The organism is Providencia sp. PROV205 (assembly GCF_028479505.1).
GTDB classification, from domain to species: Bacteria; Pseudomonadota; Gammaproteobacteria; order Enterobacterales; family Enterobacteriaceae; genus Providencia; species Providencia huaxiensis.
Window position 1 is genome coordinate 57,672 of record NZ_JAMPNU010000012.1, and the last position, 57,671, is coordinate 115,342.

51 protein-coding genes (2 of these 51 cut by a window edge) are annotated in these 57,671 nt (G+C 41.7%); 25 read left to right on the forward strand and 26 right to left on the reverse strand.

What is annotated here, in order from left to right:
• The 3 genes from proP to PR800_RS08640 all read left to right on the forward strand — a co-directional run.
• Positions 1–335: the 3' end of a glycine betaine/L-proline transporter ProP gene (proP, locus tag PR800_RS08630; protein ID WP_102138803.1), read on the forward strand. Its footprint begins 1,168 nt before the window's first position; the window shows 335 of its 1,503 coding nt (coding positions 1,169–1,503); its start codon lies beyond the left edge, outside the window; its stop codon occupies positions 333–335.
• Between the two features lie 95 nt (positions 336–430).
• Positions 431–1,846, forward strand: coding sequence for a deoxyribodipyrimidine photo-lyase (phrB, locus tag PR800_RS08635; protein WP_272530605.1), 1,416 nt, complete (start codon positions 431–433; stop codon positions 1,844–1,846).
• 79 nt (positions 1,847–1,925) lie between these two features.
• Entirely contained in the window at positions 1,926–2,237 is a 312-nt protein-coding gene (locus PR800_RS08640) for a monooxygenase (RefSeq protein ID WP_102138801.1), read from the forward strand.
• Between the two features lie 34 nt (positions 2,238–2,271).
• Here the strand turns inward: PR800_RS08640 and PR800_RS08645 are convergent, their stop codons facing one another.
• Positions 2,272–3,069, reverse strand: a complete 798-nt coding sequence (locus tag PR800_RS08645; protein ID WP_102138800.1) for a class I SAM-dependent methyltransferase — start codon at positions 3,067–3,069, stop codon at positions 2,272–2,274.
• A 63-nt stretch (positions 3,070–3,132) separates the two neighbouring features.
• Positions 3,133–5,196 carry a phenylacetic acid degradation bifunctional protein PaaZ gene (gene paaZ, locus PR800_RS08650; protein ID WP_272530569.1) on the reverse strand — a complete coding sequence of 688 codons (2,064 nt, stop codon included), beginning with the start codon at positions 5,194–5,196 and terminating at the stop codon, positions 3,133–3,135.
• A 322-nt stretch (positions 5,197–5,518) separates the two neighbouring features.
• Between paaZ and paaA the strand changes: the two genes are divergently transcribed.
• The 13 genes from paaA (at position 5,519) to paaY (ending at position 17,031) form a co-directional block, all read left to right on the forward strand.
• Entirely contained in the window at positions 5,519–6,457 is a 939-nt protein-coding gene (gene paaA, locus PR800_RS08655; protein ID WP_102138798.1) for a 1,2-phenylacetyl-CoA epoxidase subunit PaaA, read from the forward strand.
• A gap of 31 nt (positions 6,458–6,488) precedes the next feature.
• Positions 6,489–6,776 (forward strand): 1,2-phenylacetyl-CoA epoxidase subunit PaaB, encoded by a 288-nt coding sequence (gene paaB / locus PR800_RS08660; protein ID WP_004262911.1) that lies wholly within the window; start codon positions 6,489–6,491, stop codon positions 6,774–6,776.
• 10 nt (positions 6,777–6,786) lie between these two features.
• Positions 6,787–7,545, forward strand: coding sequence for a 1,2-phenylacetyl-CoA epoxidase subunit PaaC (gene paaC / locus PR800_RS08665; protein WP_166266047.1), 759 nt, complete (start codon positions 6,787–6,789; stop codon positions 7,543–7,545).
• Positions 7,546–7,549: 4 nt separating this feature from the next.
• Entirely contained in the window at positions 7,550–8,059 is a 510-nt protein-coding gene (gene paaD / locus PR800_RS08670; protein ID WP_102138796.1) for a 1,2-phenylacetyl-CoA epoxidase subunit PaaD, read from the forward strand.
• A gap of 10 nt (positions 8,060–8,069) precedes the next feature.
• Positions 8,070–9,128 carry a 1,2-phenylacetyl-CoA epoxidase subunit PaaE gene (gene paaE / locus PR800_RS08675; RefSeq protein WP_102138795.1) on the forward strand — a complete coding sequence of 353 codons (1,059 nt, stop codon included), beginning with the start codon at positions 8,070–8,072 and terminating at the stop codon, positions 9,126–9,128.
• Between the two features lie 8 nt (positions 9,129–9,136).
• The gene (paaF, locus tag PR800_RS08680; RefSeq protein ID WP_272530572.1) at positions 9,137–9,910 is read left to right on the forward strand and encodes a 2,3-dehydroadipyl-CoA hydratase PaaF; all 774 of its coding nucleotides are present in this window, start codon (positions 9,137–9,139) and stop codon (positions 9,908–9,910) included.
• A 2-nt stretch (positions 9,911–9,912) separates the two neighbouring features.
• Entirely contained in the window at positions 9,913–10,707 is a 795-nt protein-coding gene (gene paaG, locus PR800_RS08685) for a 2-(1,2-epoxy-1,2-dihydrophenyl)acetyl-CoA isomerase PaaG (protein ID WP_272530573.1), read from the forward strand.
• 2 nt (positions 10,708–10,709) lie between these two features.
• Positions 10,710–12,260 (forward strand): 3-hydroxyacyl-CoA dehydrogenase, encoded by a 1,551-nt coding sequence (locus tag PR800_RS08690; protein ID WP_102138792.1) that lies wholly within the window; start codon positions 10,710–10,712, stop codon positions 12,258–12,260.
• A complete protein-coding gene (paaI, locus tag PR800_RS08695; RefSeq protein WP_206276022.1) occupies positions 12,257–12,697 on the forward strand; it encodes a hydroxyphenylacetyl-CoA thioesterase PaaI in 441 nt (146 codons plus the stop codon). Before PR800_RS08690 ends, paaI begins: the two co-directional genes overlap by 4 nt.
• On the forward strand, positions 12,694–13,896 hold the full coding sequence (gene pcaF / locus PR800_RS08700; protein ID WP_272530574.1) for a 3-oxoadipyl-CoA thiolase: 1,203 nt from the start codon (positions 12,694–12,696) through the stop codon (positions 13,894–13,896). The genes paaI and pcaF overlap by 4 nt, the downstream gene beginning before the upstream one ends.
• A gap of 118 nt (positions 13,897–14,014) precedes the next feature.
• Positions 14,015–15,325 carry a phenylacetate--CoA ligase PaaK gene (gene paaK / locus PR800_RS08705; protein ID WP_094960845.1) on the forward strand — a complete coding sequence of 437 codons (1,311 nt, stop codon included), beginning with the start codon at positions 14,015–14,017 and terminating at the stop codon, positions 15,323–15,325.
• A 151-nt stretch (positions 15,326–15,476) separates the two neighbouring features.
• Positions 15,477–16,415, forward strand: a complete 939-nt coding sequence (gene paaX / locus PR800_RS08710; protein ID WP_102138783.1) for a phenylacetic acid degradation operon negative regulatory protein PaaX — start codon at positions 15,477–15,479, stop codon at positions 16,413–16,415.
• Positions 16,416–16,437: 22 nt separating this feature from the next.
• A complete protein-coding gene (gene paaY, locus PR800_RS08715) occupies positions 16,438–17,031 on the forward strand; it encodes a phenylacetic acid degradation protein PaaY (protein WP_166266062.1) in 594 nt (197 codons plus the stop codon).
• Positions 17,032–17,068: 37 nt separating this feature from the next.
• Here the strand turns inward: paaY and PR800_RS08720 are convergent, their stop codons facing one another.
• The 4 genes from PR800_RS08720 to PR800_RS08735 form a co-directional block, all read right to left on the reverse strand.
• The gene (locus PR800_RS08720; protein ID WP_102138781.1) at positions 17,069–18,592 is read right to left on the reverse strand and encodes a DHA2 family efflux MFS transporter permease subunit; all 1,524 of its coding nucleotides are present in this window, start codon (positions 18,590–18,592) and stop codon (positions 17,069–17,071) included.
• 16 nt (positions 18,593–18,608) lie between these two features.
• Complete coding sequence (gene emrA, locus PR800_RS08725) at positions 18,609–19,781, reverse strand: multidrug efflux MFS transporter periplasmic adaptor subunit EmrA (RefSeq protein ID WP_181490006.1); 1,173 nt, start codon at positions 19,779–19,781, stop codon at positions 18,609–18,611.
• A 491-nt stretch (positions 19,782–20,272) separates the two neighbouring features.
• Positions 20,273–23,359, reverse strand: a complete 3,087-nt coding sequence (locus PR800_RS08730; protein WP_272530575.1) for an efflux RND transporter permease subunit — start codon at positions 23,357–23,359, stop codon at positions 20,273–20,275.
• A complete protein-coding gene (locus PR800_RS08735) occupies positions 23,356–24,450 on the reverse strand; it encodes an efflux RND transporter periplasmic adaptor subunit (protein WP_272530576.1) in 1,095 nt (364 codons plus the stop codon). The genes PR800_RS08730 and PR800_RS08735 overlap by 4 nt, the downstream gene beginning before the upstream one ends.
• A 263-nt stretch (positions 24,451–24,713) precedes the next feature.
• Between PR800_RS08735 and PR800_RS08740 the strand changes: the two genes are divergently transcribed.
• The gene (locus tag PR800_RS08740; RefSeq protein WP_272530577.1) at positions 24,714–26,762 is read left to right on the forward strand and encodes a TonB-dependent receptor domain-containing protein; all 2,049 of its coding nucleotides are present in this window, start codon (positions 24,714–24,716) and stop codon (positions 26,760–26,762) included.
• A gap of 101 nt (positions 26,763–26,863) precedes the next feature.
• Positions 26,864–27,721: an alpha/beta hydrolase gene (locus tag PR800_RS08745; RefSeq protein ID WP_272530578.1), complete on the forward strand. Its 858-nt coding sequence runs from the start codon at positions 26,864–26,866 to the stop codon at positions 27,719–27,721.
• 2 nt (positions 27,722–27,723) lie between these two features.
• On the opposite strand, the gene PR800_RS08750 is transcribed toward PR800_RS08745, so the two are convergent.
• The gene (locus PR800_RS08750; RefSeq protein ID WP_195698024.1) at positions 27,724–28,656 is read right to left on the reverse strand and encodes a LysR substrate-binding domain-containing protein; all 933 of its coding nucleotides are present in this window, start codon (positions 28,654–28,656) and stop codon (positions 27,724–27,726) included.
• 594 nt (positions 28,657–29,250) lie between these two features.
• On the opposite strand from PR800_RS08750, the gene PR800_RS08755 reads away from it, so the two are divergent.
• The 7 genes from PR800_RS08755 to PR800_RS08785 all read left to right on the forward strand — a co-directional run bounded on the left by PR800_RS08755 (position 29,251) and on the right by PR800_RS08785 (position 38,145).
• Positions 29,251–29,859 (forward strand): ankyrin repeat domain-containing protein, encoded by a 609-nt coding sequence (locus tag PR800_RS08755; RefSeq protein ID WP_272530579.1) that lies wholly within the window; start codon positions 29,251–29,253, stop codon positions 29,857–29,859.
• 13 nt (positions 29,860–29,872) lie between these two features.
• Positions 29,873–30,796 (forward strand): DUF2877 domain-containing protein, encoded by a 924-nt coding sequence (locus tag PR800_RS08760; protein ID WP_272530581.1) that lies wholly within the window; start codon positions 29,873–29,875, stop codon positions 30,794–30,796.
• Positions 30,786–32,336, forward strand: a complete 1,551-nt coding sequence (fdrA, locus tag PR800_RS08765; RefSeq protein WP_166266080.1) for an acyl-CoA synthetase FdrA — start codon at positions 30,786–30,788, stop codon at positions 32,334–32,336. The genes PR800_RS08760 and fdrA overlap by 11 nt, the downstream gene beginning before the upstream one ends.
• Positions 32,336–33,751, forward strand: a complete 1,416-nt coding sequence (locus tag PR800_RS08770; RefSeq protein WP_166266083.1) for a DUF1116 domain-containing protein — start codon at positions 32,336–32,338, stop codon at positions 33,749–33,751. The genes fdrA and PR800_RS08770 overlap by 1 nt, the downstream gene beginning before the upstream one ends.
• A gap of 269 nt (positions 33,752–34,020) precedes the next feature.
• Complete coding sequence (locus PR800_RS08775; RefSeq protein ID WP_102138771.1) at positions 34,021–35,583, forward strand: xanthine permease; 1,563 nt, start codon at positions 34,021–34,023, stop codon at positions 35,581–35,583.
• A gap of 81 nt (positions 35,584–35,664) precedes the next feature.
• Positions 35,665–36,615 (forward strand): carbamate kinase family protein, encoded by a 951-nt coding sequence (locus PR800_RS08780; RefSeq protein WP_102138770.1) that lies wholly within the window; start codon positions 35,665–35,667, stop codon positions 36,613–36,615.
• Positions 36,616–36,756: 141 nt separating this feature from the next.
• Positions 36,757–38,145, forward strand: coding sequence for an amidohydrolase family protein (locus PR800_RS08785; RefSeq protein WP_102138769.1), 1,389 nt, complete (start codon positions 36,757–36,759; stop codon positions 38,143–38,145).
• Positions 38,146–38,213: 68 nt separating this feature from the next.
• Here the strand turns inward: PR800_RS08785 and PR800_RS08790 are convergent, their stop codons facing one another.
• The 19 genes from PR800_RS08790 to PR800_RS08880 form a co-directional block, all read right to left on the reverse strand.
• Complete coding sequence (locus PR800_RS08790) at positions 38,214–38,468, reverse strand: phosphopantetheine-binding protein (RefSeq protein ID WP_166266086.1); 255 nt, start codon at positions 38,466–38,468, stop codon at positions 38,214–38,216.
• 8 nt (positions 38,469–38,476) lie between these two features.
• Complete coding sequence (locus PR800_RS08795) at positions 38,477–40,045, reverse strand: hypothetical protein (protein ID WP_272530584.1); 1,569 nt, start codon at positions 40,043–40,045, stop codon at positions 38,477–38,479.
• Positions 40,046–40,120: 75 nt separating this feature from the next.
• Positions 40,121–41,167, reverse strand: coding sequence for an IpaD/SipD/SspD family type III secretion system needle tip protein (locus PR800_RS08800; protein WP_272530586.1), 1,047 nt, complete (start codon positions 41,165–41,167; stop codon positions 40,121–40,123).
• A gap of 5 nt (positions 41,168–41,172) precedes the next feature.
• Positions 41,173–42,501 (reverse strand): type III secretion target, IpaC/SipC family protein, encoded by a 1,329-nt coding sequence (locus tag PR800_RS08805; protein WP_206276891.1) that lies wholly within the window; start codon positions 42,499–42,501, stop codon positions 41,173–41,175.
• A 20-nt stretch (positions 42,502–42,521) separates the two neighbouring features.
• The gene (gene sctE, locus PR800_RS08810; protein WP_272530587.1) at positions 42,522–44,435 is read right to left on the reverse strand and encodes a type III secretion system translocon subunit SctE; all 1,914 of its coding nucleotides are present in this window, start codon (positions 44,433–44,435) and stop codon (positions 42,522–42,524) included.
• A 35-nt stretch (positions 44,436–44,470) separates the two neighbouring features.
• Positions 44,471–44,965 carry a type III secretion system translocator chaperone SicA gene (gene sicA / locus PR800_RS08815; RefSeq protein WP_102138765.1) on the reverse strand — a complete coding sequence of 165 codons (495 nt, stop codon included), beginning with the start codon at positions 44,963–44,965 and terminating at the stop codon, positions 44,471–44,473.
• A 111-nt stretch (positions 44,966–45,076) separates the two neighbouring features.
• The gene (locus PR800_RS08820) at positions 45,077–46,183 is read right to left on the reverse strand and encodes an EscU/YscU/HrcU family type III secretion system export apparatus switch protein (protein WP_272530588.1); all 1,107 of its coding nucleotides are present in this window, start codon (positions 46,181–46,183) and stop codon (positions 45,077–45,079) included.
• 17 nt (positions 46,184–46,200) lie between these two features.
• Positions 46,201–46,995 (reverse strand): type III secretion system export apparatus subunit SctT, encoded by a 795-nt coding sequence (gene sctT / locus PR800_RS08825; protein WP_102138763.1) that lies wholly within the window; start codon positions 46,993–46,995, stop codon positions 46,201–46,203.
• Positions 46,992–47,264: a type III secretion system export apparatus subunit SctS gene (gene sctS / locus PR800_RS08830; RefSeq protein ID WP_004262998.1), complete on the reverse strand. Its 273-nt coding sequence runs from the start codon at positions 47,262–47,264 to the stop codon at positions 46,992–46,994. The genes sctT and sctS overlap by 4 nt, the downstream gene beginning before the upstream one ends.
• A gap of 13 nt (positions 47,265–47,277) precedes the next feature.
• A complete protein-coding gene (locus tag PR800_RS08835) occupies positions 47,278–47,934 on the reverse strand; it encodes an EscR/YscR/HrcR family type III secretion system export apparatus protein (RefSeq protein ID WP_181490130.1) in 657 nt (218 codons plus the stop codon).
• A gap of 10 nt (positions 47,935–47,944) precedes the next feature.
• Positions 47,945–48,877, reverse strand: a complete 933-nt coding sequence (locus PR800_RS08840; protein WP_102138761.1) for a FliM/FliN family flagellar motor switch protein — start codon at positions 48,875–48,877, stop codon at positions 47,945–47,947.
• 2 nt (positions 48,878–48,879) lie between these two features.
• On the reverse strand, positions 48,880–50,229 hold the full coding sequence (locus tag PR800_RS08845; protein ID WP_272530590.1) for a SpaN/EivJ family type III secretion system needle length determinant: 1,350 nt from the start codon (positions 50,227–50,229) through the stop codon (positions 48,880–48,882).
• Positions 50,201–50,656, reverse strand: a complete 456-nt coding sequence (locus PR800_RS08850) for a hypothetical protein (RefSeq protein WP_102138759.1) — start codon at positions 50,654–50,656, stop codon at positions 50,201–50,203. Before PR800_RS08850 ends, PR800_RS08845 begins: the two co-directional genes overlap by 29 nt.
• Positions 50,656–51,948 carry a type III secretion system ATPase SctN gene (sctN, locus tag PR800_RS08855; protein WP_272530591.1) on the reverse strand — a complete coding sequence of 431 codons (1,293 nt, stop codon included), beginning with the start codon at positions 51,946–51,948 and terminating at the stop codon, positions 50,656–50,658. The genes PR800_RS08850 and sctN overlap by 1 nt, the downstream gene beginning before the upstream one ends.
• 6 nt (positions 51,949–51,954) lie before the next feature.
• On the reverse strand, positions 51,955–52,359 hold the full coding sequence (locus PR800_RS08860; protein WP_102138757.1) for a type III secretion system protein: 405 nt from the start codon (positions 52,357–52,359) through the stop codon (positions 51,955–51,957).
• A 97-nt stretch (positions 52,360–52,456) separates the two neighbouring features.
• Positions 52,457–54,523 carry an EscV/YscV/HrcV family type III secretion system export apparatus protein gene (locus PR800_RS08865; protein WP_166266104.1) on the reverse strand — a complete coding sequence of 689 codons (2,067 nt, stop codon included), beginning with the start codon at positions 54,521–54,523 and terminating at the stop codon, positions 52,457–52,459.
• A 20-nt stretch (positions 54,524–54,543) separates the two neighbouring features.
• Positions 54,544–55,641, reverse strand: a complete 1,098-nt coding sequence (gene sctW / locus PR800_RS08870; protein WP_206276896.1) for a type III secretion system gatekeeper subunit SctW — start codon at positions 55,639–55,641, stop codon at positions 54,544–54,546.
• Positions 55,632–57,335 carry a type III secretion system outer membrane ring subunit SctC gene (sctC, locus tag PR800_RS08875; RefSeq protein ID WP_206276897.1) on the reverse strand — a complete coding sequence of 568 codons (1,704 nt, stop codon included), beginning with the start codon at positions 57,333–57,335 and terminating at the stop codon, positions 55,632–55,634. Before sctC ends, sctW begins: the two co-directional genes overlap by 10 nt.
• Positions 57,325–57,671, reverse strand: partial view of a helix-turn-helix domain-containing protein gene (locus tag PR800_RS08880; RefSeq protein WP_272530593.1) — the 3' portion only. It continues 433 nt past the right edge of the window; only the last 347 of its 780 coding nucleotides appear in the window; the start codon falls outside the window, past its right edge — the gene reads right to left on this strand; its stop codon occupies positions 57,325–57,327. Before PR800_RS08880 ends, sctC begins: the two co-directional genes overlap by 11 nt.

The following is a 57,671-nucleotide window of genomic DNA, read 5'->3' on the forward strand; positions in this document are numbered from 1 at the left end:
TAGCGATTGCCTTTAACATTTCAGTATTAATTGCCGGTGCGACACCGACTGTTGCGGCATGGTTGGTCGAATCAACCACTGACTTATATATGCCAGCTTATTACTTAATCGTGATTGCTTTAATTGGTTTATATACGGGTATTAGAATGCCAGAAACAGCGAATAAACCATTGCGTGGTGCAACACCTGCGGCATCAGATAAAGCCGAGGCAAAAGAAATTCTTAGCGAGCACTTTGACAATATTGAGCAGAAAGTTGAAGATATTGACCAACAAATTGCTGAGCTTGAGAAAAAACGCCAATCCTTAATCAATCAGCATCCTAAATTAGATTAAACATGAAAGGGCCGGTAAACGGCCCTTTGTTTTAATTTCAACAAAAACTTCAACCAAGGAGGGAGGCGGTGGCAGCCAAACAAGTTTGTCATCTTATGTGGTTTCGTAATGATTTACGGGTCACTGATAACAAAGCGCTTTCCTCTGCGTGTGTGGATCCTCAAGCTAAGGTTATTGCTCTCTATACGGCAACACCAGAGCAGTGGCAACAACATGATATGGCTGAACGGCAAATTTCATTCATTCACCAGAATCTTGTTGAACTGCAGAATTCACTTGCTGAGCTTGGTATTCCACTGGTTTGTCAAACTGTGGCTAATTTTGCCGACGCAGCGCAATGGGTACTCGATTACGCAAAGGCGCAACAGGCTGATGCCCTGTTTTTTAATCGACAATATGAATGGAACGAAAAACAACGGGACGAGTGGTTAATCAATCAACCTCATGAGTTGCATATCCATGCTTTCGATGACTATTTATTACTGCCCCCCGGCTCCGTAACTACCCAAAAAGGGGAGATGTATCAAGTCTATACCCCTTTTCGCCGAGCTTTCATCACCCAACTTACCGTGACAGATTGTCGTTCACTGCGCGCCCCAGAAAAACGAGCGGTCGCCATCAACATTGATAAGACTTCACCGTTATTTCCGCATCAGCCCATTGAAGACTCACCACAATTTCCTGCTGGTGAAAAATCTGCTTTAACGCGACTCAGGCAGTTTTGTTCCCAGAAAGTCGTCGGTTATAAAAACAATAGAGATATTCCTTCTATTGATGGTACCAGCCAATTATCACCTTACCTCGCGGTGGGGGTGCTGTCCCCTCGCCAATGCTTCAACCGATTACAAGCAGAAAATCCCCAAGTGTTGGATTACCCAGATAGCGGGGCATTCACTTGGTTAAATGAGTTAATTTGGCGTGAATTTTATTCGCATCTTTTAGTGGCATTCCCACGCCTATGTCGCCATCAGCCATTTATTCAATGGACACAACATATTCACTGGAATGATTCTTCAACCGATTTTGCAGCATGGAAAACGGGACAAACGGGTTACCCAATAGTGGATGCCGCTATGCGCCAACTAAATACAACAGGTTGGATGCATAACCGCCTACGTATGATTGTCGCCAGCTTTTTAGTCAAAGACTTACTGATTGATTGGCGAAAAGGTGAAAAATACTTTATGAGCCAACTGCTTGATGGCAGTTTAGCCGCAAATAACGGTGGGTGGCAGTGGTCTGCCTCGACTGGTGTTGACGCTTCTCCTTGGTTTCGTATCTTTAACCCAACCACTCAAGGGCAAAAGTTTGATGCACAAGGGGCTTTTATTCGCCATTGGTTGCCCGAATTACAGCAAGTTCCCGATAAGTATATTCATACACCCCATGAATGGGCGGTGCTCAACAGTACACCGATTAATTATCCAGAACCGATTGTTGACCATAAACAAGCCCGTCTCGCCACTTTGGCGGCATTCGAAGCAGGTAAGCGTAATAGTTTGAAGCAATAAATCGTTTAAAATACGATAAATAGCAAAGTTATTATTTGCTTTAAGAATTATTATAGCGCTTCAATCATAAGGAGCAGATATGAGCGTTATTTTACAAGTTGATTTCCCGTATCAAGGGCCTTGGGGTGCAGAAATGACCGCGGCAATGGATGAATTAGCCAATTCAATCAACCAAGAACCAGGTTTTGTGTGGAAAATTTGGACAGAAAACCAACAAACTCAAAAAGCCGGGGGCGTTTATCTGTTTACCTCTGAAGCCGATGCCAAAGCATATCTACAAAAACACAGCGCACGCCTGAAATCTTTCGGTGTCCCTGAGGTACGTGGTGAAATTTTTGCAGTCAATAAGGCGCTTAGCCAATTGAACCAAGCGCAGTTTTTAGTGCAATAATTTTTAGTACAATAATTTTCAGTTCAATAAATAGCTATTGGCACTGAAATTCAAACAACATCACATCTGAGGTAAATGAGCCATCTGCTTGTACGGCAAAGTGGCTTTTTACCTCATCACTTAATGTTCCTTGGTAGTGGCGGATAGCTTCAACGAGTGCCTGTGGTGTACGCATCCGTTCGACCCAACTGGTAAATTCCAGCGCTAAACGGAAACTTTGTACCCGCTGAACAAATAACCCTGCATTATTAAACATGCCTGACCATTCCCCAGCGGAATAATCACGAATATGTGAAGTATCCCGAAGCACTTCGACAGTTTGTAAGTAAATATCCAATAATGGATGCCCTGGTGATACCACATCAATAAAGATACCTTTTCCACCCGGTTTGAGCACTCGGCGCACCTCACGCAGTGCTTGTTCCACATCGTGCCAATGGTGTGCAGAGTAGCGGCTAATCACTCGGTCAAAACCATTGTCATCAAACGGTAGAGACTCCGCAGTCCCTTTGCAGGTGGTGATATTATTTAACTTACGTTCTTGTGCATTTTTAGCCACAACATTGAGCATTGAGTCCGACAAATCATAAGCCGTCACTGACTTCACCAACGGCGCTGCATGGAAGCTGGCATGCCCTGCTCCACAGCCAAGGTCTAGCACGTCCTCGTCCTGACAACCTTGTAGCAATTGTTGCAAAACAAGTAAGTCTTCACCTTGTGCATGAACTTGGCTGGTTAAATACGAGTTGGCTTGCTCATCAAATTGTTGATAAACCGCTTGGTGGTGCGTTTTCATCTTTGTTTCCTTACATTCAGTTGGTGATTTCCTCATCACAACAGAAAATGATTGAAAAAGCACCTATTAGCTCGACAATTAATTCATACCGTATAATGACTAGTGAAAATCCCCTACACGACGCTCCACCAGCGTTAAAATACTGTACAACGCCACAACGGTATCGTCCTGATTAAACACTTGCACATCCCATTCAACAACGCCATTAGGTTTGTCTTCAGCAAGTTTCTGCGTTTTCTTGATCTTTTTCTTGCACGTTAGGCGAACTTGTATGGTGTCTCCGATTTTTACAGGTTCAATGAAACGCAAGCTTTCCATGCCATAATTGGCGATCACGGGCCCAACACCAGCATCGACAAATAACCCTGCGGCGGCGGAAACGACAAAATAGCCGTGCGCAATCCGTTCACCAAATAGCGACTGTGCTGCGCCAATTTTATCAACATGAACATAAAAATTATCACCGCTGAGACAGGCAAAATTAGCAATATCGGCCTCTGTAACGGTACGCCTTGCGGTCAGTAACGTGTCGCCAATCACTAAATCTTCAAAATGTTTACGGAATGGATGGACCGCATCAGCGATGGTATCTGCCCCGCGCAGCCATTGCTTGGTAATTGCCGTTAGCATCGAAGGGCTACCTTGGATGGCAGTACGCTGCATATAGTGTTTGACTGCTCGCAAGCCACCTAGCTCTTCACCACCACCCGCACGCCCTGGGCCACCGTGTACCAGTAGCGGAAGCGGTGAACCGTGGCCAGTGGACTCCACGGCTGATGCTTCATTTAAAATTAGCATCCGCCCATGAGCTCGCGCACTCGCACGAATGACCGTTTGCGCGACCTGTGCATCAGCAGTGACTAACGTCCCCGCAAGGCTCCCTCCACCTAAAATCGCCAATTGCACCGCCTGTTCGATATTCTCATAGCTCATTAACGTGGCGACTGGACCAAAAGCCTCGATTTCATGTACTGCTGTAGATTTAAAAGGCTCTGCACAATACAACAACGTTGGTGGATAAAAAGCCCCATGTTGGCTATCTGCACCAATCACATCCAGCTTTTCGAATTGCCCACCACATAAGACATCACAGCCATGATCACGTAAATAATTTACTTTCTCTTGTACGTCTTGGCGCTGTTCTAAGTTAATCAATGCCCCCATTCTGACCCCTTCAACCGCAGGGTCACCCACTGTTGTAGCGGATAAGCGTTTCAATAATGCCTGCTTCACATTTTCGAGCTGATTTTTGGGCACGATAACGCGGCGGATCGCGGTACACTTCTGGCCTGCTTTCGCGGTCATTTCACGAGCGACTTCTTTAATAAATAAAGCAAATTCAGGCTGCTCTGGCTGAACGTCATCGCCTAAAATTGCACAGTTCAGTGAATCCGCCTCCATTGTAAAAGGCACTGATTTGGCAATAATACGTGGATGCGATTTCAGCTTTTGCCCTGTACTAGCGGACCCTGTAAAAGTCACCACATCTTCAAAATCAAGGTGTTCAAACATATCGCCAACACCACCGCAAACCAGTTGAATTGCGCCATCAGGTACCAAGCCGCTATCAACCATTAACTTCACCATCGCCTGTGTTAACTGTGCTGAGGCGGTTGCAGGTTTGATGATGGCTGGCATGCCAGCAAGCCATGTTGGCGCCAGTTTCTCTAACATTCCCCAACAAGGGAAGTTAAATGCATTAATGTGCAGGGCAACGCCACGGCGAGACGTTAAAATATGATGGCCAATAAATTGCCCTTGTTTCGATAACGGGATCATTTCTTCTTCTGGCCAAATCGTGTCATCTGGTAGCTCACGGTTAGCGAGACCCGAATAAGAAAACAGTGTGGCAATTCCCCCTTCGATATCTACCCAGCTATCCGCTTTTGTTGCGCCAGTTTGTGCCGAAATCGCATATAACTGCGCTTTATGTTCCAGTAGATATTTTGCGAGTGCCTTAAGCATCTGCCCGCGTTGCTGGAATGTCATCGCTGACAATATTTCACCTCCCACTTGGCGGCCATACTGTAAGCTTTCTGCTAACGGCAACCCTTCAGTCGTCACCGTATATAAGATTTCATTCGTTAGTGCATGGTGAATTTTTCGCCCTGCGCCCTCACCTTGTACCCATTTACCCATAATGTAACTTGTTAAATGCTGCATATTCCTCTCCAGAAATAAAAACACCAAATCAAATTAGATGACAAATATGTATCATAAAAATAAGCATAGAAGCTAATTTAAATTTAACAAATTAAGAACAATTTTGTCTTAAATGCTTATTTCCATCAAAACCACATAAAAATAAATAATATTAACTGATTGTTTTTGTTTAAATTTAATTTATTGATTGTGAAGCCACTCGCAAAACAGGGTTAATAAACATTGATCTTTTTGTTAACAGTTTCTAGCATTGATGTTAAATATATATGATTCATTATTCATACAAAATAAAACATAACCGAATCACTTAATGGGAAGATCAATGAGCGAGCAAAATCAGGCTAACTTCGAAGCCAAAATCGAAGCCGATATTTCCATCGAGCCCAAGGATTGGATGCCCGATGCGTATCGGCAGAACCTTATCCGCCAAATTGGCCAACATGCCCATTCAGAAGTCGTCGGCATGCTGCCAGAAGCAAATTGGCTGACACGCGCCCCGACACTCCGCCGGAAAGCGATTTTACTGGCCAAAATTCAAGATGAAGCAGGCCACGGTTTATATCTATATAGCGCTGCCGAAACCCTTGGTTGCTCTCGTCAAGATATCTACCAAAAGTTACTTGATGAAAAAATGAAATACTCCTCCATCTTCAATTACCCCACGTTAAGTTGGGCAGATATTGGCGTAATTGGCTGGTTAGTCGATGGTGCGGCAATTGTGAACCAAGTAGCACTGTGCCGTGCCTCTTATGGCCCTTATGCACGAGCGATGGTGAAAATCTGTAAAGAAGAAAGTTTTCACCAACGCCAAGGTTATGAAGCTGTTATGGCACTCGCAGAAGGCACCGATGAACAAAAAGCGATGCTGCAAGATGCGATAAACCGCTTTTGGTGGCCCGTCCTCACGATGTTCGGCCCCAATGATTCTGACTCCCCGCACAGCGCTCAAAGCATGGCTTGGAAAATCAAGCGTTTCAGTAATGATGAGCTACGACAAAAGTTTGTTGATAACACTGTTCCGCAAGTGGAAGCGTTAGGTATGACGATCCCTGACCCGGATCTGGTTTGGGATGAAGAACTTGGTCATTACCGCTTTGGTGAAATCGATTGGGAAGAGTTTTATCAGGTGATTAAAGGCAATGGCATTTGTAATCACGAACGCCTTAGCGCTAAACGCAAAGGATGGGAAGACGGCGCATGGGTACGTGAAGGTGCAATGGCACATAGCCGTAAACAAAAATCCGTTAAAACTGCGGCTTAATCACTGACCATTTTACGAAAAGGAAAACACCATGAGCAATCAAGATTGGCCTTTATATGAAGTTTTTGTCCGTAGTAAGCAAGGGCTTGCGCATCGCCATGTTGGCAGTTTACATGCTGCTGATGACCAAATGGCACTGGAAAATGCACGCGATGCGTATACAAGACGTAGTGAAGGCTGCTCAATTTGGGTGGTGAAGGCCGCACATTTAATTGCCTCACAGCCCGAAGACAAAAGTACGTTCTTCGACCCTGCGGACACCAAGGTCTATCGTCACCCAACTTTCTATACCATCCCTGATGGCATCAAAAATATGTAAGGAGCTTGCCATGAACCAACAAGAACAGCTCCACCATTACACATTACGCCTTGGCGATACCCCCTTAGTTTTAGCGCAGCGCCTGTGCGAGTGGTGCGGCCATGCCCCTGAGCTCGAAATTGACCTAGCGCTATCGAATATCGGCTTAGATTTGCTAGGGCAAGCGCGTAACTTTTTAAGCTATGCCGCGCAATTAAAAGGGGCTGGGTGTGATGAAGACACCCTTGCCTTTTTGCGCGATGAACGAGAGTTCAGCAATTTATTACTGGTTGAGCAACCCAACAATGGCTTTGATGACACTCTAGTGCGCCAATTTTTTATGGATGCTTATCATGTTCCATTATATGAAGCGCTAATTCATAGCCGTGATGAACAACTGTCAGCCATTGCTGAGAAATCCCTCAAAGAAGCCGTTTATCACTTGCGTTTTAGCCGTGGTTGGATGATCCGTTTAGGGGATGGCAGTGAAGAAAGCCATCAACGGATCCAACGTTCAGTCAATGAGCTATGGCGTTTCACTGGCGAACTTTTCCATGCTGATGACGTTGAAATCACACTCAGCGAAGCAGGTATCGCCGTTGACCCGCGCACTTTACAAGCCGCATGGGTTAACACCATTAACGAAACATTCACTGAAGCGACCCTCACTATACCGGAGAAAAACGCGTATCGCTTAGGCGGCAAGCAAGGCAGCCATACAGAACACTTGGGCTTGTTATTAACGCAATTGCAGTTTGTGCAACGCGCTTACCCGAACAGCCAGTGGTGATGTTATGGAACAGAGACTGCAATATCGCGAGCTTCAATCGCCCCAGGTTCACCAGATCTGGCAACAGCTTCACCAAATACCCGATCCTGAGCTACCCGCACTCTCTATTACTGATCTCGGCATGATCCGCAATGTGCTACCTGCGGCTCAGGGCTGGAAAGTTATTTTTACACCTACCTACTCAGGTTGCCCAGCAACTGAATTTTTAATCAATGAAATCAAAACTGTTCTCGGTAATGCCGGTTTTCCAAACATCGACATCGAAATTCTGTTAACCCCAGCTTGGACAACAGATTGGATGAATCAAGATGCGAAAAGGCGCTTGCGTGAATTCGGTATCGCACCACCACAAGGTACGTCTTGCGAGCACCCAGAACACAAAGGCGCGGTTCGTTGCCCACGTTGTGACAGCGAGCAGACCGAAAAAATTAGTGAATTTGGTTCCACTGCATGTAAGGCATTGTATCGATGCACTGAATGCTTAGAACCGTTTGATTACTTTAAATGTATTTAGGGGCACCCATATGACTGTATTTCATCGTTTAAGTATTGCTGCCATTGAGCGTGACACCCCTGAAGCTGTCGCCATTACTTTTAACGTACCAGATGCATTACGAGAGCAATATCATTACCGCCCAGGGCAACATCTCACACTGAAGGCCTCTATTAATGGCGAAAACCTACGTCGCTGTTATTCCATTTGCAGTTCACCGGATGAAAACACACTAAAAATTGGGGTGAAAGCCATTTACGAAGGGCGCTTCTCTAATTTCGTTAACCAAGAGCTACAAGTTGGCGATAGCCTTGATGTCATGGTTCCCCAAGGGCAATTTGGTTACCAGCCAGAGGCAGATACCCACGCACACTACCTTGCCGTTGCTGCAGGCTCTGGGATCACACCATTGCTCTCCATCATTAAAGCCACATTACAAACTGAGCCAAAAAGCAGTTTTGTGTTGATTTATGGTAACCGCAATAGCCGCTCTGTGATGTTTAAAGAAAGCATCGCAGACCTGAAAAACCGTTTTTCTACACGCTTTCAAGTTCTCTATTTATTTAGCCAAGAACAACAGGATAGCGAACTACTCAGTGGCAGAATTAGCCAACAGCAGCTCAGTGCATTAGGTAAAACCTTATTGAATTTTAAACAATTTAACCGAGCGTTCATTTGTGGGCCTGACAGCATGATGGATGAAGTGCATGACACTTTAGTCGGCTATGGCATGCCAAAGGAATATGTTCACACCGAGCGTTTCAACACTTCAGGCACCAAATTCAAACCCGCAACCGCCATGACTAGCGAAACACGCCAAGTCAGTATTCACCTTGATGGCAGAACCATGGACATTGCCATGGATAGCCAAGATGACAGTATTTTGGATGCCGCACTACGCCAAGGCGCGGATTTACCCTACGCCTGTAAAGGGGGCGTTTGCGCAACCTGCAAATGTAAATTGCGCTCTGGTGAAGTGGAAATGGGGGTCAATTACAGCCTTGAGCCTGACCAAATCGCTGCGGGGTACATCCTTAGCTGCCAAGCGTGGCCAAAAGGCGATGGTGTTGTTCTAGACTTTGACGTGTAGGAGCTGTAATGGAAAACCATTGGATTTTATCACAACAACATAACCGAGTTTTGACTCTCACGTTAAACCGTCCAGAAGTGCGTAATGCCCTGAGCACCGCTTGTTTAGAGTTGCTGGTTCAGCAGCTCGAACAAGCACAAATAAATGATGAGATCGGGGCGATCGTGATCACCGGTAATCCGCGTTTTTTCGCGGCCGGTGCCGACCTTAAAGAGCTACAGCAACAAACCGTTGCTAACGCGATCACCGATAAACGTCCCCAAGTTTGGCGCAGGTTATCGATGATATCAAAGCCCATTATTAGTGCTGCGAATGGTTATGCTCTAGGGGCAGGTTTTGAATTATTACTCGCCAGCGACATCATTATTGCCGGTGAATCAGCTCGCTTCGGGTTACCCGAAATTACTCTGGGTTTAATGCCAGGCGCGGGAGGAACACAGCGTTTAATCCGTGCGGTAGGCAAATCCCTCGCCATGCAAATGGTACTAACGGGTGAACCGATCAGTGCAAAACATGCGTTGCAAGCAGGGTTAATCAGCGAAATTTGTGTGGATAAATTAGTGCTAGAACGCGCCCAAAAACTGGCAGAGCGCATCTCGATGCATGCGCCTTTAGCCGTACAAGCCGCAAAAGCCTCACTGGTGCATTCTCAAGAAAACCACCTTACCGAAGGGTTACAACTTGAGCGCCAATACTTTGTGACTTTAGCGGGGACGAACGATCGACGTGAAGGGATCGAGGCATTCTTCGAAAAACGAAAACCTCAATTTACAGGACAATAATCATGACCAATGAAGCAATGATCCTCACTACGTTAGAAAATGGGGTTCTCACCGTCACTCTCAATCGCCCTGATAGATTGAATAGCTTTAATGATGAAATGCATCGCCAGCTCAGTGAAGCGATCAAAATAGCAGAACGCGATGAAACCATACGCTGTTTAGTGATCACTGGCGCAGGCCGTGGATTTTGTGCCGGACAAGATCTGAATGATCGCAATGTAAGCGTGGGAAGTGAAGCGCCCGACCTCGGGTTCTCCGTTGAAACTTACTATAACCCCTTGATCCGTCGCCTAACCGCACTACCGAAACCGATTATTTGCGCGGTCAATGGTGTTGCCGCAGGTGCAGGCGCTGCCATTGCACTCGTGGGCGATATTGTTATCGCAGCAAAAAGTGCCAATTTTATTCAATCTTTTTGCCGCCTTGGCTTGGTTCCTGACTCAGGGGGGAGCTGGTTTTTACCTCAGTTAGCAGGCCATGCACGAGCAATGGGGATGGCGTTATTAGGCGACAAAATAAGTGCAGAACAAGCATTACAGTGGGGAATGATTTGGCAGGTGACTGAAAATGAAGAACTCATTAATACCGCTCAACAGCTTGCACAACACCTTGCAACCCAACCTACTTATGGCTTAGGGCTTATCAAAAAGGCCATTTATGCCGCAGCAACTAATACTCTTGATGAGCAACTCAACCTTGAGCGTGACTTACAGCGCCTTGGCGGGAGAAGTGAAGATTATCGCGAAGGGGTTAATGCTTTTTTAAATAAACGTGAACCACAGTTTAAAGGAAGATAATCATGACCTTACCTTTGAATTTAACCATCAACACCGTCGCGGTAATTGGCGCTGGAACCATGGGGATTGGTATAGCGCAAGTTGCCGCGAGCGCGGGTTTACGTGTCTTGTTGTTTGATGTTAACCAAGATGTCTTAAACCATAGTCTGTCAACGATGACCCTGCGTTTACGCAAACGTGTTGAGCAAGGAAAAGCAAAACCCGAGGTCACTGAGGCGATTATCGCAAAAATTGCAGTGGCAAAAAGCCTCTCGGCACTGTCGGATGCACAATTGGTAATAGAAGCTGTTGCTGAAAAACTTGAAATCAAACAAGCTATTTTCAGTGAACTTGAAGGCATTTGTAACGAAAAAACCATTTTTGCTAGTAATACTTCATCTTTATCAATTACCGCAATCGGTAAACAACTCACACATCCTGAGCGCCTTGCAGGGTTACACTTTTTTAACCCTGCTCCCGTGATGAAATTGGTTGAAGTGATCCGTGGGCTAGAAACATCAGATACAGTGATAAAACAGCTGAAAGAATTGACACTATCATTTGGAAAAGTGCCTGTAGTTTGTCGTTCAACTCCTGGTTTTATTGTTAATCGTGTCGCCAGACCATTCTACGCTGAAACATTACGTGCCCTTGAAGAACAAATTGCGTCTCCTGCCACATTAGACAGCGCAATACGTGACGCAGGGGGTTTCGCTATGGGGCCATTACAACTAACTGATTTGATTGGCCATGATGTGAACTATGCAGTGACTGAGTCGGTATTTCAGGCCTTCGGCTATGACCCACGCTTTCAAACCTCATTAATGCAATTGGAATTAGTCCAAGCTGGTCATTTAGGCCGTAAATCGAAGCAAGGGTTTTATCATTATGATGATAATAAACCTCAACCTTTACCCTCCGTTGCAGAAAAAATCCACCTTGACCAACCTCAAAATATAAAAGCTCGTGGCGATTGGCAGATATTTCCTGAGTTTGCGCAGCTTTTAACTGAAAATGGGATCTCTCTCGAAGGATTAACACAACATTCCGAACAATCCCCGACACTTATTGTTAATGACGTTATTATTATGTTAACGAATGGTGAATTGACATCATCACATGCGCAAACACAAAAACAAGCCGTCGTGCATTTTGACTTATCGGCAAATTACCTTGCCGCAACAACCATCACGTTAAGCTGTGCAGCACAAAATAATGCGCAACAAAACCAGCAAGCTATCGCGTTTTTTCAATCATTAGGGAAACACGTGATTGTATTACCCGACTACCCAGCGCTGTTAACCATGAGAACGGTCGCGATGTTATGCAATGAAGCGTTAGATATCGTCAATAAGGGGATAGCAACTGCTTTAGATACCGATAATGCCATGTGTTTTGGGGTGAATTACCCCAAAGGCCCACTTGCTTGGGGTATGCAACTAGGCTGGCAACGCGTGCTGTCAGTTCTTGAAAATTTGGCTCAGTTTTATGGGGACACCCGTTATCGGCCGAACCCGCTTTTAAGGCAATTAGCAGCGGGTTATCAATCTTTAACTTTCAAGGAGATACCATGATTTCACTGCCAAACGAGACGCTAGCTCAGCAATCAGCTCACATTATGTACCGTGATGATGCATGCGCAAAAGCTATGGGTATGTCCATTGAAAAAGTCGAAGAGGGCTTTGCGCAATTGAAAATGCCTATCACAGCAAAAATGCTTAACGGTCATAAAACCTGCCACGGTGGGCAGCTATTTAGCCTTGCCGACACTGCATTTGCCTACGCCTGTAATAGCCAAGGGCATGCCGCTGTTGCCTCAATGTGTTCCATTGATTTTATTCGTCCCGGTTTTGAAGGTGACTTACTAACCGCCACCGCCACAATGCAACACCAAGGCAAACGCAACGGTTTATATGAAGTCGAGATAACGAACCAAGATGGCAAAACACTCGCGCTATTCCACGGTCGTTCTCATCGGTTAGGCCATCGTTTAACAGGAGAACAATCATGATAGATGCGTTTATTTGTGATGGTGTCCGCACCCCAATTGGCCGCTACGGTGGCGCTTTGTCACCATTACGTCCTGACGACCTTGCCACAGTGCCATTAAAAGCCCTAATGGAGAGGCACCCACAACTTGATTGGTCATTGACTGATGACATTATTTTGGGTTGCGCAAACCAAGCAGGAGAAGACAACCGTAATGTGGCACGTATGGCTGGGCTGTTATCCGGGCTCCCTGTTTCCGTTTCTGGAACCACCATTAACCGCCTATGTGGCTCTGGGCTAGATGCCATTGCATTAGCGGCAAGAAGCATCAAAGCTGGGGAGTCTGGGCTGATGATTGCCGGAGGTGTTGAGTCCATGAGCCGAGCACCGTTTGTCATGGGCAAACAAGAATCTGCATTCTCACGCCAAGCGCAAGTGTTTGATACCACTATTGGTTGGCGGTTTATCAACCCACTAATGGAACAACAGTTTTCCACAGATTCGATGCCAGAAACTGCGGAAAATGTGGCTGAAACCTACAAAATTAGCCGTGAAGACCAAGATGCTTTTGCATTGCGCAGCCAACAACGCACCGAAACTGCAAAAGTTAGCGGCATTTTTGCGCAAGAAATCATCCCTGTTACGGTCAAACAGCGTAAAAGTGAATACGTCGTCAGCGAAGACGAACACCCAAGAGCAGAAACGACTTTTGAACAACTACAAAAACTAAAAACGCCATTCCGCGATAACGGAACGGTAACAGCGGGTAATGCCTCCGGTGTTAATGACGGGGCTGCCGCACTGATTATCGCATCCGACACGATTGCCAAGCAGCAAGGGTTAACACCACGGGCTCGTATCATCGCTACAGCTACTTGTGGAGTCGAGCCAAGGTTGATGGGCATCGGCCCGCTGCCTGCTTCGCAAAAAGTATTAAAAATGGCAGGTCTCACCATCAAACAAATGGATGTTATCGAATTAAACGAAGCCTTTGCCGCACAAGCACTTGCCGTTTTAAGGGGGCTTGGTTTACCTGATGACGCCTCACACGTTAACCCTAACGGAGGGGCAATTTCGCTAGGTCATCCACTTGGAATGAGTGGGGCAAGGCTTGTTATTGCTGCTATCAATGAGCTGCACCGCAAACAAGGTCGTTATGCATTATGCACCATGTGCATCGGCGTTGGCCAAGGGATAGCAATGATTATTGAACGAGTCTGAACAACGTCTTATTACAAATAAAAAACAGCCTGAAACCCTACACCTGCTCAGGCTTATACCAGGAACGTCATTGATTAGCGTGAACTGGTAACCATAATAATTATGAGGACAGGCAATTATGAGCAATATACAAGATAGCATCGACCCAATTGAATTTGCATCGCGGGATGAGATCGAGTCTTTACAGTATTCTCGAATGAAGTGGACACTCACTCACGCCTATGAAAATGTACCCATGTATCGTAAAAAATTCGATGATGCGGGTGTACACCCTGACGATTTCAAACAACTGAGTGATATCGAAAAATTCCCTTACACGACCAAACAGGATTTACGTGAAAACTACCCATTTAGCACCTTTGCCGTGCCAATGGACCAAATCATCCGTATTCACGCCTCTTCGGGAACTACTGGCCGCCCAACGGTGGTGGGTTACACCCAACGAGACATCGATAACTGGGCTGACCTGATCGCACGTAGTTTACGCTCTGCAGGCACTGTCCGAGGCGATAAAGTCCATGTTGCTTACGGCTATGGCTTATTCACCGGAGGGCTAGGTGCCCACTATGGTGCGGAGCGCCTAGGAGCCGCAGTTATTCCTATGTCTGGTGGGCAAACTGAAAAACAAGCGCAACTAATCGCGGATTTCAAACCCGATGTGATCATGGTAACCCCATCGTACTGCTTAAGTATTATTGATGAACTTGAGAAAATCATGGGTGGAGATGCTAGTAAGTGCTCACTTAGATTAGGCGTATTTGGTGCAGAACCTTGGACTGAATCCCTCAGAACTGAAATTGAAACCCGCCTTGGTATCAAAGCATTAGACATTTATGGTTTATCTGAAGTAATGGGGCCCGGTGTTGCTATGGAGTGCGCGGATTCAGGCGAGAGCGGCCCAACGATTTGGGAAGACCATTTTTATCCAGAAATTATTTCCCCCAATACCTTAAAAACATTAGGGGCGGGTGAGCATGGTGAGTTAGTGTTTACTACCCTTACAAAAGAAGCTATGCCTGTTATCCGTTACCGAACTCGCGACCTCACCCACCTCATGCAAGGGGTCAACCGTAATATGCGTCGAATTGGTAAAATCACCGGTCGTTCAGATGACATGATGATTATTCGCGGCGTGAATGTGTTCCCTTCTCAGATTGAAGAACAAATCATGCAATTTAAGGAACTTTCTCCTCATTACCAATTAGAGATTGGTCGCCAAGGCAATATGGACAATTTATCTGTCCGTGTTGAGCTCAAACACCCTGAACAGCTCACTTATGATGAACGCTGTAATATCTGCCACCATTTAAAGCACCGAATCAAATCGATGGTGGGTATTAGCACCCGTATTAGTATTGTAAATTGCGGTGATATCCCCCGTTCTCAAGGCAAAGCAGAACGAGTAATTGATACTAGAATTGCGATTTAATTCAAATTATTAAGGCATATTGGAATGAACTACTCTGATATGCCTTAATCTCTGAGAAAGTGTTTAAAACAGGTAATGGAAGACAACCTTTAAATTTATGTCTACTATTCAGTAAGCCTTCTGATACATAAATTTTATAGATGAAATATAAATGGAAAATAAACTTAACCAATTCATACAACATGCAATAGCAAGCCAACCTATTAGCGGCACCTCTTTAATTAGCTCACTATATGGTGATGCTTTGCACCATCGTGGTGGCGAAGTGTGGTTAGGAAGCTTAACTAAGCTGTTAGAGCCGATGGGTTTTACTGATCGTTTTGTCCGAACGTCTGTTTTCCGCTTACAAAAAGAAGGTTGGCTTGATACAGAAAAAATCGGCCGTCGCAGCTATTACCGTATTTCTGAGCGTGGGCAAAGCCGATTTCGCCGTGCAGAAAATAAAATTTATCTCGCAGAACAACCTGATTGGGATGGAAAGTGGGATTTACTCCTTCTTGAAACCGCTGAAAAAGATGAAAAAATCAGGCTAAAAAAGGAACTTAGTTGGCTCGGTTTCGGGCAATTTAATACCTCACTCATGGCGGCACCAAGCTGTGCACAAAGTGATGTAGCTACGCTACTCAATGAACTCAATGCGACTGAAAATACAATTTATTTTCACGCAGATTACCCCTATAGCCGCTCAGAAAAAAACCTCAAAGAACTGGTTTCCCATGCTTGGTCTTTGCAAGAAATTTCAGAACACTATCACCAGTTTATTTCATTATTTAGGCCACTCGCATTACTGCTTAAAGAAAATATTGATGCGCAAATTTCCCCGGAACACAGCTTTCAATTACGTTTATTGCTGATCCATTTCTATCGTCGTGTCACGTTAAAAGACCCATTATTGCCAGACGAGCTCCTTCCCACACAATGGGAAGGTCATATTGCACGCCACCTTTGCACCAATATTTATCAGCGTATCGACCAAGCCGCGACCCAATACGTTTCTGAACAGTGCGAAAGTACGGTTGGTGAACTTCCTCAACCATCCAGCGCTTACTATCGCCGCTTTGGTGGTGTACTCCGAGAGCTCGCGGCCTAAAACCTCTATTACAGGAGCCCATATGCCTTTTTATCAAATCGATGGCATTACGCCAGTCGTCAGCCCTGAAAGTTTTGTCCACCCTACTGCGGTAGTGATTGGAGATGTTATTATTGGTAAAAATGTCTATATTGGCCCAAATGCCAGTTTACGTGGCGATTTTGGCCGATTGATCATCAAAGATGGCGCAAACGTGCAAGATAATTGTGTCATGCACGGTTTCCCACAGTATGAAACGATCGTCGAGGAAAATGGGCATATTGGCCATGGGGCTATCTTACATGGCTGCCATATCAAGCGTAATGCTTTAGTCGGGATGAACAGTGTGATTATGGATGGAGCAGTAATTGGCGAAAACTCGATTGTCGGTGCTTGCGCCTTTATCAAAGCCGAGGCGATATTTGCTGATAATAGTCTTATCGTTGGTACGCCTGCAAAAGTACTTCGCACATTATCAGAAAAAGAAATTGCATGGAAAACCAGCGGAACTAAAGATTATCAAAACTTAGTCACGCGCTGCTTAAACACGTTTAAAGAAGTCGAGCCGCTCAAAGAAGTCGAAACAAACCGGCCAACCCTAAGTTTTGAGAATATTATTCCTAAATCCCAGCTATAAGCTAGATGGGGCTATAATACTTAGCCCCATCCATTAATTATTTCGCTTTACTGCCAAATGGTGGCTTAGCAAACCAAACGGTAATAATCAGCGCAATAAATACCCAACCGCATAACCAGAAGATCTCATTTGCTGCAATAATTAACCCTTGGCTAGTAATTTGCTGAGCAATAAAACCGGAAGTCTGTTCGGTACTCAGCCCATGAGCGGCCATTTCTTGATACATCCCTAAAGACTCAGGATTGTAATCGGTAATAAATTCCGTTAATTGGCTATGATGTACGGCTTCTCTATCGCTCCACAACGTTGTGGTAATGGAAGTCCCTATTGAACCCGCTAAGGTACGGAAAAAGTTGGCTAAACTCGACGCTGAAGCGAGTTTTTCGGGCGGTAGGCCAGAAAGGGTTAATGTGGTCAGTGGCATAAAGAAGCAAGCCACCGCCATCCCTTGCACCAGTTGCGGCCAAACCACAGCAGAAAAGCCCATATCCGGTTCAAACGTATACGCGCGCCAGAAGAAACAAATTGCATAAAATACAAAGCTAAAGGTCACTATCCAGCGGATATCGAGAAAATCGGATAATTTTGCCACTGGAGCCGAGAACAACACAGGCAATAACCCAATGGGCGCCAATGCTAACCCTGCCCATGTTGCCGTATAGCCATACACTTCCTGTAAGAGCTGTGGCAACAATACAATAGCGCCGAAATAGGCCATATATGCCAAACTGACAGAAATAGTTCCGATGGTAAAATTGCGCGATTTAAATAACGATAATTCGACAATTGGGTTTTTGTCAGTAAGTTCCCAAATTACGAGGAAGACCAATGCAATCGCTGAAACAACGGCTAAGATAACAATTTCATTAGACGCCAACCATCCCAGCTCCTTACCTTTGTCGAGCAGAACTTGTAAGCAACCAACGCCCACCGAAAGTAGCGCCAAACCAATCACATTGAATGGGACTTTCACGATCTTCGACTCCATCCCTTTTAGGATAATAGAGCCAACAATAATGACGAAAATTCCCAAAGGCACATTCATAAAGAATATCCAGCCCCAATGGAAATTATCACTAATATAACCACCGAAAATAGGACCGAACACTGGAGCTAAAATGATGGTCATCGACCAAAATGCTAACGCCATATTTTGCATTTTCGGCGGGTAGCAACGCATAATAAGGCTTTGCGAAAGCGGGATCACCGGCCCTGCAACAGCCCCTTGCAATACGCGGTATAAAATCAGCATACCAAGGCTATCGGAAAACCCACAAAGTAATGAAAATAATGTGAAAAGTGCCGTTGCCCATAAGAAAACACGGATTTCACCAAAACGCTTCGCGAGGTAACCTGAAATCGCAATAGAAATCGCATTCGATACGCCAAACGAGGTAATGACCCATGTTCCTTGTGACATGGAAACCCCGAGATCACCGGCAATCGTCGGGATAGCCACGTTAGCAATCGTGGAATCAAGCACCTGCATGAAAGTTGCAAGGGACAACGCAATCGTTGCCCATACCAGTTTTGCACCCTTAAGTGGTTGAATATCTGCCACAACGGCTCCTTTCAAGCTAGTCTGCGTTATCGCTGATAATGGTGTCGATGATGTGGTCGACATCACTTAAGTTTAAGACCAACACATCACTTTCAAATGCCGGTACTGTACGCTGAACTTCCGCTAAAACAGGGCCATTTTGGTCTTTAATATCTATCGTGACATTCATGGACAACCCAATGCGCAGTGGGTGTTTCGCCACCTGCTCAGGGTCTAATTCAACACGTACAGGCAAACGCTGTACCACCTTAATCCAGTTCCCGGTTGCATTTTGAGCGGGTAATAATGAAAAAGCACTACCGGTTCCCATATCAAGCCCAACAACAGTGCCGTTATAAACGATATCTTCTCCGTAAAAATCACTATTGATAGTCACGGGTTGCCCAATACGGACTTTTTCCAGTTGGGTTTCTTTGAAGTTTGCATCTACCCAAACAGGCTGAACAGGCACAATGGCCATTAAAGAGCTCTGTGGGCTGACTTGAGAACCGACTTGAACATTACGCCGTGAAACATACCCCGTCATCGGGCTTTTAATTTCAGTACGTTGTAAGTTTATCCACGCACTGCGCACGCTATCAGCCGCTTGCTGAATTGCCGGTTGCTTTTTAAGCTCCGTGTTACGCAGCAATGCACGGTTGGCATTATATTGTTGAATAGAAATATCCAGAGCCGCCTGCGCAAGTTGTACGGCTTCTTGCGAATGCTGTAGGTCTTCCTTCGAAATAGTACCGCTACGCCCTAGCGCCACACGACGTTGATAATCTTTTTGCGCTTGCGCAAGTGTCACCCGGTTTTTTTGAATTTGCGCTTGATACTCATCACCATTGATATACAGCTCTTTGGTTTTACGCACAGTTGTTGCTAAATCATGTTTGGCTTGTTCAAATGCCAATCGGGCATTAGTTTTATCCAATACAACCAATACGTCACCCGCTTTTACCAAGTCAGTATTTTCAAAGTTAACTTGAGTCACATTACCCGTTGTTTGCGCAACTATCGGGATCTGCAAACCGGATACATAAGCGTCATCGGTATATTCTTGAAAGCGTAAAACTAAAAACCAATAAACACCATAGGCTACAAATAATAGAACGATAATTATTGTGGCTACCACCATCCATATTGTTCTACGTTTTTCATTCGTCGTTTTTTGATTGTGTATTTCTGAATGGGTATCTTGACTCATAATAACTCTCAAGGTCTGAAATCAATATTAATTCTCCCTCTATATTCACGAAGTATATGTAATAAAGCAATAGCTAATAATTTACAATTAAATCAATTCCAACGAAAAACCATTAATGCATTGATATAAAACAAGTAATTATAAACAAACTGAGTTAGGTGTTAAATTGATTTTTATTATCAATTTAATCAAATCCGTTCCTAATTAGATTAATGATAAGAATTAAAAATAAAAAACATTAAATAACATTTATTTTTGATAGCAATTAGTCATTCAATTATTGATATTCTTTTTTTGATGTAATAACCCTATTTATTAGGCTATATTTATGATTTATTAACTTGAGATTTTAATTTTTGATCACGGGCTGCCGCTTGCTTTTTAATATAATTAATCGTCTCGATTTTCATTTTTGGCCTCATCAATACGATGCTTAACAGAGTAACAAAGTACGTGAGTCATTGCTGGCCTTTCGGCCAGCTTTTATCCCTTTACCAGTGCTTAATATTGCGGTCTTCTTTTGTCACTGAGGTTAATTTGGCGAGCTGAGGTAATAATTTACGTTTTAAATCATCCATCAAGCTATAAATCACAGGGACAAACAACAAGCTAAGGATCGTGGAGCTCAACAAGCCGCCAATCACAGCGATGGCCATAGGGGCTCGAAACCCTGCGTCTGCCCCACTTGTTAGTACTAGGGGGATCATCCCTGCAATCATGGCAAAGGTCGTCATAATAATGGGCCGAATACGCTCTTGTCCTGCCTCAATAATCGCTTTTTCTCGCGCCATACCTGAACGTTGTTTTTCAAGAATGAATTCCACCAGCAAAATCGAGTTTTTCGTCACAATCCCCATCAGCATTAAAATACCAATAATGACAGGTAAATCGATCATCGCACCGTATAACACTAAAGCTATAATTGCCCCGCCAATCGAAAAGGGTAAGGCAACCAGTATGGTAATCGGCTGAATAAAATCTTTAAACAATACGATTAAAATAGCGAAAACCAATAACACACTGAATACCATCGTAGTGCCAAAGCGTTCGAACATATCAATCATATATTCCATATCACCGTATTCCACTTGGGAAATACTGTGTGGCAGTTGTTGATATTCAGGAAGTTGCGCCACAATATCTAACGCTTCCCCTAATGTGAGCCCTTCCAAATTGGCTTCTATCGACATCTGTCTTTGGCGATTAATTCGCTCAATCTGGGAAGGGCCATCACTGGAGTCAATATTAGCAACAGATTTAATCGGGACGTTTTGCCCATTTTGGCTTCTTACATATAAATTATTCAGCACATCAATATTATTTTGCTGGGACTCCGGTAAAATCACCTGTACGGCTAATTGCCTATCTGGCAGATTAAACTTAGCGCTACGTGAATTTGCCTCCCCCATAGTCGCAATGCGTAGTGTGTTTGCAATCTCTTCCACACTGACGCCTGTTCGGGCAACATCTACCACATTAGGTTTAACAATCAATTCCTTACGCAATAACGGTTTCATAACTTGGACATTTTTAAACCCATCAATTTTTGCCATTGCCTCGCGCAATTTTTGCATCGATTTTTCGAGTTGTTCAGGGTCACTCCCTGTAAACATTAACGAAAATTCTTTTCCCCCATTACTGTTGCTGAAAGTGTAACGTGCATCCGTTTTTTGGCTTAACCACTCAGAGATAGCCAGCTCAAATTCTTTTTGTGATAATTCACGCTCACTGGGCTCAGTTAAGGTTAAAATCATTTCGCCTTTGTGCTGAGCAACGCCTTCTGAGTCATCCGCAATTCCGGCAATCGAGTAGGCCGATAAAATTTCCGGCCTATCTTTTAGCTGTTTGGCAATTTCATTAATTTTTTTCTGCGTTTGCTCAACAGGCGTTCCCGGTGGCAGCTCAATATTAATTTGGCTAACACTGATATCACCATCTGGCATGAACCCCACAGGCAAAAAACTGGTTATCGCCACTGAACCAAACAGAAACCCACCAGCTAGCATTGATGCGAACTTACGGTGTTTTAGTGTCATCGATAAAAAACGGGTATAACGCGCTATCCAATTTGCTGTTTTAACGCCTTCATGGGCACCTTTTTGTGGCAATAATACATAGGCTGCCATTAATGGCGTAACTAACCTTGCCACCAACAAGGAAGACAACACAGCGGCAGAAACGGTAATACCGAATGGTACAAAATATTGCCCCACAAAGCCGCCAATAAAACTAACGGGTAAAAATACCGCGACAATCGTTAGCGTAATGGCAACAATCGCAAAACCTATTGCATCAGAGGCTTTCAATGCAGCAAGATACGGCCGCTCACCGCGTTCAATATATTTTTGGATATTTTCAATTTCAACAATCGCATCATCCACTAAGATGCCAATCACTAACGTCAGGGCCAGTAATGTGATGCTATTTAAGCTGTAATCAAATAACATCAAAATAAAAAAGGTCGGTAATATCGATAGAGGCAATGCCACTGCTGCCACCAAAGTGGCTCGCCAGCTTTTCAAAAAGAAAAATACGATAACGATGGTTAAAAAGGCCCCTTCTAATAAGGTTTGAATCGTTAGCGTAAAGCTCGATTCCGTATATTTGACCGTCGATGAAACCAAGCTTATTTCAACATTTGGGTTGGCTTTTTGTAGCTTTTCCAGTGCTTGTGCAACGCCCTGAGCTACCTTGGTATCACTAGAACCTTTTGCACGATATACCGCAAACCCGACAACCTCTTTACCATCAAGTTGCGAAATAGATTTCACATTTTTATGGCCATCATAAATATTAGCGATTTCCCCCAACCTGACAGATTTTTGGTTATCAATGGGTAGCATGATGTTTTTAATATCATCTACTGCCTGTTTTTCCCCTAAAACACGAATGGTATGCTGTAACCTATTGTATTTTGCATTTCCCCCAGCAGAATTCTGATGATTATTTTTTAATATTTCATTGATACTCGCTATCGATAACTGCATTGCAGCGAGTTTATCTGCGTCCGGCTCAATGCGAATTACTCGCTCTGTATCCCCTAACCGACTGACCTTTTGCACCCCTGGCACAGTAATCAACTGCTTACTCACGGTGTCATCGACAAACCAAGACAAATCGGCGATAGATTCGGTTTCAGATGAAACGGCATAACGTAAAATCGCCCCGCCTTCGACATCAATACGGTTAATTAACGGTTCGTCGATAGTTTGTGGCAATTCCCCACGAATTTGCCCAATTTGTTCACGTACATCGTTAGTGGCGACATGGGCATCAACACTTAAATCAAATTCAATGGTTGTCGTTGATGCGCCTTCACTAATCGATGAGGTAATATGGCGGATACCGGGGATCCCAGAAACTGCGCGTTCAACTCGCTTTGTGACGGCATTTTCTAACTCTGTCGGTGATGAGCCATCCTGTGTGACAGTAACCGTAACAATCGGAAAGGTAATCACTGGGTTCGCAGTGATAGGTAATTGATTAAAAGAGAAAAGCCCAGCGATTGTCAGGGCTAAAAAAATCACAATAGTTGGGATTGGACGCGTTATCGCCCAAGACGATAGCTGTAGCTTCATTGCGGTGCCCTTACAGGAACAACTTTATCATCTTCAGATAAAAAGGCTTGAGCGTAAGTCACCACGTCAAGGTTAGCCGCTAACGGGCTTAATATTTCAACATGACCATGTTGAATTTTACCTATTTGGACGGGTTGTTTTTCTACGCGCCCATCATTTGCCACACTAAAAATAAAACGTTGACCATCAGGCTCCGTACGAATCGCACTATAAGGCAGTGATATGTATTCACGCGGTGAATTGGTATAGGTCATCATCCCGGTTTCCCCTAATCTCATCGATTGAACGGGTTCAGTCAGCGTCACTCTAATTTTTCCTAATTGGGTTAAAGCCTCTATTTTGGGTGATAAATAACGTAGTTTTCCCGAAATGACCGTATTGTTATTCACTTTCATCATAACGGGGTTATCCCCAAGGATGCGGGCTAATTCAGAGGGGTGTGCGAGGGCTTCAAACTCTAGCTCGTTATTTTCGATTAGTTTAAATAACAATGCGTTATCAGATAGCGTACCGCTCATTGCATGGCGCTCGCTGATCACACCTGCAACGGGCGCAATAATTTTTGCTTTATCTTCTTGGCTTTGCTCACGCCTTAGTTGGGCTTGTAATTGGCGTAATTCTGCCCGACTTGCTGTGAGAAGTGCATTTTGCGCTGCAGCTTCGTTTTTTGCTTTTCCAAAGTCATTTGCTGAAATAACTCCTGTTTTAGCCAGCGGAGACAAGCGCTGAAGCTCACTTTGTGACTGCCTACTGAGTGCTTCTTGCTGTTTGATATAAGCCGCGGCCTTATCAATTTCAGCTTTCAATTGTTGTACAGCAGCACTTTGGATTGGCGATTCTAAGGTGGCAAGCAATTGGCCTTTCTCCACCCACTCCCCTTCTTCCACAAATACTGCGGTGACGATTTGTTGCTGTAATGGCGAACCGATAGAAATTTCATTTCGCGCCACAACTTGGCCAGGAAGGCTAACCGCATCCGCAACTTTAATTTTTTGCGGATGCGTCACACTTAAGCGTATTTCTTCCGCTTGTACCCCTTGAGCCACTGCCATAATAAAACAGCATAAAATGGCTAAAAATGTATGTTTCATATAATTCAAATTTTTCTAGTTAACGTTAGCACTAGAGTAAATTTGCGCATCCCCAAACACCATAAACCAAAGTTAAACCTTAATTTTTCGTTAAGCTTGGTAAAAATGATAAAAGGGGGAGAACACTATAGGTGAAAATTCTTAGCTGAGATCAAATATTGCTCATAAATTAGTTAGCCCATTATTTATTTTTGATATGTTTTAGTGATAATATTCGCAAACAATATAATTATCATTCTCATTTATATTTCCTAGGGATAACTATGACTTCGCAATATCACTACACCCTGATTGCCGCCGGTGTTTGTGCGGCTTTATCTTCATTTAGTGCTACAGCAGCAGACAGTAAAACAGATACCATGGTCGTCAGTGCGTCAGGCTTCTCGCAACAACTGCGTGATGCTCCTGCTAGCGTGACTGTGATCACGGCAGACCAGCTACAAAATAAACCTGTTCGTGACCTCGCCGATGCGGTTAAAGACGTGGAAGGGGTAAGTATCGTTGGTGCTGCCAACAAACAAGATATTAATATCCGTGGCTTACCCGGCGAATACACGTTGATATTGGTCGATGGGCGTCGTCAAAATAGCCGTGAATCACGTCCAAATGGGAGTGGTGGTTTTGAAGCGGGCTTTATGCCACCTGTCGAAGCGATTGAACGCATCGAAGTGATCCGTGGACCTATGTCCTCCCTGTATGGTTCTGATGCGATGGGTGGTGTTATCAATATCATCACCAAAAAAGTGACCAATGAATGGCACGGTAGTGTGACAACAGGCGCGATTATCCAAGAAAATAGCGATAGCGGTAATTCAACCGACGGTAACTTCTACCTATCAGGCCCATTAATTCAAGATAAACTCGGCCTGCAATTATATGGTGGTGGGGACTATCGCCAAGAAGATAAGATAATTGGAGGGCATAATAAAAAAGATAATAAGAGCCTAACCGCAAAACTGACATTTACCCCAATGGACAACCAAACTTTCTTATTAGAAGCGGGTAGAACCACGCAGGAAAGGGGAGATACTCCAGGTAAATCTATCGATGAATATGCCAACCGTGCTGGTGCGCAGAAAAACCCAAAATCAGAGATACATAATAACCGTAACCATGCCGCATTGACTTATAAAGGTGAATGGAACAATTTCAATACAGAATTTAGTGTTTATCAAGAACAAACCAAACGACATACTAAATCACAAGAATTGAATGAAAAAACAGGAAAATGGGAAGGAGGCTATGAAGTTCGTGTCCCTGAAATTACCAATACAGTTGTAGATGGTAAAGTAGTCGCGTTTTTACCCGACAACATCTTAACAGTCGGTGGCCAATATCAATACTCAAAGCTCAAAGATAGCTCACTGGTTTCAAAAGGAAAGTTTGAAAATTACAGTATGAGTGTTGAGCAGTCGGCACTGTTTGTGGAAAATGAATTTACTGCAACAGATGATCTGATCTTAACCGGTGGCCTACGTTTAGATCACCACGAAACCTATGGAAACCATTGGAACCCAAGGGGTTATGCGGTTTATTATCTGACGGATGAAATCACCATTAAAGGGGGCGTTTCTTCTGCTTTTCGCGCACCAACATTGCGTGAAATTAGTAAAGGTTATGGCACCTCTACCCAAGGTGGTAAAGGTGTTATTTATGGTAATCCAGACCTAAAACCGGAAAAGAGCGTTAGTGAAGAAATCAGTATTGCTTATAACCATGAGTCTGGCTTTAATGCAAGCTTAACCTTCTTTAATACTGATTTTAAAAATAAATTAACGAGCTATGCGACTGGTAAAGAAGAAACTAGCACTGGTCTGTTTATCTACCAATATGACAATGTTGGTAAAGCCAATATTAAAGGAGTCGAGGTTGCAACGGGTATACCTCTTGCACAAGATTGGAACCTTAACTTAAACTACACTTATACTGATTCCGAACGTAAAAGTGATGATGAGAAACTAAGAAATGGGACCTCATTGAAAGGATACCCATTAGATAAAACACCAAAACACATCGCTAATGCAAAATTAGATTGGAACTTCAATGAAGACCTGACTTTGTATACCCGCGCTCACTATGAAGGTAAGCAAATTTGGGCTGCGCAGAGGAATAGTCATTCTGGTGCTCGCTACCGTAGTGGTTATACCACTATGGATGTCGGTGCAACCTATCAATTATTGAAAAATACCAAACTCAACTTTGCGGTGCTCAATATTGGTAATGAGAAAGGGCCTAAGATTGATGAGAAAGGCGGTAACTGGGATGTTGAAGACGGACGCCGCTATTGGGCGAACGTTAACGTTAGTTTCTAATTAGCTCTGAGGGTGTACCTGTTTCAGGTATGCCCTCAAAAGTATGTGATTCGGGTTGCTGAGCGTAGTCAACACCCCTGCAGCTTGAAGGATGACGAGTATTGAATAAATTATTAATTTCCAGCTTATTATTATGTATGGCAAGCAGTGCGTTCGCACGCCCTAGCCAGACTATCCCAAGTATGGACGAGCAAGTCAGCCAATTTTACGATATCCAACAAACGGATATGACCTATGGTGACCGTGCGCTGCGCATTTACAGTGCGGTACCCTATAATGTCACCGCACAACGCCCTGTCCTGTATATGCTTGATGGTAATGGCTTATACCCCAAAGCGGTTAATCGCGCAGTTGAAAAGCTCCCTGCGGATAAACTACCGATTATTATTGGGATTGGTTACCCCATCGACGAAGCCTTTCCAAAAGCATGGCGAACGCTCGATTACACCCCACCGGTTACCGGTGACGAATTTAAACAAGGCGGAGGCTCCCCTGCGCTATACCAATTTTTAACTGACACTATTCGCCCATGGGCAGAACAGCGGCTTCCTATTGATAAAAACAAGCAAACCCTATTTGGCCATTCATTTGGTGGATTGTTCACCTTAATGGCATATCAACAACAACCGGATGATTTTCAGTTTTATGTGTCTGCCAGCCCGTCATTATGGTGGGGTAAAGGAAGTATGGTGGATTTAGCGAAGCTAACAGCTAAACAAACGGCTTCCCCCCTATTTGTGACTTTAGGCGGTTTAGAAGAGAGCCCTGATTTATCCAAATTGAGCGCCGAACAAGTACAAAATTACCAAGCGCGCAAAAGTTGGATTAGCACACGCCAAGTTTGCACTGAGATTGCAAACCACCAAAGGCACTGTGAATTTACCTTATTCGATGGCAAAAACCACGGTTCAGTGATCCCTGATGCCATCGATAAAGCCCTTGATGTCGCTAGCCAATAATACTAATTGATGGGTTTTAGGAGGTCGCTGTAAAGGTCTGCTAAAACCCCCTTTTCGCCAAATTCTTTGCGGATCCACTGCGTCACAAGCCCAGTAGCCGAATGTTGTGTGGCTAATAGCATATGGGAGTCTTGTCGTGGGTTCTGAATGTGTTTTGTTACCAACAGGCCGTGTTTAACATGTTCTTTAATCATATAATCAGGTAAAAAGCCAATCCCTTCACCGAGTATCTGACACTGGCATTTAGTATTAAAATCAGGAACTTGAATTGCTTCCTGCCCATGTAGTAGCCACCCCACCCGCTTATTAATGGTATGCGCGGTATCCTCTACCATAATATTTGGATAAAGACGCAATTGGCTCTCAGCGATGGGCTCTGGCATCAGCGCCAATGGATGAGTTGCCGCAATAGCAAATTGCCAATGGATCGCACCAATTTCAGTGTAATCAATCCCACCGCCATCCATCAACGTGCCTGGAGCACCAATCGCAATATCTGCATGATTATTAATAATGGCATCCCAAACCCCATTATATACCTCTGTTGTCACGGTGATGTGGCAGGTTGCAAACTGTTTTTTTAATATTTGCAGTAACTTAGCGGTATGATAAGGCGTATATAATAACTGATTAATACAAATACGCACCCGTGCTTCAATACCTTGCTCAATGGAATAAATACTTTTTTGAATGGAATGGAAACTATTAAGCAAATCGGTCGCTTTTCGATAAAAATAGTAACCCGCTTCTGTGAGTTCAATATTACGGGTATTACGAATGAACAATGCGACATCTAAATAAGTTTCAATACGTTTGATGGTATAGCTTACCGCGGAGGTGGTAACGCCTAATTCTTCCGCGGCTTTACTAAAACTCGCAAATTTCGCTGCTGTTGTGTAAGTCAGTAAGTTTTCTTCCGTAAAAATTGAGTTCATACCCACCACCAAAAGTGTTTAAATTTTAGACAAATTATCTTTTTATGTGAATAAAATTCAATAACGCAAAAATCAGATTATTTTTCGAGCATATTTTTATAGCTTAACAGAATTATTAACAACTGGAATAGATTAAATTTGATATATATTTTTCCCAAGTAAAAACCATACATTTAACGTCACTATTAATATTCGAAATACCTAATATTATTGAATTTAATAGGCAAACCAAGCATTAACATTCGATACAGATGAGATCAATAAAATTACAAATTTAACAAATTAAAAACTTTCAATTTGATGTCTATCACAGAACTGAGTAAATCATGATTTTCGATTTTAATTAACAAAAAAAATCACACAATTTGGGTCTAAAAATAGTCATAAACCATCAATAAACGATAAAAAAGGATGCTCATACGCACAAAAAAGCCAGATTATTGAATTTAATTCAACAATCAAACGCCTCATTGATGAATTAAATTTAAATGGATTCTTTTTATTAATGACAATTGCTATGCTCTACACATCATAAATAATCTTCAAATTGTCTTTATCTATGTTGGTAATAAAAACCAACCTAAGGGGAAAATGATGACCGCTAGTACTCTCGCTCACGATTTTTTAACCGCAGCTGAACAAGGACAATTAGAAATATTAAAAAGTTGTCTTGAAAAAGGTGTGGATATTAATACCACCAACCGCCAAGGCCGCACGGCAATTGTTAATGCAAGCCTGAATAAACATTATGAATGTGTTTCTTTCCTAATTAATGCAGGGGCCGATATTAATAAACAAGACCAAACATGTTTTAACCCTTTCTTATTAAGCTGCCTTAATGATGACCTCACGTTGTTGCGCATTGTCTTACCTGCAAAACCAAATTTAGATTTATTAACCCGTTTTGGTGGTGTGGGCATTACACCTGCAAGTGAAAAAGGCCACGTGGAAATTGTTCGTGAATTACTTGAAAAAACCGATATTAATGTCAACCACACTAACTTTGTAGGCTGGACACCACTATTAGAAGCTATCGTGCTCAATGACGGTGGCGAAAAACAACAGCAAATCGTTAAATTGCTATTAGACCATGGTGCAAACCCACACATGACTGATAAGTATGGTAAAAAACCATTAGAGTTAGCGCGTGAAAAGGGTTACAACGAAATTGTGGAGCTACTGATTGCCGCAGACTCTAAATAGGATAAGGAGGCATGTGAACGCATCCATATCTCATCGGCAAAGGTTATACGGGCTAACGGCTGATACACATTTTCTCAATTTGTTGCATCAGCCACAACCTCAAGGAACAGTAGAACAAGTCTTTAATAAAGCCATTAATTTTTCTATTGATAATGTACTTTATACTTTGCTTTGTTCTCAATTAGATAATGCACCAAATAGTTGCCGATTAATCAATAAAGACTTTTCTCTTTTCGATATTAAAGAAGGAGAAACCATTTATTTATTTAATAAAGAAATATTGATTGGCAGTCATTATTTAATATCATTTTCTTTATGTAAAGAATGGCAACAACCTGTTATTAACTTTAGTGATAACAAACTTAAAAATCCAAATTATTTATTATATATCGAAGAGAAAAGAAATAATTTGGATTTAATCTTAACTAAAAATAAAAATTCTCTATTTAAATATCAGGGGGATAACTTTTTTTATCTCTCTATGACAGAACAATTGGTTCAATTACGCTCTGAATTGATTGAATCAATAATTAAGAAAAATAAAGAAAACATGACTCATGTGATCCGCCAGTTTGTTGGATTAGGTATCGGGCTAACACCTTCAGGAGATGATTACTTAGTTGGGTTAATGGCATTTTTATTATTAAACGGCCATCCAGTTGCCACTTTTTACCCTGAGTTTTATCAAGGAGTAACCCACAGCCTAGGCCAGACGACACCAATCAGTGCCATCACATTAGAAAAAGCATTAAACCGAGAATTTCGAGAAAACATGCAGCAACTAATTCAATCATTAGTTGATGCGAAAGAAACAGATATTTATCCACAAATTTTAGAGATTTTAAATATCGGGTCGAGTTCTGGCAGCGACATGCTATTTGGCTTGCGAGATGCCCTGTATATCACCCATTATTTCGGAGAAAACTATGTCGACTAAAGTTGTCATAAAAAAGAATACCTATTTTGATTCCGTATCACTGATGTCTATTTCGACAAAAGCCAATCAACTCGACAATGTTGAGCAAGCGTTTGTCGCGATGGCTACAGAGATGAATAAAGGCGTTTTACGTAATTTAGGGTTACTAACCCCTGAATTAGAAGAGGCTAAAAATGGCGATTTAATGATTGTCATCAAAGGCCCAAGCGATGAAGCGAACGACGCCACATTAATTGCTATCGAAGACCTATTTAATAAGAAAAACCAGGGCGGTGGGCAACATGAAGCCAAATACGCCACCATTAATTCAGCAAAAACACATATCCCAGATGCCAACCTTGCTGTCATTTCAGTCAATGGCCAGTTTGCTGCTCGTGAAGCGCGCATTGCATTAGAAAATGACCTCAATGTCATGCTGTTTTCCGATAACGTCTCCATTGAAGATGAACTCGCACTTAAACAGCTGGCTAGCAAGAAAGGCTTGCTGATGATGGGCCCAGACTGCGGAACCGCCATTATCAACGGTACTGCGCTGTGCTTTGGTAACAATGTACGCCGTGGCAGCATTGGCATCATCGGTGCATCCGGCACCGGTAGCCAAGAACTCAGCGTCCGTATTCACGAATTTGGTGCAGGCGTTTCCCAATTAATTGGTACCGGTGGTCGCGATTTAAGCGAAAAAATTGGCGGTATCATGATGATTGACGCCCTGAAAATGCTCGATGCCGATGATGAAACCCAAGTTATCGCACTGATTTCTAAGCCACCAGCTCCTGCCGTTGCCAAGAAAGTGTTAGAACAAGCGGAAAAATGCCATAAACCTGTTGTCGTGTGTTTCTTAGGTAGCCAACCGCTACCAGAAGATAAGCCGGGTCTAACCTTTGCACAAAGCACCAAAGAAGCAGCACTGAAAGCGGTTCTATTAACCGGTATTCGCAAAGAAGATTTAGATTTACACCCTCTTAATTTACCACTTATTGATGAAGTCAGAGCAAAACTGAAACCTGAGCAGAAATATATTCGTGGCTTATTCTGTGGTGGAACGCTATGCGATGAAGCCATGTTTGCCGCCTTGGAAAAATACGATGATGTTTACAGCAATATTCAGCCAAACCCTGACTACCGCTTAAAAGACCTCAACAAAAGTATTGCGCACACCTTCCTCGACTTTGGTGATGACGATTTTACCAATGGTAAACCTCACCCAATGATCGACCCAACCAACCGTATTGAACGCTTATTGCAAGAGGCTCGCGACCCTGAAGTTGGCGTGATTATGATGGACTTCGTTTTAGGTTTTGGGTCTCACGAAGACCCAGTCGGCGTGATGATCGACGCGATTAAAGAAGCGAAGAATATTGCCAAACAAGATGGGCGTGAATTAGAAATTTTAGGCTATGTGCTAGGGACTGACCAAGACACACCGTCGATGGATGCGCAGGTCAAAATGCTAACAGATGCCGGTGTTATCTGGGCAAGTAGCAGCACCAATACGGGTTTATTAGGGCGTGAGTTTGTATGGAAAGGGGAGAAAGCATAATGACTTCATTATTTAAGCAGCCATTAAATGTCATCAATATTGGCATCGAAATGTTCAGTGATGACCTGAAAAAACAGCATGTTCCGGTCACTCATTTAAATTGGACTCCTCCAGGACAAGGCAACGTTGCGGTTATTCGCGCCCTCGACCAAATTGAAGGTAATGCCACGCTACAAGAAAAAATTGCAGCGGCTAATGCCCAAGCACTTGAGCGTATTATTCAATCTCAGCCTGTGTTAATCGGTTACGACCAAGCGATTAACGTGGTTCCAGGCATGACCAAAAACACTATCCTGCACGCAGGCCCACCGGTTGCTTGGAAAGATATGTGTGGCGCGATGAAAGGTGCGGTGACGGGAGCGCTGGTTTTCGAAGGCTTGGCAAAAGACTTAGCTGATGCAGAACGCGTTGCGGCCTCGGGGGAAATCATTTTCTCCCCTTGCCATGAACACGATTGTGTTGGCTCAATGGCAGGTGTCACTTCAGCATCAATGTTTATGCATATTGTTGAAAATAAAACCTATGGCAACCGTGCGTTTACTAACCTCAGTGAGCAAATGGCTAAAATCCTGCGTATGGGCGCCAACGACCAAAGCGTGATTGACCGATTAAATTGGATGCGTGATGTCTTAGGTCCAATGCTGCGCGACGCAATGAAAATCGTTGGTGAAATCGACCTGCGTTTGATGCTTGCGCAAGCACTGCATATGGGTGATGAGTGCCATAACCGTAACAATGCAGGAACAACCTTACTTATCCAAGCGCTCACGACTGGGATCATTCAAACTGATTTCTCTGTCGCGCAGCAAAAAGAAGTCTTTGATTTTGTTGCAAGCAGCGATTACTTCTCCGGCCCAACGTGGATGGCGATGTGTAAAGCTTCAATGGATGCCGCTCACGGTATCGAATACAGCACCGTTGTCACCACTATGGCGCGTAATGGCTATGAGTTTGGCTTACGTATCAGTGGGTTACCGGGACAGTGGTTCACAGGACCTTCTCAGCAAGTTATCGGCCCGATGTTTGCAGGCTACAAACCTGAAGACTCTGGTTTAGATATCGGTGACTCTGCAATCACAGAAACCTACGGTATTGGTGGATTTGCCATGGCAACCGCTCCCGCTATCGTGGCACTCGTTGGCGGTACGGTAGAAGAAGCGGTCGATTTCTCTCGCCAAATGCGTGAAATCACCTTAGGTGAGAACCCGAACGTGACTATTCCATTACTGGGCTTTATGGGTATCCCTACCGCTATTGATATTACGAAGGTTTCAGCCAGCGGTATTTTACCTGTAATCAACACAGCCATTGCCCATAAAGATGCGGGCATCGGTATGATTGGGGCAGGTATTGTTCACCCGCCGTTTGATTGCTTTGAAAAAGCCATGTTGGCCTACGCACAGAAATATGCTTAGTTTTCAATCATAAAAAAGACGCCCAACTCCGGTTGGGCAATAATAAAATATCAATACCCAAATTATTTACATACAGAAGTAAAACAAAAACTACTTTGTTGCGGCTTAAAATGAGTAAGCAGTTACCCAAAATAATTTAAGTTGCAGCAAGGCGGCAAACGAGGATATCTCAGGGAGCATACTTCAGTATGTGACCTGTGTAGCCGAGTGTAGCCAACACAGTTGCAGCTTAAAGTATGATGGGTAATGACGGGTATGGGAGAATACTTATGAGTATACTAAATATTAAATGGAAACGTGGGGATTTGGCCGCCTACTTCGGCTTAATGACCAATAACCTAACTAACCTACTCACCATGATGGGTCTCTTGATTTTCGTTGTCGGCATCCCATCAGAAATTGTTTACGGCCGTATCGCTCCTGCCTTTGGTTTCGCTGTTTTACTTGCCAGCGTAAGCTACGCTTACTTTGGCCAGCAAATGATAAAGCAAACTGGGCGCGATGACGTAACAGCTCTTCCATCAGGCCCGAGTGCCCCTTCTATCTTTACGGTGACGTTCTTAGTCATCATGCCTGTCTACCAGACAACACAGAATGCCGAATTTGCGATCCAAATCGCACTAGTTTGGTGTTTTGTCGAGTCAATGATCCTCGTCGGTGGTTCTTTCTTAGGTGAAACCATCCGTAAAATGATCCCTCGCACCGTACTGTTATCCTGTTTGTCCGGTTTAGGATTACTGTTACTGGCGATGAACCCGATGCTGCAAGCGTTTGAAGCACCAACGGTTTCATTCATTGTGCTGTTATTAATTTTCATTAACTGGTTTGGTAAAAAACCGATTTTTGCTCGCATCCCAACAGGCTTATTACTGCTAATTGCTGGTACCGTACTGGCATGGGCTTCCGGCTTGCAAAGTGCAGAAGCAATCAAAGATTCAATGGCATCATTTGGCTTCAACCCACCAGGTATCCATATTGATAGCTTCTTCCAAGGCCTTCCTCACGCTCTGCCTTACTTAGCGTCTGCGGTGCCACTTGGCTTAGCAAACTATATCTTCGACCTTGAAAATATTGAAAGTGCGCATGCTGCTGGTGATGAATATAATACTCGTAAAGTCATGTTAGCTAACGGCTTATCATCTACTGTCGGTTGTTTTCTGGGTAACCCATTCCCAGTAACCGTTTATGTGGGTCACGCGGGTTGGAAAGCGATGGGCGCAAGCGTGGGTTATACCTTAGCATCCGGTATCACCATGTTTATCGTCCCACTATTCGGTATCGGTGCCTTTATGTTAGCGATTATTCCAATGACCGCTATCGTGCCAATACTGGTGTTTATCGGGGTTGTCACCGCCAACCAAGTGGTACGAGAAACGCCAAAAATTGAAGTCCCCGTTATCTTTATCTGCCTGTTCCCATGGATTGCTAACTGGGCATTGACGATGGTTAATAGTGTTATGGGCGCGGCAGGTACCTCTGCAAGTGCAATTGGTGTTGAAACCTTGTTACACAAAGGGGTTTATTACCAAGGTCTGGTTCATTTAGGTAACGGGGCACCTTTAGCCAGTATGTTGTGGGGCTGTATTGCTATCTTTGCTATCCTCAACCAGCCACTGCGTGGAGCTATTGCTGCTGCAGCGGGAGCAATATTAGTCTTCTTCGGAATTATTCACTCCCCAGCGGTCGGAATTGCCACCGGTTCGACCTTGATGTTTGTTTACGCATACCTCATGATGGCGGCTTTGTTTGTACTCAAGCACTTTTTAGATAGCCGAAAATCTGTGGAAGAGCAACAAGCTGAAAAATCTGAGAAACTCAGTAAGTCAGTGTAATCCAGCACACTTTACAGGGTCGATGTACTCAACTCAGTACACCGACCCTCAGTTAACTCTCTGTATCAGGATACATTAACAATGAAAGAACTCGTGGTTGTTGCCATCGGGGGCAACAGTATTATCAAAGATAACAACAGCCAGTCTATCGAAGCTCAAGAAAAAGCCGTTCAAGAAGTCGCACATCATATTAGTGACATGCTGGAAGGCGATTACAACATTGTTTTGACCCATGGAAATGGACCCCAAGTTGGATTAGATTTGCGCCGTGCTGAGATTGCCCATGAAACCGAAGGTTTGCCGTTAACACCGCTGGCTAACTGCGTAGCGGATACGCAAGGTGGAATTGGCTATTTAGTTCAACAAGCGCTGACTAACGTCTTAGCAAAACGCCATAACCGACAAGCGATTACGGTAGTGACACAAGTTGAAGTCGATAAAAACGACCCAAACTTTAGCGCGCCTACCAAGCCGATTGGGGCATTTTTCACTGAGCAACAAGCTCAGCAATTGCAGCAAGAAAACCCAAACTGGCATTTTGTTGAAGACTCTGGCCGCGGTTACCGCCGTGTGGTGGCCTCCCCCGAACCAAAACGAGTCATTGAATCACAAGCTATCCGCACCTTAACAGAACACAATTATGTGGTGGTTGCTGCAGGTGGTGGTGGTATTCCAGTCATTGACAACGGCAATGGTGGCTACAAAAGTGTTGACGCGGTGATTGATAAAGACCTCTCAACAACTTTACTGGCGAAAGAGCTCAATGCCGATATTTTAATTATCACCACAGGTGTCGAAAAAGTGTGTATTCACTTCGGCAAACCTGAACAAAAAGCACTCGGTGAAACCAGTACCCGCGACATGCAGCGTTATATGGAAGAAGGCCATTTCCCTGCGGGTAGCATGTTACCGAAGATTGAAGCCAGCCTATCGTTTATTGCCAATGGTGGTAAACGCGTGATCATCACCACCCCTGAAAAGCTACCAGAAGCCTTACGCGGTGAAACGGGAACCCATATTATTCAAGGGTAAGTTTCTATAATCTGGATCATGCGAATTTTTTGTTAATCGCAAATTGCAGTATCCCTCAGATCGTTTAATGACGATCTGAGTGGGTAAGTGTCGCTTAAAAACAGGAAATTCGACAGTAAATGGATATCACTAGGAGTTTCTATGAAAGCAGAAAAATCATCAGGCAGAAGAGAGTTCCTTTCCACCAGCGCTAAAGTCGCAGCCGCTTGCACTTTATTCGGCGCGGTATCGGGCTTTGCCTCCGCTCAAGGCCAAACTAGCCAAAAAGCAGGCCTATCTAGTATTACGGATAAACATTATTACCTCGATGACGTATTACTCGAAACTGGCTTTAATTATCAGGACTCAACGGTCGTCGGCACCCAAACCGCATTACATACGGTAGAAATCCGGGACGGTAAAATTGCAGCTGTTTTACCGAATAAACAGCATGCAGATGGCACATTAAATGCCTATAGTGCGCAAGGTAAACTGATGCTACCGGCCTTTCGTGACATGCATATCCACCTTGATAAAACCTTCTATGGCGGGCCATGGCAAGCACCACAGTCACGTGAAGGCAAAACCATCATGGATATGATCGCGTTAGAGCAAAAATTGTTACCTGAATTACAACCCTTCACGGAAGAAAGAGCAAATGCGCTGATCGCACTGATCCAATCCCAAGGATCAACGATTGCGCGTAGCCATTGTAATATAGAGCCCGTTTCCGGTTTAAAAAATTTAGAAGCCTTACAAAAAGTGCTTGGTGAACACCAACAAGACCTCACTTGCGAAATTGTCGCCTTTCCACAACATGGCTTATTACACTCCAAGTCAGAAGGTTTAATGCGTGAAGCCATGCAAGCAGGCGCTCATTACGTTGGCGGTTTAGACCCAACCAATGTAGATAGCGCGATGGAAAAATCCCTCGATTCGATGTTCCAAATTGCGTTGGACTACAACAAAGGCGTGGATATTCATCTGCATGAAACGAGCCCAGCAGGCGTTGCCGCTATCAATTATATGATTAAAACAGTGGATGAAAACCGCAGCTTGCGCGGTAAAGTAACCATCAGCCATGCCTTTGCACTGGCAACACTCACCCCTGAACAAGCGGAAAAAACGGCAAAACAGTTAGCTGAGCAACAAATCACCATTGCCTCTACCGTCCCGATTGGCACACTGCATATGCCACTGAAAACCCTAAATAAAAATGGGGTATTTGTGATGACCGGAACGGACAGTGTGATTGACCATTGGTCGCCCTTTGGCCTAGGCGATATGCTAGAAAAAGCCAATTTGTACGCGCAGCTGTATACTCGCCCTGATGAGCTATCGCTATCCCGTTCACTTGCCATCGCAACAGGCAATATTCTGCCGTTAGATGAAAAAGGCCAACAAGTGTGGCCAGCTAAAGGGGATGATGCCAGCTTTGTGCTACTCGATGCATCTTGTTCTGCCGAAGCCGTCGCACGGATCTCACCAAGGTTCGCGACTTTCCATAAAGGCCATTTAGCCCACGGAATGATGCCAAAGTCTGCAGCATAATGATAAAAGAATAGCGCCTATAGGGGCTATTCTTTTATGCTTCGGTTAAATACCGTGGCCTTCTGTTTTTATTTGACACTCAATAGGTACTCGACAATGTCGAGTAAATTATGCCATTTCATCCAAACTGCATCGTGAATTGGCTGCTCTGTATACTGCTCGATAGCCGCTATCAACTCTAACATTTCCAGCGAATCAATATGGACATCACGGATCAACTCAGAATCTATCGTAAGGGCCTTTTCGATGCCCGAATAAGTCCGTATGAATTGAATTTGCTCTGAAAGCCATTGCCAGTGAATGTCTGTTTGTTCATTTTTCAATTGGTTTCTCACTCTGGTGTGGTGTAAGCGTCTTTCTTGCTTTGGTCACGCGTTAACGCACCTCTTTCAGTTAACGTCACTGGCTTACCCGTATTTGGAATATGTGAGTAAGTATCCACGACTGTTTTAACTGCTTCACGGTCGCCTTGGTAGATTGCCTTATCTGATAAATTACGGGTGAGTGCGCCATTTGCCGATAATGTCACCGCTTTTTGATCTTTTTGCTCTTTGAGTACCCAGCGGTTATTTTTGTCCTTTTGATAAGTATTAGGTGAAAACGTAGTTTCCTGCCTTGAAGGTGCTGAATAGTTCAGCTGCTCCTGAGCAATAGTATTTGATTTCCTCACTAATAAAGGCCGGGATTCCAAAAGGGCTTCTTGTCTTATTGGGTCTACATTAGGCTTTGTTTCTTTGGCTGCATCTTTTATCCCCAATAAAACATTAAAATCTATTGCTGGTTTTTTATTCATTCCATCCAGTGCCATATCATCTATCATTTGTTGATCAGCGACTTGACCATTTTCTTGATTGTTACCTTCAACCTGCTGCTCTTTAGAATCTACATGTTTATCATTTGTATTTGTGTTTGCAGTCCCCTGCGTCACATTATAGATATTGTTAAAGTTAACCGTTATAGGTTTAGTTGGCGAAGAGGGCACTTCTTTGTTGTCATCAGGAATGCTTTCGTTACCACCATCCACGCTATCCTCTGGTTTGATCTTTTTATCTGGATTTGGAGCTGCCGTATTTTCAGTCTCATCATCCGTTTTTATAGAAACAGTTAACTCCTTCATAGTTTCAAGATACTGTTCCACCCCCGAAAATATAATATCTAGCTGTAAGTGTTTATCAACTGATCCATCAGACTTATGTTTTTTCAGCTGATTTTTCGCTTCCATAATTAATTCATTTTTTGTGTTAAAAAGAAAATTAACAAATAATTTATCGATCGGGAATTCTTCGATGGTTTTTTCAGTTAACAAAGATGTTAATTTTTCTTTAGCTTTAGGCTTAACATATTTATTAAAAAGACGTTGAGACAAATCATAAATATTTCTTTCACTCCAGATATTATTAAAAGGCATTGCTTCAAACACTTCTTTCAATGATTTAACCATCTGCTTAGTGTCTTTACCACTACTATTATTAACTTTCTTAATTAACTTTGCCATACAGTCTAATATATTTGACTTTTTAATTTCCTCATCAGTTAACAATGTCAAAACAACAAATATATTTTTAGAAATATATTGCAACTCTTTTTCTTCTAAATAGCCATCAGCCCCTAAATTTTGGGTTTTGGTTATCATTTCCAAACTAATATCAGGGTATTTCTCGCTTAATAGCGATTTAACTATATTCGCCTGCAAATCCTGATTACTAGGATGTAACCCTTTATTATCACCTGGAATATCATATGTTTTATTAATACCTTTTTCTTTGACAGGAAAAAGAGCTTCCTGACCTGTATTATTAACTGAATTTATATTTCTTGAAAATAGTTTATTATTTTCAGGTGAAGATAATGAATTATTAACAGGTGACATAGGTATATTATTACGTTCAATTTTCATCATCACCTCTCCTTATTGATTAATATAAAATTAAATAAAAATCAAATTTCACTCTATAGGCAAAATTCAATTCTGACATTACATATTGACGTAGCCATTATTATATTGCTGTAAATCTTTATAGAGTTGAATAAGTAACTGGGTTAAGGTTTCAAAGTGGCTATTATCTTGTCGAAAGGTTTCTAATAAACGTGATACTGAGCTATTAATCGCATTTTTTTGACTATCAATGGCTGTTTGTAAGCTTTGGTATTCTTGTGACAAAATATCACTACCATCTTTATCCCAAGTTGCCGAAGAGTGGTTCAATGCATAAAAAATTTCTTTTACTGGCTTTAAATCTGGAAATACGCATAACTTTCCATCCATTCGCTCAATAATAAACCCTTGCCCTGATAATTTTTTTTCCCAAAAAGCATACTCTTGCTCAGTACCTTTTATCTCCATTAGCGGCTCAGCATTATCAAAATCAGGCTTCCATTTTCCAAAATATTCGCCAACACTTTTTCGGGCAGGTTTCTTTTTTTCTGCTGTAATACCATCAACTTCCCTGATTACACTCGTACCCGAATATTTCGCAACCATTTCATCCATAGCCCTTAAAGTGTCTTCTAATTTGATATGTATTTTACCATCTTCACCCGCCTCTATATAACGAGATAGCTTACTTACCATGGTATTCATATCTTGCATATATTGGGTTGATGCTTTTACTAATTCACCGTATTTTTTTTGGTAATTCGTATGAATATTATCAATCATTCCAGATAACCCATTTATATGCGAGCGGCCATCATTGAGAGTTTCCACTCTTCTTGTCGCTCTTAATGCCTTAGCCTCCGCATAAGTATCATTCACATATTTATTTTCGAGTTCCAGAGTATTCGCTCTAAGCTGAATCTCTTTAGGAGAATGATTTTTCTGTTGCTGCTGATAAGTCTCTTCTGGCACCGAATATTGAATTTGATTTAATTTATCAAGGATTTGTAGATAGAGCTGATGTGATTTATCAGACGCAGTTTTCTCCTCATGAATGGGAATTGGTTCTTGCTTTGTCGGAACCAATTCCGCCATCTGCTGATATTTAAAGAAACTATCTAGACTGCTACTATTACAGCAACCCATAGCTTTTAGCCTCTTACCATACTTTGCATTGTTCTTAGGCTACCTTCACGAATTTCACGTAAATGCTCTTGCATTTGTTTCGCAATATCCTGGCTCTTATCAATTTGTTTATCTTTATCGGAGTAAACTGAACGTGCAGTGTCTGCCACGGATTGTTCAATCATTTTATCCGCTTCTGCCGATTTCACATTAACTTGATTTGACGCTGTCGCTAATTGACCCGCGTTATCTGACATTCGAGAGGCTAGCTCTGCCACGCCCATTTGCACGCGAGATTTGTTCATGACTTGCTCGTGCTTTTCATGCTGTGACAGCCCCAAATCTTTCGTACGTTTGCTTGCTTCTTCAATTCTTTGGCTTGCAAGATTCTTTTGACTTTGTGTCGCTTGATTACTCAGCGTCACTGTTGAGCCATCTTTCCCCACTAAACTCAAGGTATTCGGTTTCGTTGCATCGCTTCCCACGTTGCCATTTAACCCAGATAACTTACTTGCACCACTGATGTTTTGGTTTCCTGGTATTAAGTTATTTTTAATCGATTGGTGTTGTTGGCGCAGCCCTCTTGCTTGGAAAGCGCTGCCCGCAGCAGTAATCGCGAGAGAAGTAAAGAAGCCCATCATCGCGCCTTTAAATGTTTCTTTCCCTTCACGAATTGTTGAGTCTGCAGAAGCTTGTACCATTTTGGCATTTAATTGCAGAAATTCCGCACTAATACGCCGGTCTGAAATATTGATTTCTGCCATCACTTTGCGGATAATTTTCGACAGCTCCACCAGTAAATCATTACTAATAATTCCAACAAACGAGTTATTCTTAATACTATCAATAGGTTCTTGACCTTTATTACCACTATCAACCCGCCCTGAAGGTGAATCTTTGAAGAAACTACTGGCAATCAAAACTTGAACGGCTTGGGACATTTGTTTTAAATCAGCTTCATCTGGTAACTGAGCATCTCCAATAAGCTGTTCAATATGACTTTTTTCTTCTGTTAACACCTTGCCAATTGCCTGCTGAATATTTTCTGGCGTTAGTGTTCGGAAGGTATGAAGATCATCCAATGTGGCTAACTTATCGGAGTTCGTTAACGCAGAAATATCCGCAAGCATCTGGTCATCATGTATTGAAAATTGAGTTACTTTTAATAATGGCTTGTCCATCTGCATCTCAGGCCCTGATGCCACGGTGTGCACATCATTTAATTGCACTCCCTGCAGTAAAGGAGTGGCTACTGCTTTTGTATTACTGTTAGTTACTGGGGAAACGTCACCAAAATTAACAGGATTACGACGTAAAACGGGATTACTTAGTTCTGATTGAATATTAAGACTCATTTGATAAATTCCTATATTAATTATGCAAAGCGGGCGGTTTTCAGTGTATTGGCTTTCACTTGACCTGAATGATTTAATGACGTCAGCATTCCACTGAACATTTCCTCAGATATCTCATAATGTTGAGACATGGATTTCAATAAGCTTTTTAATAATTCATCCAGCGCTTGAATGGTTTCATTGTTAAGCATCATCCCTGCAAGCATTTCTTTCATATCTCTAATTTGGCCCGCCGCATGCAAATTTAGCCCTCCGGTTGTCGCCGCATTCGCAACCGTTAATGCCGCTCCGGTTCCCTTCATTCCTACTTCGAGGCGAGCCGCTGCAACACTTTGAGTTTTAACCGTGTTTACGGTTTTATCTGAGTTTTTAGTGATACCCGTGACATTGTCAGTTTGGTCTGCGACTTTATCTGCCGCTTTCGCAATATCTTTCATGTCATCGGCTTTTTTAGCGACCTTAGTGGTGGTTTTTACGGCTTGCTGTAAGTCATCAATGCTATCTGCCAACTTGCTAAACTTAGTAAGTACTACCATGTCATCTGCCGATTTCCCTACCTTTCCGGCTCCATTTGCGATATTACCTAAGGCACTCATCAAACTATTTGGTATCGACTTAATGATGCTTTTCAATAATGTCCCTGCATTTTTAGCCAGCATTTTTACTACCTTGCCAGCAACATTACCGATGTTTTTCACAAAAGATGACATAGAAGCTAATGAGAGGGCTAGGAATGCGATTGCGGCCAAAATCATTCCAACAATACTCCCAATTTGTTTCGCTTTTTCCTCAGGAACACCAAAAGCCATCAACATGTCGGTAACAGCACTAGAAATTTCCGTTGCTAGCATCTGCATAAGGCTACTTTGCCCCGTTTCTTCTAAAACGATATCAGCCACTGAAATAGCAATACCGATAGCAGCAACTGCAAGCGTTAATGGTGCAGCGGCGCCAAACGTCGCAACGGTGGCGATAACAGACACGGCAAGCATCACATAACTAAAAATTTTACTGGCACAAGAGGCCGCTTTGTTTGCTTCATCAGCTTTACGCTGGGCTTCTTCCGCTTCTTTGGCCTTTTTATCTGAGTCTTTTCGGGTAGCTTCATTGATGGTTGCCATCACTTCTTCTTGCTCTTTCATATTACGAATCGAATCTTCATTCATCGATTTTTTCAGCTGAGCTGTTAGCATCGTGAGCAATGCCAGAGTGTTTTCCCATTTTTCACCATCAACCTCAACGCGGCGTGGTGCTGTTTCTACAAATTGATTGAGTTTCTTGGCATCTTCATTCGCGTCTTTCGCATAATTACCAGCTAACTCAAGCAAGTTATCAATTTTAATGCCAAGATTGGTAATCTTTGTATTTTCAGCCTTAATTTGCAGGCTAATCTCTTCTTGGTTGCCGCCTTGCTGAGACTGAAGACTCGCTAAACGCTCTTTACTTTCAACACGTTCTTGTTTTAACGCATTAACTTCATTATTAAGTTCGCTGGCTTTATTCGTATTATTTGAAAAAGAATTTAATAAATCATTCCCTTTTTCTCGAAGTGAATTTGATTCTATATTCAACAATTGGAGACGATTAGCTAACTCACTAATATTTCCTTCATGTAATAATTGGCGTAATGTTGAAAGGCTCTCAACGAGTATTGAAGACGCGTTAAATCCCTTTTCCTTTAGTGATAATTTTTCCTCTTTTGCCGCGGCGGCCTTGAACATAACGGATAAATTGTTTTTGGGTGCCGGTAACTGTGGTGCGTTCTCAATGCGGCTACGCTTCATCTGCTCTGCTGACGTTAACTCCTCACACGCCATTTCCAAAACCAATACCGACTTGAGGCAATCATCCCCTAATCCAATAGGATTACTGCCTTGTAGAAATGTATGAATATTATTTATTCGTTCATTACTTGAATTGGTAATTTGAACCATATAATTTCCTCTACTTCATATTAGGTTTTTATTTTCTAAACTTGTTTTTCTAGTTTCTTTTCCAATGCGGTTAAATAAGCTTGAGATTTATTTTGTAAATCAACATCGGTACTACTTTTTACAACGCTCTCAAAACAATGAATTGCCGCACTACTTTTTTTCATCATTAAATTACATTGCCCTGCATGAAAAAGTGGGCGGTAATCATTTTTCGCCAATACAAATGCGAGAGCATATAATTCAGTTGCTTTGTCATATCGCTTCGTTAATTGATAGACAGCCGCCAGCCCCATCACATAGTCTGTATTATAGAAATCATAAATACTTAAAAATCTAAAAAAAGTTTCTGCTTCTTTTAATTTACCTTGCTGATAGAATTCGTATGCATAGGAATAAATGCCATCCATTGTGCTCTGTGGGATCCCGTGAATATCTTTATAAGTCGCCCCATCCATTAATGCAGACGTGATATTATCAAGTAACCCTTCCATGTCAGCGCTTTGAAAACACTCTGTTTCCGTATTATTCATATATTTACCTTATTGTTGATATGCAATACATAACGCACACTTTATGCTTGCATCATAATTAACCCATTTAGTTCTTTCTTTAAAAAAACGATTTAAGTAATAAATAAATTATTAATTAAGAGTGCTATTGTTTTGTGAATCCATCTCATTTTCAGCCATTTGTTCCAACGCTTTATCAATATCGATGCCCATTTTTACTAATTCTATACGCATCAACCATGATATTATTTGCATAACATCCTCTAAACCTTTTTCATCGATAAAGCTGTCATTCTTATATGACCGCCATATTTGCCTTGCTAGGACTATATCTCTAATAACTGGAACACCTTGTTGCTTTGCGTATTTAATAATTGCTTTTGCTTGCAGGCCTTTACTTTTAGAAAATAAAAAAGGTAATGGTGCAATACTGGAGTCATAATAGATAAGTAATGCAATATGCGTTGGATTTGCCATTACAAATGTTGAATTACGGACATTTGATTTAACCTCTTCCGACAGTAATTCTTGATGCATTCCTCGACGCGCACTTTTTATATGAGGATCTCCCTCATTATCTTTATATTCTTTTTTTACTTCTTGCTTCTCCATTTTTAAATTCTTAATATACAAAAAGAACTCAGCTATTGCGTCAACTAATATAATTATTAGGGCAACCGCAAGAAAAACCACAATAAATGTTACACACAGGTCAACCCATTGACTAATAACCCCATTTATCATAGTTCGGTAGAGCATAAAAATATCTTTCCGCCAAACAATAAAAAAGACAAGTGTTGACACAGTAAAGACAATCAAATACAGAATAGCCTTAATTAATTCTTTCAATGAGTTTAATGAAAATATTTTTTTAAAACCTGAAATTGGGTTTAATTTGGTAAAATCAATTTTTATTGCTTCGCTAGCCAATCTAAATCGACTTTGCAATAAAGAAATTATCGTACCAGATAAAAAACAAACAAATAGAACGGGTAAAACAATACTTAAAAATATTGTGAAAAATTGCCAAAGTAATGCATCAATTTTTATTTCCGTTGGAGATAAAAATATTTTACGCATTAACCCACCCAGTTCATATAAACTAGAGATGCCATCAATAACGAATGCACTTACTACTAATACAATTGCCGCAACACTATCTTTGCTCTTAAAACTTTGCCCTTTTTTAGCTGAATCTCTAATTTTTTTATCGGTAGGCTTTTCTGTTTTTTCAGCCATATTTATACTCGTAGCAATTAAGAGGAAATAAATACATCTCGTAGCGGTGAAATTGAAATCATGTTCACTAATATGTCAGGGACTTCATTATGAAAATAAAGTAAAAACACACAAAATGCGATGATTGATTTTATTGCCAAAGATAACGAAAACGCATTTAATTGAGGGCAAAAACGCGAATATAACCCTAGAGCAACCTCTGTAATAAATAATGTCACTAATATTGGTGCAGTCAAAACAACGCCATTAACTACCATCTTATTTAACCACTCCCCTAAAGGGAGGCTATTAAATGAAGTAAATCCATGAGCAAAGGGTAATAACTGATAGCTTTGTGCGAATATATTAGCGAGTTGATACATTCCTCCCTGAGCTAAAAATACCATACAAGTGATATGACTCAATAAGACCGCCAGCTCTGATGCTTCTGAACCACTTGCCGGATCAACAATACTACTAATAGTTTCACCCCGCTGTGTATCGATTAACTCGCCAATCACATTGGCTATCATAAAAGGCAAAGCTAATATCAACGCTAATACGAGTCCAATCGAAATTTCATAAATAAATACATCAACGAAGTTAATTTCATCCCATTGTATTTCATAAGAAGAAAAAAAGGGCCATAAACCTAACGCAATATAAGCCACTACGCAGTTTTTAATAATTCCACCATTGAGTAGTTTATTACTTAAGAAAGGCAATAAAAACATCACCGGTGCAATTCTTAACCAAGCTAACGCTATTTTTATCAACCCCTCTTGAAAGACAAAATAGAGTGAGGACATCAGCGATAGTATTTCTTGGTTCATCCGAATAGCCCAATAGCGGGGATCGCTGCACTTAAGGTTTCTAATGCAAAATTCATTACCTTATCGGATAACCAACCTGAAATCATAAATAGCGAACCAAAAACAGCTAATAATTTTATACCAAAAGGTAAGGTTTGCTCTTGAAGTTGCGTGACGGTTTGCAGCAACCCTACCAATAACCCCACCGCAGTCGCCACTATTACGGGTATTGCAGATAATATAACGATTAATAACATCGTTTTATTACTTAAATAAACAATTTGATCCATAATATTATTCGCTTTAGTGCTGCGCTAATTCAATGTACTGCATCACTAACCCTTTAGAAATTAGTGACCAACCATCAATTGCAACAAATAAAATTAATTTAACTGGAATAGAAATTGTCACTGGACTCATCATCATCATACCAAGTGCCAATAGAATACTGGAAATAACTAAATCAACCACCACAAAAGGTAAATAAATATAAAAACCAATTTCAAAGGCTGATTTAATCTCACTTAATGCATAAGCAGGTAATAAAGAAAACAGTGTAGCTTCGCCTTCATCAGCAGTCACATCCTCTTCACTTCGACCTTGTTGTATTGATTCAAAAAATGTTACTAACTGCGGATCTGAATATTTTTTCAAATAAGCTTTGTATCCCCCCAATCCATTATCAACAAAATTATCGATTGACTCGGCATTACTAAAATCAACATGCTCTTGTCGCATATGATTATTCACATCCTGTAATACTGGCATCATGACGAAAATAGAAAGCAGCAATGCAATGCCATTTAAAACCATGGTAGAAGGAACTTGTTGGACCCCCATTGCATTACGAACCATAATTAATACAATAGATATTTTTAAATAACAGGTTCCCGCAGCAATAATAAATGGTAGTAATGTAGAGAATGCGATAATCGCTAATAATGGAATTCCATCTGGTATTGTTGGCATATTAAACTCTTTTATCTCCCAAGCTTACAATATGCGTGATTTCTAAACCTAACTCATCACTATTGCCAATATAAATAAGCTCGCCTTCCGCAATCAGTTGTTTATTAGCATAGACTTTAACTTCACGCTCTTTATTCTCACCAATAGAATAAATATAACCAGGCTCCATTTTTGAAAGCTCATCGACAGTAATATCACTATGGCCTAAAACAAAGGTTAATTTGATATTCATTTCTTTTACATTAAAGGGGCGCACAATTTCTTGCACTTCATCTTCTTCAGAAAATACTAACTCTTCTTCATCTTCTGGTGCCATCAATTCTTCAATCATAAATAGTCCTTCTTCTTGCTTTTGAAATTGTGCTAGTACCTGCCCTGTAACAGACATATTTAACTGTAATTGTTGGATACTCAACACATCACGTAATTCTATGGTTTGTAAAAGTTTGGCGCTGATATAGCTATATCCTAATATCCAATCAGCTTGCAGTTTTAAATGACCAAATATCTGATTGGTTCGCTGCTTTTTTTCGAGCCCGTCAATTGGCTCTGCTAATAATACTTCTCCAAGATTCGCTTCTTTCGCAATTAACCAAGGCTGATAGTTGATGCGTATATCATCAACTATCTCGACAGATTCACAACGGAAATACTGGGAGAAAAATGTCATTCCAATATATTCAGAAGCAAACAGTTCACATAACTGATTTGTTGATAATGAATTCCATGCATAATGAACCAATTTAGGCCAACGATATTGACACCAACTTTCAACAGCAACTAATGCATTTATTTTTTGTGTTTCACTTACTAGCGATAGTTGGAAATAACGAATACTGCGGTTAGCTTGTTTTATTTGTACATTAACTGGGTAACATTGCTGCCAAATTTTAAGTTGTTTTTCTTGAGAGCTGATCCGTCGAATCTTCAACATAATTAATCTTCTTCTTGCGGTTGGTCATGCTGCTGTCGGTTTCGATGCTGCTGGCGCTCATCTTCACGTTGAATATGCACACTAGTTTCATGGTTCAATAAATGCTTATTTTCATTCAATGCCAATTGAACTTCTTGACTCGCTGTCGAGGCAACGAACTCCCCTTTAGATGCTAATTCAAATGTCACTGATGGGCTACTTTGCCACTGGTTAAAGGTGTAAGTGAGACTACGGGATACCGCTTTCAGCTGTTTGCTTTCGCCTAAAAGTGGATTATTTTCTATCAGCTCTGGTATTCGGTGCACCTCTTGCTTCGGCTGTGTAGCTTGTACTGGCTCAGACGAGGACATCGCCCCATTAAAAACCGTTGCCATAAAATTGGTAGGCGACTCCATCTCTTCTACAGGTGTAGTTTGTGGAGAAACCATCGTATCTTGCGTTGTGTCAGAGAAGTTATTTGTCGCGTTTTCAGGTAATGAAACCCGTTTCTTATCATATGAAGAAGAGGTTTCCGATGATGCAACTGGCTGCATAACTAGCTTATTTTCTGTAAAAGGCTGTTCGTCAATATGAGGATGGCTAGCAGGTTCAATTGCATGTTTAATATGCTCTTGCCCGGTTTTAATCTGCGGTTTTAACTCTTTTGATGTTGGCTCTAAAGCACTCTTAGATGCTAACTCCGCCAACGAATTTTCCATATTGAGCTGGATCTCATCACTTAATTGAAATTTACTTTTTCCGTATTGACCTGAATGGTCGTTAGCCTTCCCCTTTTCTCGCTGCTGAATGTCCTGTAATGGAAAGGCAACCATCATAGTGTTAAATAACGGAGTCTCATCTTCATCGACAATATTTTGTTCAACTGGAATAGTCGACGTCACCGACAGGTTATTATCAATGTCTGATTTATTTAATATATCGATAAGATCAACGGCAGGTGTGCTAGTAATGTGACTAATATTTTCACTATTATCCTCCGTAAATACATAGTGACTGATTAGTGACTCAACTCCTTTAGTGTTGAATTCTTTATTTTGACCTGCTGTCTGGATGCCTTCATCAATATATGTGCTCTCTTTATATGTAATAATCCCCTTAGTTAAATTACTTAATTGCGATGTTTGTTGCATAGAAGGAGGGGCTACAGTTAAGAACGGAGATGCATCCTTTTGCTGATTCTTCTTCTTATGTTCGAAGAGCACCAACATATTTTTGTCGTTCGCTGCTTTTGCCATTCTTTTAGCTATATTGTTATGGCTAAATTCAGTGGTGCTATATGTTGATGATATGCCATTTTCTTCGGCCACCACACGATGTGTATTTTCATATGAGCTCGCTTTTGTTACTGACATGTACGAATAATTCCTCAATTTCATTTTGTTGCTGAAGCTCTGATTTTAACCTTCTTGCTATACGTTGTTGCTTGAGATAATTTCGGAATTTCTCGCACTTATTACGTAAAATAAAAACACGTTTAGCAATTTCAGACTGCAATATTTTATTTTTTGATATTTCGACTGATAGGGTTTCTATTTGAAATTCAAATTGGGCAATTTCCGCTAAAACCACCGCCTTCAATCGCTGCCTTTCCCAAAAAGCGGCTCGACTTAATTCTTCTGATTTTTCATAAGATGCGGCCTGTATCGCCAAAACTGAAATACGCTGGCGAATATCCATACATTGTTGTTGCTGTTGCTTTATTATTGAATTTAATTGCGATTGTTCTTGTAATGTCCGGTCAAAACGTCGCTCAGTTAAAACCAATAAATTAGAGATCATTAAGATGCCAATTCATTGAGAATACTTAACATGTTGTCGAAATTCATCGGCTCATCCATGGCTTGTTTTAAGAAGCCTTCAATTTGCTCTTTTTTATCTAAAGCTCGGTCATTTTCATGGCTTTCACCACGTTGATATTCCCCTAGCTCAAGATAAAGCTGAATTTGTTCAAGCCTTGAGATCATGTCACGCAAATCAATTGCACACCGGCGATGCTCTGGAGTCGTCACCTTTTGGAATACGCGGCTAATACTGTGTAAGATATCAATCGCAGGATAATGCCCACGTCCTGCCAATTTGTGGCTCAAATAAATATGACCATCCAGAATTGAGCGAATTTCATCACCTATCGGGTCAGCTTCTTCTTCGCTTTCTAATAACACCGTATAAAAAGCAGTAATCGAGCCATGCTTTAGTTGCCCTGGTCGCTCCAATAACATAGGAAGCTGTTCAAAAACAGACGCAGGATAACCACGCCTAGCGGGTAGTTCTCCGGTAGCCAAAGCCACGTCACGCAACGCTCGCGCATATCGAGTCATTGAATCGACGTATAACAATACATTACGGCCGCTATCACGAAAATATTCAGCAATCGTAGTCGCAAGCAACGCGGCATTACATCGCTCAATCGGTGGGCTGTCTGAAGTTGCATAAATTAAAATTGTCTGTCCTGCATGGGGTGACTCCTTTAACTCTTCAATAAATTCAATAACTTCCCTACCTCGCTCACCAATTAAAGCAACGACATGGATATCTGCATGAGCATGGTTGATGATTATGTTCATTAATGAGGTTTTACCGCTACCTGCGGCGGCAAAAATACCAATACGCTGGCCTAAGCCACATGTCAGTAGGCTATCAATCGCACGTACCCCTGTGACCATCGGCTCAGAAACAGGTCGTCTCTGTGTCACGCTCACAGGCGGACTATCAATGCGTAGTAATTTTGTATTCAGCAACATTGGCTCAGAAATGTCTTCACACAACGCACCAACCTGCTCTCCTGCCGCATTAAAAATTTTACCCGCTAAATGTTCACCCACTTCAAATACGAATGGGTAACCGCTCGGACGAATAACCACTTCTCGCGTTAAACCTTGTGCGCGACCGATTAAACTCAGTACTGTGAGCCCCTCTTTAAAACCAACAACCTGCGCTCTCGCAATAATATCGGGCTGCGTAAGAGAACGCTCAATAAAACAAATTTCACCGATAAAAACACCCTGTAAAGGCGCTTCAATTAGGCATCCATGAATGCGCGCAGGATGCGCGCAGAAATCGAATAACTTCATAATGGATTACGATAGCTGAGCACTAAGCTCATTTGCACGCTCAAAGAATTCTTCAAAACTATCTGCAAATAATTGTATATTATTTAAGGCTGATTCTTTTAAAACCGCAGAAAGAACATAAGCATCATTCACAATGTTCAATGCAGGTTGGCCTGGATAAAAATTATTTGGTGGGTATTCTAATAATGATTTTAATAAGAAGGAGCTAGTTGCATCTAAATGGCTATAGTTACAGTTTCCTAAACTACACCAAATAATAATATCGTCTGTAGATAGGTCAATATTAATTTCAGCAAAACCATTCATTTCAAACTGAATGTTAGAATGACAATCTAACTGAGAGTTAACTAGGTCACTACGTCCCATAGTGTTTAAAAATTCATTAAGCATTTCTATAAATCTATATTTCATTGGGTGATCCTTATATTTTTAATATATTTTAATTATTCAATATTTTTAGTTATATTGAATTCAGTTGCTTTATTTGTTAATAACGTCAATTTTTTGATTATATGGTTTTAACCACATTGACCTTGACCATCTCAGAAACTTCATTAAAAGAAAGTACTTCTAACTCAGGAAAACGACCTTCTAAGATTTTTTTGACAAAACGACGAATGTCAACAGGCACTAAAATATTTACATCTCTGACTGATAGGTAACTGTTTTCTAAAGCGAGTTCCGCAGCTTGTATCAACTCATTGGTTTTTTCAGGCTCAAGATGTAAATACATGCCACCTGAAGCCTGCCTGATCCCTTGACGTATCGTGTCTTCCAGCTGTGAGTTAATCATGAGGACATTCAATCGCCCATCTACAGAAAAACGAGATGAAATATAACGCGCCATTGAACTTCTTACATGTTCGACTAACATCAAACTATCTTTTTCTTTTGGTACCCACTGCACTAAGGTTTCAATAATCAATTTCATATTACGAACTGATATTTTTTCCATTAATAAGCGTTGAAAAACTTCGGTGACTTTTTGTACCGTAGCATGGCGATAACACTCTTTTAGTAATTCAGGGTATTTTCTCTCAAGGTCATCAAGTAAATTTTTCGTTTCTTGAATACCAAAAAATTCATTAATAAATCTCAACAGCAAGGTACTGACACAATCAATAGCCTCTGTTACGTCATCACGAGCCATTAAACCGAGCTGTTCAATATTCGTGAGGTCTTTTTGTTCAAACCACGTGCTCACTGAGCCATATTCATCCGTAAACTTTGTCAATGTCATACCAAGATATTCAGGTTCATCATTGATAGTCAATAAACGATATCCATGAAAATAGATATCATATTCTCCTGCTTTGATTTCATTAATTAGTATCACTATTTTATTTTCAGGGATTATTGGTGAGTAATTAACAGCAATATCCGGTATCCTATATCCATAACGAATAAAAATATCTTTTTTCATTCTAGATAGAAATTTATTTTGCTCTAAATGTTGTTTATATTTTTGATTAACCGAAATAATAATTGGTAATGTTTCTGGAATATATTCATCTTCAATATCACTATTTTCTCTTTGAGTTTCACCTTCCGTCACATCTGGATTAATGATTTCAGCTTCACCCTTAACTGTTTTTTGCTTATCTTTTTGCTTTTTAAAATATCTGAAAGCAAATAACCCAATAAGAAGCCCTGATAACAGTAAAAATATAATGGTTGGGAAACCTGGTAAAAACCCCATGGAAAGTACAATAAGTGCTGTAATTAAAATCGTAAAGTCATTCGCAAATAGCTCCGAAACAATATTTTCACCTAAGTTCTTATCATTACCCCCCACTCGAGTGACAATAAAACCCGCACTGATAGAAATAAGTAGTGCAGGTATTTGTGCGACTAAACCATCACCAATCGTTAACAACGAAAAAGTATTCAGAGCAGTTGAAACATCCATTCCCTGCTGAGCTGTACCAACAGATATCCCACCAATTAAATTAACAAAAATGATGATAATACCCGCGATCGCATCCCCTTTAATGAATTTCATCGCACCATCGAAAGAACCAAATAGCTGGCTCTCTTTTTCGAGATCGCCTCGCTTCTCTTTAACTCCCGCCTCATCAATCATACCCGCCCGTAGGTCGGCATCAATACTCATTTGCTTTCCAGGCATTGCATCAAGGGAAAAGCGTGCAGCGACTTCAGCAATACGTTCAGACCCTTTAGTAATAACAATGAACTGTACAATGGTGACAATCGCAAATACCACCATACCAACGACTAAATTATCTTGAATAACAAATTCACCAAACGTTGCGATAATATCCCCAGCATCGGCTTCTAATAAAATTAAGCGGCTAGTACTAATTGATAAAGCAAGTCGAAATAGCGTACTAATAAGTAAAATAGATGGAAACGACTGAAAATTTAGGATCCGAGTGATATAAAAAGAACTCATAAAAATCAGTACTGAGATCATAATATTTAAGCCGATCAATAAATCGACCAATATTGTGGGTAATGGAATAATCAACATCGCAATAACCATAACCATGATGATTAATACCATTAGCTCTGGACGATTACGGACTTGTAATAAAAATCCGGTTATATTTTTCATGGAGTAATTTTCCTGTCGCACTATGGCTGTCGGTGTAGTATTTGCTCTTGCACCATAATTTGGTCCATGAGTATTTTTAATTGTTCGATACATTGCTCTCTTGCTTCCATTGACCTAAATACAGTCGTAGGAATAACTGTAAAAGCCAGCAATAAGAGTTGTAAAAATCTGCCGCGCATATCTGAAGTCATGACTTTTAGCTCCTCAGAAATAAAAGTTATGACTGCTGTTTCAAAACCAACTTGGCTACGAATACCATGGGTAAATAATTGACTCAGCTCTTTTGCAAGTTTTGATTTATTTGAGTTTTCATTGAGCCGAAAAAAGCCGGATTGAAAGAATTGCTGGCAGAACACATAATCTAATGATTGCAGTTCTCGTAATCGGCCTATGCGATTAAAAAAAACACTAAATGCACTAATATTTAAATCACCCAAAGGTAACGTTTGTAAATCACAAGCAAGGGCACGACCAAGGTAACGCATTATATTTTCACGCTCTTGGATATCCATTTCTTCTACCCATTGTTCATATAAATAAACAACCGGCCCGTCATAACTGATAAATTCACGATATACCGTACGTAAATCACCAGAACTTAACTTAAATTTCTTAGCAAATGCTTTTGCGATTAACGCAATATTAATACCAGCTTGAGCACTCCGTTTAGTGTCTTCTGCCTGTAGTAATTCCACTAAAGCTTCAAGGTTATCAATTTGTTCTTTTTTTAATTTTTTCCGATTGATTAATGCGGCAAGAAGCATTAACAGGTCACTCGGGTCAGTAAAAAATTGTAGTAAAAATGCTCGTAACTGTTTTGGGGTCATTAACTGTTTATTAAGTAACCCTTCTATATGCAATACTTTGTCATCCGCATCTTTATCTAAGATGCGTTCAGAAAATTGCATCCACTCTTCTTCACTGCCCTTTTTAGAACTTCCTCGACGCACATGGCTTGCAGCCAACATCGACATTGATGCATATTCACTGGAGCTATCAATAACACCCGCGCCACGAGCTACTTCATCAGAGTCATCATTACTACTCACTGGTGTACGACTTTTGTTTTGAGTGTTAACTGAAAAACGGTTATTAAAACTCAGTGGGGTTATTGCCATGACTCACTCATGTATTGTTGAAGGAATTGAACAGTACCGTGCAGCTGACTATCATGGTTGCTGATCCGCGTCTTTTCGGAAAATTGTCGCCCATCCCATCCTTCATTTTCATCCAATAAACGCGGTTGGATTAGAAATAAACGAACCATCTTCTGCTGATTAGTTGATGAATGGCTAAATAATCCTCCCACATAAGGAAGATCGCTTAAAAAAGGAATTTTGCTTTCATTTTCAACATATTGTTCACGTGTATAACCGCCAATAAGCAAACTACTGTCTTTCGCAATACGCGCAACTGTGTTAATGCTAGTTCGGTTAACGGCAGGTAACCCTTCTACGCTGGATGTTTTACCCATGCTGTCGCGATTTTCTGCGCCATCTTCAATATTGACTTCCATTTCAACGTTATTACCCGCAGAAATACGTGGCATCACACTCACCATGGTGCCATAAGTGACTTGTTCAAGAGTCGCAATGCGTTCACCTTGTAATTTGGCGTAAAAACTGGTGTTGTTATCAAATAAAGCGGGGATATTTTCTTGGGTTAATAGCACTGGACGAGAAACAATGTGTCCGTTACCTGTCTTATTTAATGCATCAATCTGTAATAGGAATTGCTGGCTGTTCGATAATGTACTGCGATTAAATGATACTGACCCCGTTCCCGTATTAAATGTGCCAACTTCCCAATTCACACCTAAATTATCTAATTCAGATCGCGTAATATCAATAATCCATAATGACAGCTCCACTTGGCGGCGACGCATATCCAATGTATTCACCAGCTGTCGAACATAACGAATTTGTTCTTGGCTTCCTTTAACAATCAAACTATTACTGTCAGGATGTGCTACCAGAGAAAATGCACTATTAGTGGACCTTTTCGTTACCAACTGGGACTTATTCGCAGAAGGTAGTGAGTCACCAATTGGCGCGTCCATCAATTCATCAATTGAATCGCCTGTTGAGTTAATAGCTACCGATGGAGGCTGGATAGTTAACGTTTCATCAATTGCGGCCCCATTTTTAAATAAGTTATTAATCACATTCAGCAAGCCGGGGATCGTAATATTTTGTCCACGTAATGAATAACTTCTATCAGTTACGGAGGCGTGCTTTAGTGGAATAACCGCAACTTCACCACTAGACAATTCCTCTTTCCTAATTTGTTCCGCAAGGTATAAAGAAGCCGCTTTAATTAATTCAATATACAGAGGTGGCCCAGAAACAAATAATAACCTTTCTCCTTCTTGTGAACGTACAGGAAAGCGTGAGTCATAAATGCCGTTTCGTTGAATATAATTAAGCAGCTGATTGCTGCTGACATTATTCGTTGGAATAATCGCGCTACGCATTTCGCTATTATCGTAGACATAGATACTAGCACCATCGTCATACCACACTAGCGCAATTCTCCGAGCTAACGCTTTAAACATTTCATCTGCATTAGCCAAATTAAAATTACCCGTTACTTTTTTTTGAGAAGCTAATTTACTAAGAATAATCGGTTTATTTAAACGCTCAGCGACTGCATCAAACACCTTACCTACCGCAATGTTATTTGCGACAAATGTATCGTGATTTCTTGACTGCGTGACTGGCTCAGCCACAATAACTTCTGCTTGTGCCGAATAGTAATTCATACTCAGTAAAAAGAGTGTTAACCCTAACACTCGATTTTTTTTACTGCTCATATAATGTTGCTCCAATGTGCCTAATTTCTGATGGAGTTAGACCTAACTCTTTTTTAATATCATTAGTAAAATGAGATGCTGAGCAATAACCAGATTCCAGCCCTACATCTAATATTGAGTCATCACTTTCTATTAGCTGTAGAATTGCATTAGCCATACGAACACTCATAATTTTTCGCTTTGCCGTTTTATTAAAGTTTTCTCGATAAAGCTGCCTAAAATAAGAGGCTGATATACCATAACGCACACATAACTGATTAATATTGGCATTCTTGTCATCTTGAGCAGAAGTAAGAAGAAATCGCATCATGCCATAGGCTTCATATCGTCTTAATA

What these genes read in the sequence shown, in the direction of transcription:
- PR800_RS08775 (WP_102138771.1), top strand. Translation starts at nt 34,021, where the DNA reads ATGAGTATACTAAATATTAAATGGAAACGTGGGGATTTGGCCGCCTAC.
- paaI (WP_206276022.1), top strand. Translation starts at nt 12,257, where the DNA reads ATGATTTCACTGCCAAACGAGACGCTAGCTCAGCAATCAGCTCACATT.
- paaD (WP_102138796.1), top strand. Translation starts at nt 7,550, where the DNA reads ATGGAACAGAGACTGCAATATCGCGAGCTTCAATCGCCCCAGGTTCAC.
- paaE (WP_102138795.1), top strand. Translation starts at nt 8,070, where the DNA reads ATGACTGTATTTCATCGTTTAAGTATTGCTGCCATTGAGCGTGACACC.
- pcaF (WP_272530574.1), top strand. Translation starts at nt 12,694, where the DNA reads ATGATAGATGCGTTTATTTGTGATGGTGTCCGCACCCCAATTGGCCGC.
- PR800_RS08740 (WP_272530577.1), top strand. Translation starts at nt 24,714, where the DNA reads ATGACTTCGCAATATCACTACACCCTGATTGCCGCCGGTGTTTGTGCG.
- paaB (WP_004262911.1), top strand. Translation starts at nt 6,489, where the DNA reads ATGAGCAATCAAGATTGGCCTTTATATGAAGTTTTTGTCCGTAGTAAG.
- PR800_RS08805 (WP_206276891.1), bottom strand. Translation starts at nt 42,501, where the DNA reads ATGAGTCTTAATATTCAATCAGAACTAAGTAATCCCGTTTTACGTCGT.
- PR800_RS08750 (WP_195698024.1), bottom strand. Translation starts at nt 28,656, where the DNA reads ATGAACTCAATTTTTACGGAAGAAAACTTACTGACTTACACAACAGCA.
- PR800_RS08840 (WP_102138761.1), bottom strand. Translation starts at nt 48,877, where the DNA reads ATGTTGAAGATTCGACGGATCAGCTCTCAAGAAAAACAACTTAAAATT.
- PR800_RS08845 (WP_272530590.1), bottom strand. Translation starts at nt 50,229, where the DNA reads ATGTCAGTAACAAAAGCGAGCTCATATGAAAATACACATCGTGTGGTG.
- paaX (WP_102138783.1), top strand. Translation starts at nt 15,477, where the DNA reads ATGGAAAATAAACTTAACCAATTCATACAACATGCAATAGCAAGCCAA.
- PR800_RS08735 (WP_272530576.1), bottom strand. Translation starts at nt 24,450, where the DNA reads ATGAAACATACATTTTTAGCCATTTTATGCTGTTTTATTATGGCAGTG.
- sctW (WP_206276896.1), bottom strand. Translation starts at nt 55,641, where the DNA reads ATGGCAATAACCCCACTGAGTTTTAATAACCGTTTTTCAGTTAACACT.
- PR800_RS08770 (WP_166266083.1), top strand. Translation starts at nt 32,336, where the DNA reads ATGACTTCATTATTTAAGCAGCCATTAAATGTCATCAATATTGGCATC.
- PR800_RS08865 (WP_166266104.1), bottom strand. Translation starts at nt 54,523, where the DNA reads ATGAAAAATATAACCGGATTTTTATTACAAGTCCGTAATCGTCCAGAG.
- PR800_RS08690 (WP_102138792.1), top strand. Translation starts at nt 10,710, where the DNA reads ATGACCTTACCTTTGAATTTAACCATCAACACCGTCGCGGTAATTGGC.
- paaG (WP_272530573.1), top strand. Translation starts at nt 9,913, where the DNA reads ATGACCAATGAAGCAATGATCCTCACTACGTTAGAAAATGGGGTTCTC.
- paaZ (WP_272530569.1), bottom strand. Translation starts at nt 5,196, where the DNA reads ATGCAGCATTTAACAAGTTACATTATGGGTAAATGGGTACAAGGTGAG.
- PR800_RS08755 (WP_272530579.1), top strand. Translation starts at nt 29,251, where the DNA reads ATGACCGCTAGTACTCTCGCTCACGATTTTTTAACCGCAGCTGAACAA.
- emrA (WP_181490006.1), bottom strand. Translation starts at nt 19,781, where the DNA reads ATGAGTCAAGATACCCATTCAGAAATACACAATCAAAAAACGACGAAT.
- paaF (WP_272530572.1), top strand. Translation starts at nt 9,137, where the DNA reads ATGGAAAACCATTGGATTTTATCACAACAACATAACCGAGTTTTGACT.
- paaC (WP_166266047.1), top strand. Translation starts at nt 6,787, where the DNA reads ATGAACCAACAAGAACAGCTCCACCATTACACATTACGCCTTGGCGAT.
- phrB (WP_272530605.1), top strand. Translation starts at nt 431, where the DNA reads ATGTGGTTTCGTAATGATTTACGGGTCACTGATAACAAAGCGCTTTCC.
- paaY (WP_166266062.1), top strand. Translation starts at nt 16,438, where the DNA reads ATGCCTTTTTATCAAATCGATGGCATTACGCCAGTCGTCAGCCCTGAA.
- sctE (WP_272530587.1), bottom strand. Translation starts at nt 44,435, where the DNA reads ATGGTTCAAATTACCAATTCAAGTAATGAACGAATAAATAATATTCAT.
- PR800_RS08730 (WP_272530575.1), bottom strand. Translation starts at nt 23,359, where the DNA reads ATGAAGCTACAGCTATCGTCTTGGGCGATAACGCGTCCAATCCCAACT.
- sctT (WP_102138763.1), bottom strand. Translation starts at nt 46,995, where the DNA reads ATGAACCAAGAAATACTATCGCTGATGTCCTCACTCTATTTTGTCTTT.
- sctN (WP_272530591.1), bottom strand. Translation starts at nt 51,948, where the DNA reads ATGAAGTTATTCGATTTCTGCGCGCATCCTGCGCGCATTCATGGATGC.
- PR800_RS08800 (WP_272530586.1), bottom strand. Translation starts at nt 41,167, where the DNA reads ATGGGTTGCTGTAATAGTAGCAGTCTAGATAGTTTCTTTAAATATCAG.
- PR800_RS08795 (WP_272530584.1), bottom strand. Translation starts at nt 40,045, where the DNA reads ATGATGAAAATTGAACGTAATAATATACCTATGTCACCTGTTAATAAT.
- sctS (WP_004262998.1), bottom strand. Translation starts at nt 47,264, where the DNA reads ATGGATCAAATTGTTTATTTAAGTAATAAAACGATGTTATTAATCGTT.
- PR800_RS08785 (WP_102138769.1), top strand. Translation starts at nt 36,757, where the DNA reads ATGAAAGCAGAAAAATCATCAGGCAGAAGAGAGTTCCTTTCCACCAGC.
- paaA (WP_102138798.1), top strand. Translation starts at nt 5,519, where the DNA reads ATGAGCGAGCAAAATCAGGCTAACTTCGAAGCCAAAATCGAAGCCGAT.
- PR800_RS08780 (WP_102138770.1), top strand. Translation starts at nt 35,665, where the DNA reads ATGAAAGAACTCGTGGTTGTTGCCATCGGGGGCAACAGTATTATCAAA.
- PR800_RS08850 (WP_102138759.1), bottom strand. Translation starts at nt 50,656, where the DNA reads ATGATCTCTAATTTATTGGTTTTAACTGAGCGACGTTTTGACCGGACA.
- PR800_RS08645 (WP_102138800.1), bottom strand. Translation starts at nt 3,069, where the DNA reads ATGAGGAAATCACCAACTGAATGTAAGGAAACAAAGATGAAAACGCAC.
- PR800_RS08860 (WP_102138757.1), bottom strand. Translation starts at nt 52,359, where the DNA reads ATGAAATATAGATTTATAGAAATGCTTAATGAATTTTTAAACACTATG.
- PR800_RS08640 (WP_102138801.1), top strand. Translation starts at nt 1,926, where the DNA reads ATGAGCGTTATTTTACAAGTTGATTTCCCGTATCAAGGGCCTTGGGGT.
- PR800_RS08820 (WP_272530588.1), bottom strand. Translation starts at nt 46,183, where the DNA reads ATGGCTGAAAAAACAGAAAAGCCTACCGATAAAAAAATTAGAGATTCA.
- sicA (WP_102138765.1), bottom strand. Translation starts at nt 44,965, where the DNA reads ATGAATAATACGGAAACAGAGTGTTTTCAAAGCGCTGACATGGAAGGG.
- paaK (WP_094960845.1), top strand. Translation starts at nt 14,015, where the DNA reads ATGAGCAATATACAAGATAGCATCGACCCAATTGAATTTGCATCGCGG.
- sctC (WP_206276897.1), bottom strand. Translation starts at nt 57,335, where the DNA reads ATGAGCAGTAAAAAAAATCGAGTGTTAGGGTTAACACTCTTTTTACTG.
- fdrA (WP_166266080.1), top strand. Translation starts at nt 30,786, where the DNA reads ATGTCGACTAAAGTTGTCATAAAAAAGAATACCTATTTTGATTCCGTA.